Below are 42944 nucleotides of genomic sequence, written 5' to 3' on the forward strand. Positions count from 1 at the left end.
ACGACGCCAAGGACCTGGGGGTCGCCTACCCCTTCGGGCACGGTCTGTCCTACACCACCTTCGGATACTCCTCCCTGAGCACCGAGGTGGAGGGCCGGGGCGACGACGTGGTCGTGCGACTGCGGCTCACCGTCACCAACACCGGCGACCGCCCCGGGCGGGAGGTCGTGCAGGTGTACGTCGGCGACGCCGAGTCGTCGGTGGACCGTCCCCCGCGCGAACTCAAGGGGTTCGTCAAGACCGGCGAGCTCACCCCTGGGCAGAGTGTGCCGGTCACCCTCGAACTCCGCTCCCGGGACCTGTCCTTCTACAGCGTCGCCCGGCATGCCTGGGTCCTCGAACCCGGGGAGTTCACCATCGAGGTCGGCGCGTCCTCAAGGGACATCCGCCTCGGCGCCACGATTGTTGTGGAGGCCCCGTCCGTCGTCCCGCCGCTTTCCCAGGACTCGTCGGTCGCCGAGTGGCTGTCCCACCCGGTGGGCGGCCCCGTCCTCAAGCAGGCCCTTGAGGCCCAGGAGGGTTCGGATTTGGTCAACGAGCCGGAGATACTTCGCATGGTGGAGTCGTTGCCGCTGGTGAGGCTGGTCGCGATGAGCGGCGGAAGGCTTGACCTGGGCGACATGGACGAGCTCATTGAGCGGATCGGCGTCGGCAGTGCTTGAGGGCTCGGTTGCTCGATATAGCCGCAAGATGCCCGACGAAGTCGGTGAACGCTCGCGCGACTGATCCGAGGTCCGGCTTGTGGGCCATGTCGATGGTGTCGGACCTGTCGCAGAGGTACAGGGGGCCGCTGAAGAGACCGATGGTCGGTACGCCGGCCTCGAAGACGAGGCCGGCGGTCTGCGGGAGCTCGCTGATGAGCGGGACCGGCTTGTCGACCTCCAGGCGTACCGTACGTTGCGGGTCGTGAGCCGCAACGGCCTCATCGATGGCGGTCTTGAGAGCCGAGCTGCCGTTCTCGAAGGTGCCCCGGTACTCGCGTGGTGTGCCTCACCTTCACGGCGGAGTGCGTCCGGGGTCCGGCGCCGCGTGCTGGTCGGCTGCTGGGCCGCGAAGGCGTCGAACTGGATACCGGCGTCCCCGGAGTCGCCGTCAGCGAGGTGGTGCAGCGGGTCTGGAGCACGGGAGCCGGTCGAGGAGCGCGTCGCGGTCGCCGGCATCGGCGGTGTAAGCGGGCACGATCTCCGGTTCCGGGGCGGCTGGTTCGGCTTCTGCGGCGGTATGTCGAGCGAGGCGCGGGCTTCGACGACGGCGCGCTCGGCAGGTGGATCAAAGGTGCCGGCGATCTGCCGCAGGTGGTTCTCGCCATGGAGGCAGACGCTCTTGCCGGTGTCGCGGTGGGTGCCGACGGCAACGGTGGTGCCGCTACCGTCGGCGTGGGCGTGGATGATGAGCCGGCTGTTGCGGGTCAGGACGTTGGTGACGGCGCATAGTGGTGGGCGAGTTCGGTGGCGAGGTCGCGGAGGTGAGCCCTGGCTTCGGTGGGGCCGTGCACCGTGATGGCGCTCCCGAACGGCAGTAGTGCTCGTACGTCCTCCAGATGCAGGAAGCGGATTGTCACCTTGCGGCCGGTGGCGGACTCTTCATGGTCGTCCCGGACGAGTCGTAGGCCGAAGATCCGTTGCGCTCGCTCGATCTGGGTCTGGTCGATGGTGGCGCTGACCTCTATCGCGTGGTCGTGTTCCCACTGAGCAGTGAGCGCTGCGGCGACGGTGGCCAGGGTCTGGTTCTCGCGGAGCCGTCGTGGCTGGTCGACTTCTTTCCACGTGGTGATGCGTTCGAGTCGGTACATCCGTGGCACTCGGGCACAGTCGGCGACGAGGTACCAGATGCCGGCCTTGGCGAACAGCCCGTAGGGGTCCACGACCAGGTCGCGTGGGCATGACTCGCGTGGGCTGTCGTACTTGAGCCGTAGCCGGCGACCTCGCCGCACCGCGCCGATCAGCGAAGCCGGAGTCGTGCCGAAAGCGCGTGACTGATGCCAGGGACGGCTGTCCACGTGCACTACGTCGGTGAGCGGCAGGAGCTCATGAACTCGATGTGGCTGTGCAGCGGCGATCTTGGAGAGCGCGCGCCGGCTTTCGACCGATGCGCCGAGCTCCGCACGTTGCTTCTCGTCCAGCCCGGTGAGCGACAGATGATCACGCTCGCCCGGTGTGAGTCGCGTGAGGTCGAGGCCAGATCCGGGCAGCATGGTCACGCCTCCGAGGCGGCCCCGGTGTGCGGTCACCGGCAGACCGGCGTCGCGGAGCCAGTTCAGGTCCCGGGTGATGGTGCGAAGGGACACCCCGAGCGCTGAGGCGAGTTCCTGTGTGGTCACGGCATCCCTCGATGTGAGGAGCAGCATCAGGGTGAAGAAGCGGTCTGGGGTCACACACCCATTTTCTTCAGGAATTGCGACACGATGCGGCGCATATCCCGGTCAGGCTGGTGGATGCGTATCTACCGCCTGTGAGAGGGAACAACCATGACCACATCCGTCGTGTCCATCGTCTACGTGAACGACGCTCCCGCCGCAGCCCGTTTCTACGGCGACCTCTTCGGCATGAGCCCCTCGTTCGAGACTCCGGGATACATCACCTTCGGCCTCGGGCCGGGCGCTGACCTCGGTCTGTGGTCCGGCCGGTTCGAGGATCTGTCACCGGACGTCCCGCGCACCGGTGAGGTGTGCCTGGCCATCGGCGGTGGGCCCGACGAGATCGACGCGATCTTTGAGCAGTGGAAGTCCAAGGGGGTCACGATCCTGCGCGAGCCTCATGATGCGGGGTTCGGGCTGACCTTCCTCGCAGCCGATCCTGACGGGAACCGTATCCGCGTCGCACCGCGGGGCTGAAGGGCCGCAAAGCGGCAGGCGCGCACGACAGGTGTCGCGCCTGCGTTGGCGTCCCGCCGATTGGTGTGGCCGATCAAGCTGACCGGAGTTCCCAGGCCATGGTCCGAATCGCCCTCGCCGGAGGCCTGTTGAGTCCTGCCGGGCCGGGACCGGCGGTGATCGCACGACGGCCTGCAGTGGCATGTGTCGGACGGCTCCGAAGCGGAGGAGACGGGCCGTGATCGGCTGCACCCCGACTCCAGCATGGGCCATCGAGCAGGTCGAGCCTGGCGCCGCGAGCTCAAGTGGTCCGCGCAACGGATCACCGACGAACTCGCGAGTATCGGGTCGGAGTTCCACCTGGCCGGCTACACATCGTTCCCCGCCTGGGCGCACAGCCGCTCAACGCAATCGGTGCGGAAGCCCTGCGTCACTGGAAGAAGCGGCTGGACACGGACCTCGGCCCGACCTCGATCCGGCTGGTCTGGGCGACGCTCTCCAGCGTCCTCCAGACCGCGGTCGGTCGGCTCTCCGGCCGCCGCACCCGGCAGGGTCGAGGCGTGGCCGCCCGAACGGGCCCTGGCGGTACGGGAGGCCCTGCCCGATCGCTATCGGCTGCTCCTCGTGATCGGAGCAGGTCTCGGGCTCCGCCAGGGGAGGCGCTCGGTCACTCAGCGGATGACATCGACTTCGAGAAGGAGATCGTGCACGTCCGGCGGCAGGTCGATATGGCGCGGGCGAAGCTGTGTTTCGTGCTTCCCGAGGGGCCCAAGGTCCGGGACGTGCCGCTGCCGGCCAGCGTGGCCGAGCCATCCGGCAGCACCTGGAGCAGTTCACGCCGGTACCGGTCACGCTGCACCGGGACGCCCCGACTCCGGCCGAGGACCTACAGCCTCCTGGTGACGGGACGCGAGCGGAAGGCCATCAAGCGGAACTCTTCCAACTCCTGCGTGTGGAAGCCCGTGCCGGCCACGGCGGGCGTGATCGCCCCGCTGGAGGAGGGCAATACCAACGGTGCCCGTGTGTGGGAGCCGTCCCAGGAGCACGGCTTCCACGCCTGCGCCACTTCTGCGCCTCCGAGGAACTGGAGGCCGGCGAGTCGATCGTCTCCCTGGCACGCTGGCTGGGGCACTCCGACCCCGGGTTCACGCTGAGGAAGTACTCCCCTTTCCTGCCCCGAGCCGGCGCGCGAGGCAGCGCCGCCATCGACGCGATCTTCGCTTGGCCGCGGCCGGTCGGCAGAACGTGCGGAGCGTGGCCACCAGCCCGCCGCAGGCCCAAAGCCTTGATGCAGTCGGCAATCGCGAAACAACCTCGCCCCTTCGCGGTCGACATCACCCGTCTCGTCGCCGACACCCCCGACACGGCAGCTGCGGCCTTCGCCGAGGTGACCGCGCGCATCACGGACGGCGTGTACCGGCCCGTGCCCCACCAGACCCTGCCGCTGGACTGGACGGGCTCGCCCTGGAGGATCGCCGGGCTGCTGGCGGCGGCAAACGCGCTGAGCCCGGTCCTGATCGTGTGTACGCCGGAGACGAAGGACGTCGACTTCCACGACACGGCCGGGCCGAGACGGTCTGACGCCGGCGCCCCGCACATGCTCCTTCGGCTCGGCGGTAGCGGGCCGGAGTTGCGGAAGTCCCGCTCACGCCCCGCTCAGGTCCAGCAGCACCTTGGAGGCCGTGGCCCGGTCGTGGGCGATGTCGAAGGCGGCTCGGCCCTCGGAGAGCGGGAACGTATGGGTCACGATTGCGTCGACGGGCAGACCCTGGGCCAGCAGGGCGATCGCCTCGTCGAACTCGGTGTCGAAGCGGAATGCGCCGCGCAACTCCAGTTCGCGGGTCACGGCGACGTTGCCGAGCAGGGGGACCTCTCCCGGCGGCAGCAGACCGAGGAGGACGACCGTGCCGCCGCGGCGCACCCGCTCGACACAGGTCCGCAGGCCCGCGGGTGCTCCGGACGCCTCCACGGCGACGTCGAACGGCTGCGCCCAGGCCCCGTCGTCGGGCGCGTCGGCCCGGACCGTGGCGGTGGCCCCCGAGGCCGCGGCGATGCGCAGCGGGGCGTCGAGGAGGTCGCTCACGACCACCTCGGCGGCGCCCCGATGACTCAGCACGGCGGTCACCAGGCAGCCGATCGGCCCGGCCCCGGTGACCAGCACCCGCTTGCCCGTCACGTCACCAGCCCGGTGCACGGCGTGCAGGGCCACCGACAGCGGCTCGGCCAACACCGCGCGGTTCAAAGCGAGTTCGGGCGGCAACACGCGAATCTGCGCGGCGGGCGTGGTGATGAGCCGGGCGAAGCCGCCCTGGACGTGCGGGGTGCGGGCGGCACTGCCGAGGTAGCGGGTGTTCGCGCAGATGTTGCGGCGGCCCGCAGAGCATTCGGCGCACCGGTCGCACGGGGTGGCCGGGTGGACGGCCACCGGGGTGCCTATGGCAGGCCCTGCGGTCCCGGGCCCGAGGGCGGCGACGTGGCCGACGATCTCGTGGCCGAGCACCATCGGCTCGCGGACGGCGAAGTCACCGACCCGGCCGTGGCGGTAGTAGTGCAAGTCAGATCCGCAGATGCCGCCGAGGGCGACGGTGACGGCGATCTCACCGGGACCGGGACCGTCGTACGGCCGCTCCTCGATCCGTAGATCGCCGGCTCCGTGGACGACACACGCGTGCATGGGGCTCCTAAGAGGTCAGAGGTCATAGGACGGGTTCGCGAAAGGAGTCTCAGGACGGGGTCGCGGAAAGGGTCACAGGACGGAGAGCATGCCGCCGTCGACGTACAGCACCTGCCCGCCCACGAAGTCGGAGGCGGGGGAGGCGAGGAAGATCAGTGCGCCGACGAGGTCGCCGACATCGCCCCAGCGGCCGGCCGGGGTCCGCTTTCGAACCCAGGCGCTGAACTCGTCGTCGGCGACGAGCGCCGAGGTCAGTTCGGTGTCGAAGTAGCCGGGGCCGATGCCGTTGACCTGGATACCGAGCGGGCCGAGATCGGCGCACATGCCCTTGGTGAGCATCTTCAGGCCGCCCTTGGTGGCCGAGTAGGGGGCGATGCCCGGCCGGACCGCCTCGCTCTGCAGCGAGCAGATGTTGACGATCTTGCCGTGGCCCCGGGGAGCCATCCGCCGGGCGACCTCGCGACCGACGAGGAACGCGCTGGTGAGGTTGGTGGCGAGAAGCCGGTGCCAGTCCTCGACGGGGAAGTCGAGGAGCGGGGCGCGGTGTTGGACGCCGGTGTTGTTCACGAGGATGTCGATCGGCCCGACTTCGTCCTCGATCCGTGCGACGCCTGCGGAGACCTCCGCCGAGTCGGTGACGTCGAAGGCGGCTGTGCGGACCAAGTCGCCGAAGTCGGCGGCGAGTTCCTTGCGGGCTGTTTCGAGGGCCGTACTGTCGCGGCCGTTGAGGACGGCCGTGCAGCCGGCCTCCAGCAGGCCCTTGGCGAGGGCCTTGCCGATGCCGCGGCTGGAGCCGGTGACCAGGGCGGTCTTTCCGGAGATGTCGAACAGGCGGTGGCTCATGCTCGTACCTTCGCGGGGGAGGCCGGGGTGCCGGGCAGCGGGGTGCGGGCGGGGCGGCCGGCGAGGACGTCCAGGATGTTGTCGACGGCGAGGTCGACCATGGCGGCCCGGGTGGACTCCGTGGCCGAGCCGATGTGGGGGAGCGTCACGACCCGCTCCTCCGCCACCAGGGGGGACAACTCCCGTCCCATCGGCTCGCGTTCGTAGACGTCGAGCCCGGCGGAGTGCAGTCGGCCCGACCGCACGGCGTCCAGCAGGGCCTGCTCGTCCACGACACCGCCGCGTGCGGTGCTCACCAGGGTGGCCGTGGGCTTCATGGCGGCCAACTCCCGCACCGAGACGAGGTGTCGGGTCTCCTCGGTGAGCGGCACGTGCAGCGAGACGACGTCCGACTCGGCCAGCAGTGTCGCCAGGCTCACCGCCGTCGACAGCTCGTCGTCCCCGGTGGCGTACGGGTCGTGGTGCAGCACCCGCATACCGAACCCCCGGGCGCGGCGGGCCACCGCGCGGCCGATCTGGCCGTAGCCGATCAGACCGAGGGTGGCTCCGTGGACGTCGAGTCCGAGATGGTCGTCCATCCGGAACACGTCCCAGGAGCCCGCGGCGAGGCTCGCGGCCGCTGCCGGCAGCCGGCGGCGGGCGGCCAGGACCAGGGCGAACGTGAGGTCGGCGGTGGTCTCCGCGAGCACCCCCGGAGTGTGGGTGACCACGATGCCGCGCTCGGCCGCGGCGGCCCGGTCGACGTTGTCGAAGCCCATGCTCGCCAGCGCGACGACCTCCAGCGAGGGACCGGCGGCGTCCATCAGGGCGGCGTCGACGGGGTCGTTGCCCAGCGCCAGGATCGCACCCGCGCCCGGCGCCGACTCGGCGAGCTGCGCGGGGGAGGGCTTGTCGCTCCCCGGCCAGGCGACCACGTCCGCGCTCTCGGACAGGCGGGCAGGGCCGTGACCGGGCAGATTCGCACGGGTGAGGAGCACACGCTTATTCATGGAGGGTGCCGTGGAGAGAGCCATGGAGAGGACGCTAACCATGACACGCGACGGCAACAAATAGCGGTTCGATGTGACGTTATTGATTCTGCTTATCGTCCGGCTCGTTTCCGGCCGGTGCGTCGAATGCGGTGACGAGTTCCAGGAAAAGGTCGTGCACGGCCAGCGCGGGTTCGGAGAGCGGCTGGTTGTCCGAGGTCACCATGGAAAGCTGTACCCGGATCACCGGATTCACGATCCGGCGCACCACGAGCGAGCGCAGATCGAGGATCGCCCGGGCCGCCGACCAGGGCAGGACGGTGGCCCCGAGGTCCGCGTCCACGGCGTTCACGAGGGTCAGGGCGGACTCGACCTCGCCGACCACCCGCGGCCTGAGCGACGCCTGCTGGAAGGCGGAGTCCACCACCTGCCGGATCGTGTGGATACGACTCGGCAGCAGCAACGGCACCTCCGCGAGCTCCTCCAGGCTCACCCCGCCCTCGCCTTGCGGCGCCGCGCCGGCGGGCGCGCCGATCAGGAACAGTTCCTCCGAGCGCACCGGTTCGAACTGCACGCCCCGCAGCGGGCCGGCGCCGTAGATGAACGCCATGTCCATCCGCCCGGTCATGATCGCCTCGCTGATCACACCGCCGAAGTTCTCGTTGATGTGCAGCAGAATGTCCGGGTACCGCTCGCGCACGCTCCTGAGCAGGGGCAGTGCGAGCGCCGCGCCCATGCTGTACGGGGCGAGCCCCACCGACACGCTGCCCGCGGGTGCCCGGCCCGAGATCTCGACGGCGGCGTGCGCCAGGTCCACCTGCCTGAGGATCAGCTGGGCATGCCGGTACAGCGCCCGGCCGGCCTCCGTCGGGGCGACCCCGCGCTTGCTGCGGATCAGCAACTGCTGCCCGAACTGCGCCTCCAGCGCGGACAACTGCTGGCTCAGCGCGGGCTGCGCGATGTGCAGGATGTCGGCCGCGCGCGTGATGCTCCCCGCGTCGACGATCTTGATGAAGGAGTAGAGACGTCTGGTGTCCATGCGCGGGCCCTCCGGTCGAGCGGAGCCTCATCGTAGGGAGCCGCGAGTGTGAGCGGTGTCATAGCGGTCTGCGATAACGCCAAAGTAAACGTGTATTGGTGGCCGGGTGTGCGGCGCACTACGTTGTGGGAAACATCCCGCCGGGGCCGGTCCGGTACAGCCGGAGAAGCTCAGGTTCCCGGAATTCTTCCTTTCTTGGCGAGGCGTCGCCGTGAAGACGCCGGTGGTCCTTTTTCGTTTCCTTTTCCTGGAGGGCTTCATGACCCGCATGGTCGATCTCGTGGCCGATCTCGGCGAGGGATTCGGCGCCTACACGATGGGCGACGACGAAGCACTCCTGGAATTGCTGACCTCCGCCAATGTCGCCTGCGGATTCCACGCCGGCGATCCGCGCATCATGGACACCACCGTGCGGCATTGCGTCGAGAAGCAGGTGGCCGTCGGCGCCCATCCCAGCTTTCCCGACCTCGTCGGCTTCGGCCGCCGTGCGATGGACCTGACGCCGGACGAGGTGCGCACGGACGTGCTGTACCAGGTCGGCGCGCTCCAGGCGTTCGCCGTCGCGCACGGCACCCGGGTGCGGCACGTCGCCCCGCACGGCCGCCTGGGCAACCTGGTCGCCGTACGCGCCGACTACGCCGAAGCCGTCGTCGACGCCGTCGCCTCGCTGGACGAGTCGCTGATCGTCCTCGCACAGGACGGCGAACTCGCCGACGCGGCAGGCAAACGCGGACTGCGCGTGGGCATCGTGGGGATCGCCGACCGCGCCTACCGCGGGGACGGCACCCTCGTGCCACGCTCCGAACCGGGAGCCGTGATCCACGACGCGGACGAGATCGCCCGGCGGACCGTGCGGATGGTCACCGAGGGCGTGATCCGCAGTACGGACGGAACGGACGTGCCGATCGCCTGCGACACCGTCCTCCTGCACGGGGACACCCCCGGAGCGCTCGCGCTGGCCCGCCGGGTCCGCGAGCAACTCCTCGCCGCGGGTGTCGAGTTCGCCCGGCTCGACGACGTACTGAGCGGCACGGGAGCCCGCGGATGAGCGGGCACCTCGTCATCACGGACTGCGGTGACTCCGCCCTGGTCGCGAGGGCGGTGGGCCTCGACGCCGAGCGGGCCTGGCGGCTCGTCCACGGCCTGGCCGACGCCCTCGCCACCGTACGGCTCCACGGTGTGCACGGCCTCGTCCCCACCTACGACGCGTTGCTCGTGGAGTTCGACTGCGCCGACATCGACCATGACACCGTCCGCCGCGTCCTGTGGCACGAGGCCGGACGCCTCGGCAGCGACCCCCCGCCGGCCGCGGCGCCCCGGCGCTTCCTCGTCCCCGTCGTCTACGGCGGCGCGTTCGGCCCCGATCTGCCCGAGGTCGCCGCGCAGCTCGGGCTGACCGAGCGGGAGGTGATCGACCTCCACTCCGGGTCCGATCTCACCGTGCGCTGCCTCGGCGCGCCCGCGGGATCGCCCATGATGGACGGACCCCCCTTCCCGGCACCCGTTCCGCGCCTGGCCTCGCCCCGCACCCGGGTCGATCCCGGCTCGGTCGCCGTCGCCGGCCGGCAGGCGGTGATCTGCCCGATGCCCTCGCCCGGCGGCTGGCCCCTCCTCGGACGGACCCCGGTCCGCGTCCTCGACCTGCACGACGACCCGCTGACCCCCTACCGGCCCGGCGACACCTTCCGGTTCGTCCCCATCGCCCCGGACCAGTGGGACGACCTCGTGGACCTGCCCCTGGCGGCCTGCCATGGCTGACACCCTCACCATCCGGACCACGGGCCTCGCCACGGTGCAGGACCTCGGTCGCGCCGGCCGATCCCACCACGGGCTGCCCGTCAACGGGGCCCTCGACCAGTACTCGGCGCGCGTCGCCAACGTCCTGTGCGGCAACGACGAACGCGTTCCGCTGCTGGAGATCACGGCACTCGACTTCGCGTGCACCCCTTCCACCGACATCCTCGTCGCCGTCACCGGGGCGCCCGCGCGGCTGACCGTCGACGGCACGGCCCGCTCCCAGTGGGAGCCGGTGTCCGTCCGGGCCGGCGAGACCCTCCGCGTCACCGACATCCGTGTCGGGCTGCGCGTCTACCTGGCCGTGCTCGGTTCGTTCGAGGCCGACTACCTCCAGGGCAGCTGCGCCCCGGACACCGTCCTGGGCTTCGGCCCGGCCCTGCGCGCCGGTGACGAACTCACCCTGCGCACGGCCTGCCCGCCCCTGGACCACCCCTACTCCCGCATCCCGCTCTTCCTGCTGCGGGCCCCCGCCGCCGCGTTCACCGGGTCGCACCTCGCCATGATGCGCCGAGCCCCCCGGCCGGCCTGCTCGTCCGGCCGGGGGTCCGGGGGTTGTCCCCCGGAAGAGCGCAGTACCGACGGCTGGACCATCGACGTCACCGACGGCCCCGACCGGGCCGAGTTCGGCGACAGCGCCTCCCACCTGTACGGCACACCCTTCACGGTGAGCCCGCAGAGCAACCACATCGGCCTGCGGCTGCGCACCGACACCCCGCTGCCCCGCCGGACCACCAGCGGCGAAATCCTCTCCCGCGGCGTGCCCGTCGGCGCCGTCGAAGTACCCACGGGGGACGAACTCCTCGTACTGCACCGAGGGCGCGGTGTCACGGCCGGCTACCCCGTCCTCGCCGTGGTCACCGCCACCGGGCTCTCCGCCCTCGGCCAGGTCCGTCCCGGCCAGACCGTCCGCTTCCGCCACCGCACCCTCGGCCAGGCGGTCGCCGCCCACCGAGCGCGACGCACCGCGATCGACGCACTCGCGGTCCGTGTCCGCACCGCCTTCGACACCCTCCGCATCCCCGTCCCCGTCGGCGGCTGACCCCCCAGCCGCCCCGTCGGCCCGTCCCCACCGAGCCGAGCCCCCTCATCCCCGCCCTGCACACGTCAGGAGACGCCATGAGTACCGTGGCCGCCGCTCAACCCGTTCCCAACACCGTCGACCAGAGAACAGCCCGGAAGATCACCCTCGCCGGCTGCGTCGGCATCTTCGCCGAGCTCTACGACAACGGCATCTTCGGCTTCATGGCCGGCACCCTGGCCGCCGTCTTCTTCCCCGGCTCCGAGAACGCCGTCCAGCTCGTCTTCCTCGGCTACGCCGTCTCGTTCTTCTTCCGCCCGCTCGGCGGCGTCATCTGCGGCCACCTCGGCGACCGCATCGGACGCCAGCGGATGCTGGTCTTCGTCATCCTGCTCATCAGCGTCGCCACCGCCGCCATCGGCATCCTGCCCACCTACGCGAGCATCGGCATCGCCGCCCCCGCGCTGCTCATCCTGCTCCGGGTCGCCCAGGGCTTCTCCGTCGGCGGCGAGGCATCCGGCGCGATGAGCTTCCTCGCCGAACACGCCCCCGAGGGCAAGCGCGGCCTCTACACCAGCTACGCCCAGATCGCCTCCTTCCTCTCCCTGCTCACCGGCACCCTGATCGCCGCCGCCATGACCAGCGGACTCGGCACCGAGCGCATGGAGTCCTGGGGCTGGCGCATCCCCTTCCTGCTCGCCGTACCGCTCGGCATCACCGGCATATACATCCGCAAGCGGATCAGCGACACGCCCAACTTCACGCGACTCCAGGAAGAGGGCGGCCTGTCCAGGAACCCCCTCAAGGAGGCCTTCTCCTCCGCCGAGCACCGTCGTGCCATGCTGCTGGCCCTGTTCATCCCCCTGATGAACGGCTCCGGTTACTACGTCCTGTTCAGCTACATGCCCACCTTCATGAGCACCGAGCTGGGCTTCGGCAAGGTCCAGGGCCTCCTCGTCACCGCCTCCAGCCTGGTCGTGATCTGTCTGGCCATCCCGTACATGGGCCGGCTCTCCGACAGCCTCGGCCGCAAGAAGGTCATCGCCGGGGCCGCGATCGCCATGGCCGTCGTCGGCATCCCCTGTTACCTGCTCATCGGCACCGGCAACGTCGCGCTCGCCGTCCTCGGAGCGTGTCTCATGGCGGCCGTGTTCGCCGGGCACACCGGTGTCATCCACATCCTGCTCGTCGAGCTCTTCCCGACCCGGGTGCGCTACTCCGCCTACGGCCTGGGCTACAACGTCTCGGCCGCCCTCTTCGGCGGCACCGCCCCGCTGCTGATGACCTACCTCATCGACCGCACCGGCGACGTCCACATGCCGGCCTACTACGCCGTCCTGACCGCGCTGGGCACCCTCGTCGCCGTGTCCCGGGTCAAGGACCGGGCCCACCTGCCCCTGCGCGACGTCTGACCGCCCACTCGGAAAACCCCACCGAACAAGGAGCACCCGCATGCCCATCTCCGACTACAGGACCGCTCTCGTCACGGGAGCGTCCACCGGAATCGGAGCCGTGGTCGTGGAACGCCTGGCCAAGCGTGGACTCGAAGTCCACGCGGTGGCCCGCAACGCCGAACGACTTCAAGCCCTCGCCGACGCCACCGGCTGCGTCCCGCACGCCGTCGACATCACCGACACCGGGGCACTGAGCGCCGTACTGGACGGCCTGGAGATCGACGTCCTCGTCAACAACGCGGGCGTCTCGCGCACCGGCAACATCCTCACCGCCGACGAGTTCGCCGTCGACGAGCAGATCGCCGTCAACATCCAGGCCGTCCTGCACCTCGTACGCCTGCTCATGCCCGGCATGGTGGAGCGCGACCTCGGCCACATCGTCAACATCAGCTCCATCGCCGGCGTCTACAACTTCGGCGGCAACACGATCTACCACGCCACCAAGGCGGCCGTGCACACCCTCTCCCGACAGCTGAGGGTGGACGGCTACGGCAAGCGGCTGCGCGTCACCGAGATCTGCCCCGGCCGCGTGGAGACGGAGATCTTCGGCCGGCTCCTCGGCGACATGGAGGAGGCCCAGCGGCAGTTCTACGACGGTTACGAGTCCCTCAAGCCCGAGGACATCGCCGACGCCATCGAGTTCGCCGTCGACTCACCCCGGCACGTCAACATCGGCCACATCGAGATCCTGCCCACCTTCCAGGTCCCCGGCGGCCTGAACTTCGAACGCCGGGAGGGCTGAGCACATGATCACGGCCAAGAGGGTCCGCCGGATCAACCCCTCGCCCAGCGTGGCGGCGGCGCAGCGCGTGCGCGAACTGAAGAGCCAGGGTCTGGCCATCTACGACCTGACCGTCGGCGAGCCCGACTTCGACACCCCCGAGCACGTCAAGGCCGCCGCGATCCGTGCCATCGAGGCGGGAGAGACCAAGTACACCTCGGTCAACGGCACTCCGGCCCTGCGCACCGCGATCATCGACCGGCTCCGGCGCCGCCACGGCCTCGCGTACACCGACACGCAGATCACCGTCGGCGGCGGGGCCAAGCAGGTCATCTTCCTCGCCCTGACGGCCACGCTGGACGAGGGCGACGAGGTCGTGATCCCGGCCCCGTACTGGGTGTCGTACCCCGACATGGTCCGCGCCAACGACGGCATGCCCGTCATCGTCGACTGCCCGGAGTCGGACGGCTTCAAGCCGACCCCGGACCGGCTGCGCGAAGCGCTCACCGAGCGCACCCGCTGGGTCGTCCTCAACACCCCCGGAAACCCCACCGGATCTGCCTACACCACCCGCGAACTCCGGGCACTCGCCGATGTGTTGCTGGACCACCCGCACGTCCGTGTCCTCACCGACGAGATCTACGACGAGATCTGGTACGACGACGGCGACAACCCGTCGCTGGCGGCCGTCGAACCCCGCCTGGCCGACCGGGTGTTCCTCACCAACGGCGTCTCCAAGACGTACGCCATGACCGGCTGGCGCATCGGCTACGGGGCGGGCCCCGTCGATCTGGTGGCCGCGATCAACACCCTCCAGTCGCAGATCTCCTCCTGCCCGTCCTCCATCAGCCAGGCCGCAGCCGCCGCCGCGCTGGCAGGCCCGCAGGACTTCGTCCGGGAGACCGTCGCCGTCTACCGGGCGCGACGCGACACCACCGTCAAACTCATCGGCGAGACACCGGGCCTGAGCTGCACCACCCCGAGTGGAGCCTTCTACCTCCTGGTCGACTGCCGGGAGTACCTGGGCAGGTTCACCCCGGCGGGCACCCGGATCGAGAACGACGAGGACTTCGCCCGCCACCTCCTGGAGGACCAGCAGGTGGCGGTGATCCACGGAACCGCGTACGGCGCCCCCGGCTACTTCCGCATCTCCTTCGCCACCTCCACGGAGATCCTCACCGAAGCCTGCGCACGCATCGCCGCCGCCTGCGCCACCCTGTCCGAGAGGCCTTCATGATCCGCGTCAGCACCAAGTTCGACCGCCCCGCCCCCGAACTCGTCGAAAGCCTCGGCGCCTACTCCTCGGCCACCATCCACGAGGCGCAGGGCCGGCTCGGCGCCCTCGACTCGACCATCAAGCCGGTGGACCACCGCATGTCCGTCTGCGGCCCCGCCTTCACGGTCCAGTGCGCACCCCGCGACAACCTCATGCTCCAGACCGCCATCGCCTACGCCCGCCCCGGCGACGTCATCGTCGTCTCCGCCGGCGCCTACCCCGAGGCCGGCTCCTTCGGCGACGTCCTCGCCAACGCCTGCCAGGCCAAGGGGATCGCGGGCCTGGTCACCGACACCGGCGTCCGGGACACCGAGGACCTGCGGGCCCTCGGCTTCCCGGTCTTCTCCCACAGCGTCTGCATCAAGGGCACCGTCAAGGAGACGGTCGGACCCATGTGCGAGCCCGTCACCGTCGGCGGTCAGCTCGTCCGCCCCGGCGACGTGATCCGCGCGGACGCCGACGGTGTCGTCGTCGTACGCCGCGAGGACGCCGCGGAAGTGGCGGTGTCATCCCAGGAGCGGGTCGACGCCGAGGAGGGCTACATATCCGCCTACCGGGCGGGCAGGACCGTCATCGACATCTGCAACCTGGCACCGCTCCTCGCTGCCAAGGGCCTGGTGATCGACGAGGAGTGAGCAAGAACGCTCAACCCTCCTCCGAGATCGGGATCTGAATCTTCGCCTGCTTGCCCTGGCACGCGGCGCGTACGACCTGCGGAGCCTGGACGCCGGACGGCCTGGCGGGCTGCCGGTGGCGGTATGGCACGGTCTGCTCACGGACGACGACCTCCTCACCGTCGCCGGCCTCATGGCTCGCACCGACGTCAATTCCCGACACGGCAATGGCAGGACACCATCCGCGACGCCAGGTCTCACACCGTGACAGGCCCTGGCGAGCCAGCCTCTTGACCCGGCAGCCCTTGGACACGCGCGTCACGGACATGCCCCGTGGGGACCAGCTGGGGATCAGGAAGTGCTGCTCGGGATCACGCAGTTCTTCGGCTGTTCCTTGCCGGTGGGCCAGCCCAGACCGACGAACTTCAGGGTGCCGCGCACGCCCTGGCCCGGGTTCAGTTCGACCACCGCGACCGGCTTGTCGTACGGATTCCCGCCGCTGGTCAGGCAGATCAGGCCACTCGTGCCCCTCACCCGGTGCACCGACTGGAGTTTCGACCACTCCTGGCGGACGTCCGCGAGGCTGGGCGCCTGCTCGGCGTCGTTGCCCTGTACCTCGTGCAGGGCCGTGCCGATGGTGACGAGGCCGTCGTGGACGAGCATGGTGCGGGAGTCCTCCAGGTTCGGCGTGGAGCCGAGGTCGGTGCCCGCCTTGCTCGTGCTCTTGATCAGGTCGTTGAGCGTGTCCAGGGCTGCCTTGGGCTCCGCGAGGTACTGGGGGAGTTCGCTCGCGGTGGGCTCGCCGTCGTGCGTCTCCTTCCACTGCTTGGTCCAGGCGGCCAGTTCGGTGTTCCAGGCGGCCGGGTGCGCGGGGGCGGCGTACTGGACCGTGACCTTCGCCTCGCCGTCCTCGCCGCGCAGCTGCGCCCAGTCCTTCTCCGTCATGGCCTGTCGGAGCGAGGCGGCGTCGGAGCCGCTGACCAGGGTGAAGTGCCGGTTCGCGCAGGTCTGCTTGGCGAGCGTGAGCGCGAAGATCCGCAGGTGCAGCGTGCGCCCCGCGAAGTAGACGGTGTCGGCCGCGGAACCGCAGATGTTGTTGGCGATCTGCTCGAACTGGCTGCCGGTCGAGCCGGCCTCGTCGATCCCCGGGGATTCGAAGGACATATCGGCGGGACCGGCCGGCCCCGTCTCCTTGATCCCCCGGAACGCGCTCGCCAGCGACTCGTTGTAGGCGTCCGGGCGGGTGTCGTGGACCAGCACCGTCCTGGCGTTCTCCCGGCCTCGCTCGCCATTGAAGTTGGCCAGGGCCTCGGCCGCGTTGCCGTTGGTGGGGATGATCCGGGCCAGGCCGGGGAATCGTTGCTTCTTCCCGTCGACGTTCGCGATCCCGTCCCCGCTGATGCGGGAGGCGAGTACCGGGACGCCGTTGTCCGTCAGACGTTCCACGGCTTCCTCGGTGGCGTCGAGGGTGAGGTTGAAGCCTGTGACGACTCGCAGTTTGTCCTCGTCGGATTCGGCCATGTCGAGCAGCGTGCTCACGACCTTGTCCTGATGGCCGTAGTTCCGCCCGGGGTTGGCCAGAACCAGACGGATCTTGGGTACCTGGCCCTCGCCCGAGTTGGCCTGTCGCTGGCCCAGATACGCGCCCTGGAGGTCACTGCGCATCTGCCGCCGCAGCCCCGGCGTGTCCGACTGGAGGGGCAGCATCATCGCCACGGTGACATGCGGCTGGTTCGCGATCCTCTTGTTCTCCTCCGAGATGGCCTTGGCCACGGCGCTGATCTCCGGTGTGCCGAAGTCGTAGCCCGCGCCGTCGACGCCGACGCACTCGCCTCCGATCTTCTCGATGCCGTCGTGGCAGGTGTCCGGCTTCTGGAGGGCAGGAATGCCGTATACACCGGCGGCCACGAGCGCCGCCACCCCCGCCAGCGCGTAGAGGATCTTTCCCCACCTGGGCAGTCTGTTCCACCTGGGTATCCAGCCGGGCATCCCCGCTACCTCCTTCGGCCGAGCTGATCGGTGCAGTCGCAGCGGAGCAACGGCCGCTCGTTCGCGGCCAGGTGGCTCCACTCGGTCGCTGTCGGGCCGAGTTCTCCGGCGCCGTCGAACTCCATGATCGACAGTTGCCTCAACAACTGCTCCAGCGTGCGGGCCATTTCGCCCCCGGTCGGCCTGGTGCGTTCCTCGCACAGCCATACGGCGTGCAGCAGTTGGTCGACGGTGCGGCGCAGCGGCGGTCCGTCCAGCCGCACCAGACCCTGGGCGCGCTTGCGGCGCTCGTCCGCTCCGCCCGGATACGGGGCCTGGGCGATCTCCAGCAGTTCCTCACACCACTGACGAGAGCGGCCGGGGAGCGTGGCGGCGAGGTGGCGAACCACGTCATCGACGCCGCCGGAGACGAGGTGGTGGTTCATCTGGTGGGTGGTCACCGAGTGGAACGTACCGCCGGTCGACTCACTCACGGCGTAGTGGTCGCGCAGCAGATGGTGGTCGGCGTACCAGGCGGCACCGTCGCGCGACAGCCCGTACAGCCGGTGCACCAGCAGCTGGCGCAGGCCGAAGTCCCCGATGAAGTGCCGCTCGCAGCTGGGCCACCCCGTGTCGTTGAGCAGCCGGGCGACCTCATGTGCCGTCAGGCGTAGGACACGGCCCGCCTGGTGATGGCGCAGCAGGACGTCCGCGCACTCCGGGTCGTGCGCCACCGACAGATGGGTGAGGACATCGAGCCACTGGTCATGATGCTCGGCCGGCAGCCGCACCGGCAGCTGGTCGAGGATCAGCTCCTGAAGCAGTACGTCCGTCACCGGCCGCTCGGGGGAGCCGTCCGGGTGGTGCAGCTTGGCGTCCAGGATGGCCCGGTCGTTGGCGTCCGTCTCCATCCGGTGGTCGGCGGCGGCGGTGGCCAGCCGGATCACCGTGTGCGGCCGTCCGCCGCTCAACTGGGCCACGGCAGCGGTGATACGGCGGCGATCCATACCGCCCTCCCGCTCCGTGGCCAGCTGTATTCGCTCGGTCGCCCGGCGGAGCTGGTCGCCGGTGAGGAAAGGCATCCGCAGCATGAGCACCCCGGCGGACAGCGGGCCCCGGTCCTCCTCCGAGTCCCTACGGCGGGACCAGGTGGCCGGCACCCCGTCGGCGGGCCGGAACGCCGCCACCTCTCTCGGAGGCAGACCTCCGTGCAGGAAGTCGCCACCGTCCGCCCGGCGCGCCGTACCCACGATCACCACGCGGTCACGCTGCCCCTCCCGGCGGTCGGTGAGCACGGCGCGCAACAGCCGCTCGCCCAGCGGTTCTTCGGCGTGGTCCAGCAGCAGTCCCGGGCGGCCGACCCGGCCCAGCCAGCCCCCCAGCCCGCCGTACGCCGCTTCCAGATCCTCGCGCAGCGCCCGGAACAGGAAGCGCTCCGCGTCCTCCCGCCGCTCGCCGCCGGCCCGGAAGTCGGCGGCGAGCCTGCGCAGCCCGTGCTTGGGCTGGCCGGCCGCGCCGGGATACTCGCCGTAGATCCGGGCCAGTTCCGCCTCGCCCCGGGGCGTCAGACGTTCGAAGAGGGCGTCGAGCAGCGCGGTGAGCGCGGCGGCCCCATACGGGCCGAACGCCTGTCCGGCCAGGACCTCCAGCATCTTCCGTACGGCCCCGAGGAGCGCGCCGCGCCAGAAGTCGCGCGCTCCCAGACCGCGCAGGCGCGGCTGCTGGATCAGCTCCTCGTACCGCTCGACCTCTGTCCTGATCGCCTCACCGGTGCCGCCCGCGACGCCGGTCGCGATCACCGCCAGGCCCGCGAAGAACCGAGGGAAGGTGAACGCGCCGCCCGTTCCCCGCCAGGTGTGCAGCAGCAGGGCGGCCTCGACCAGGGCCTCGGTAACCGCCGAGCGAGCACCGGGCTCCGCCCCGGCCCGGCCCGCGTACTCCGATGAGGCGCAGTCCAGACGGATCACCGGCACCTGGCGGGCGAACCGGTCGTGCACCGCCCGCAGCAGCCGCCCCTTGCCCATCCCCGGGCCGCCGGTGAGCAGCACCACGGGCAGGTCGGGGCCGTACAGCGGTTTGCGGTCGTCACCCGACGGCGAGCGCCCTAACAGGCGTGCGAAGAAGCCGTCCGCGTCGAGGAGTTTCTCGAAACCCAGGTCCTCATACACGCATCTCCCCCTGGATGCCCTCCCGCCCGTGAGCGGGTGATCGATGTGGTGGATGGAGATTAGTGGAACACGAGACCTTCAGCCAGGACAACGGATGTGATGTGAAAGGAAGTTGGCTGTGGGGATCATGTGTGAGTGGCTGTGCGCGGCGTCAGCGTGCGAACTTTTCGATGGCCGCCGGGGTGACGGGGGTGAAGAAGTTGACGAGGGTGCCGTCGGGGTCGCGGAACAGCAGCGACCGGTTGCCCCAGGGCATCGTGGTGGGCTCGGTGACGAAGTCGGTGACGAAGCCGGTCAGGTTCTGGTGAACGCGGTCCACGTCGTCGACGAGGAATTCGGTGATCACGCTGTGGTTGTCCGCCGGACGGGCGGAGCCCGGGGCGAACAGCGGGACCGTGCGGGTGCCGGCGATCGCGAGGGTGGCGCCCGCGGTCCTGAGTTCGGCGAAGTCCTCGGTGGCCCATGTCGCCCGCGCCCCTGTGGCGCGCTCGTAGAAGTCGACGAGGCGCGCCACGTCGCTGGTGATGATGCGGATCGAGACGAAGTCCATGGGGATCTCCTTGGCTGTGCCGGAGGTGAGGCGTGCACTGCGCAGGCTAGGAGGAATAGTGGACAGAATCGGTCCTGTATTCGCGTTAGGGTGCGAACATGCCCCGACCCACCGGCCGCGTGCTGACACTCCTGGAGCTGCTGCAGTCGGGCGGCACCCGGACGGTGGCCGAACTCGCCGACCGTCTCGGTGTCGAAGGGCGCACCGTGCGCCGGTATGTGGACCAGCTGATCGACCTGGACGTGCCCGTGGAGTCGGTACGCGGCCGCTACGGCGGATACCGGCTCGCCCCCGGGTACCGCTTGCCTCCGCTCATGCTCAGCGAAGACGAGGCGCTGGCCGTGCTGCTCGGCCTGGTCGCCGGCCGCCGGGCGGGGCTGACGACGACGCAGCGCACGGCGAACGAGACGGCATCGGCGAAGATCCGGCGGGTACTGCCCAAGCACCTCGCCCGCCGGCTCGACACCCTCCTGGAAACCCTCGCCTTCACCGCCCGGCCCGGCGAGTTCGGCACCCCGGACGCCGGACTCCTGCTCACCGTCGCCGATGCGGTGCGCCACCGCCGACCGGTCTCGATCCGCTACACCGACCGCGACGGACGGCGCAGCGAACGCACACTGCACGCCTACGGGATCGTCGCCCACGCGGGCCGCTGGTACGTCACGGGCAAGGACGCCCGGATCGGCGAGGACCGAACCTTCCGGCTCGATCGCATCGCGGACGCGCGAACCCTGCCCGGCTCATTCGAAGCGCCCATGGGTCCCGATCCTGTACAGCGAGTGTTGTCAGGATTCGCCACGGCCGAGTACCGGCATGAGGTGACCTTGCGTATCCACGGGACAGTTGAGCAGATCCGCGCCCACCTCCCCGCCGGCGTCGCGAGCCTGGCGGACCACGAGCCCGCGGCGGGCGAGGACCCGGCGTCCGAGCGCTGGCTGCGCGTCGAGCTGCGGGCGCAGCGGCTCGACTGGTTGCCTCCGGTACTCGCCGCACTCGACCGGCCGTTCGTCATCGAGCGCCCCGATGAACTCCGCGACCTCGTCACCGCGCTCGCCGAACGCCTCACGTTTTACGCCCGCCGGGTCTGACCGCGCGGAACCAACGTCATGAGATGGCACAACTGTCACACTGAGCAAGTGCGATTCCATCCGCATACCTTGGAGGTTGCGATGCGTGCAGGCATCGTGGTCAGCGCGCGGCCCGGAGTGGAGGACCTCGCCGTACGGGCCGAGGAGTTGGGCTTGCACAGCTTCTGGGTCAACGACACCCCGATGGTCCACGGCGATCCCTTCGTCGCCCTGAGCCTGTGCGCGAAGGCCACCAGCCGCATCAGGCTCGGTATCGGCGTGACCTCACCGGCGCTGCGCTCGGCCCCGGCCGCCGCGAGCGGGCTCGCCGGCCTCAACGCTCTGGCACCGGGCCGGATCATCTGCGGCGTCGGCACCGGAAACACCGCCCGGCGCACCCTGGGCATGCGGCCGAGCACGGCGGCGAGGCTGGAGGACTTCACCGCCGCACTGCAGGACCTGTGCGCCGGACGCTCGACCCAGTACCGCGAAGGCGACCGGGTGCGCGACATCCGGTTCCTGCACACCGCGGGGCACGTGAACACCGCCGACCCGGTCGAGTTCGTCGTGGCCGCACTCGGACCGAAGGCCGCCGCCGTCGCCGGACGCCGCGGCACCGGCCTCATCTCCTTCGGCCTGCTGGACCCCACCGCCTGGCACGCGCTGCACGACGCCCGCCGCCGCGCCGCCCGGGACACACCCCGCGACACCGACTCCTACGTGGTCACCGCGCTCCACATACAGGACGAGAGCGAGGGCGAGGACCCCCACGGCGACGCGGCCCGGGACGCGACCGGCCACCTCGTCCTGTCGCTGCTGGCCTTCGCCGCCGACACAGCCGCCGAAGAAGCGGCCTTCGCCGAGCGACTCAGCCCTGAGGAACGCGAAGCGGTGCGCCGGCTCCTCGACCGGCGCGGCACCACCGCCACCGCGCCGGACCGGCACACCAAGCTCTACCCCGGCTACCTCGGACGCATCGCACCGCAGGACCGGGACCTCGTTCTGCCCTCGCTGATGAACACCCTGGCCCTGGTCGGCACCCGTGACGACCTCCTCGCCCGCATCGCCACCCTGGAACAGGCCGGCGTCGACGAACTCCTCATCCAGCCGGTGATCGACCCGCCCACCGAGATGGCCCAGCTCGCGAAACTCATCACCTGAGCGGACCCGCCCGTCGCACGCCCGCGTCAGTGATGCCCTCCCCGCAGGGTCAGCGGACCGTCAGGCCGCCGCTGACCACCAGTGTTTCGCCGGTCAGATAGGTGCCGTGGCACAGTTTCCAGACCCAGTCGGCGATCTCCTCGGGCTGGGCGGCGCGGCCCAGCGGGACGGCCTTGACGGCTTCTTCCATCCGGCCGCCCGCGCGGGTGCCCGGGGTGTCGACCCAGCCGGGTGCGACGGCGTTGACGGCGATGCCGTCGGGGCCGAGTTCGTGGGCGAGGGAGCGGGTCAGGCAGACCACGGCGGCCTTCGAGGCGCTGTAGATCAGCTGGCCGGGGGAGACGGCGAAGGCGTCGATGGAGGCGAAGTTGACGATCGTGCCGCCGCCGGCGGCACGCAGCGCGGGGGCGGCCTCGGCGGTGACGTTGAGGGTGCCGAGGACGTTCACGTCGAAGACGCGCCGGTAGGTCGCCTCGTCGTAGTCGGCCAGCAGGGTGGGCGGATAGATACCGGCCGCGTTGACCACGGCACGCAGGCCGACCGGGCTGCCGAGCGCCTCGGACACCGCCCTGCGGTCCGTGATGTCCACTGCCAACGGGCGGAAGGCCGGGCCCAGTTCGGTGGCCGTCCTGCCGAGGGCCTCGGCGTCGCGGTCCACGCCCAGGACCGTCCAGCCCTCGGTGAGGAAGCGTTCCGCGACGGCGCGGCCCATGCCGCTGGCCGCGCCGGTCACCAAGGCCGTGGACATGACCGCGGAGGACTCAGAGGACTCAGAGGACTCAGTGGGCGAGGAAGCCGCCATCGACGATCATCTCCGTTCCGGTGGTGAAGCTGGAGTCGTCCGACGCGAGGAAGGCGACCGCCCCGGAGATCTCCCGGACATGGGCGCGGCGGCCCATCGGGGTCTGCGGGATCACTCCGCCTTCCTTCTCGTGTTCGTTCATGGGGGTGCTGACCCCGCCGGGGCACAGGGCGTTGACGCGGATGCCGTCGGCGGCCAGTTCGAGGGCGGCGGTCTTGGTGAGCGCGATCAGCGCGCCCTTGCTGGCGCAGTAGGCGACATAGCCGGCGGCGCCCGCCACGCCGAAGATCGAGGCGGTGTTGATGATCGAGCCGCCGCCGCTCGCCCGCATCAGCGGTACGGCCGCCTGGATGCCGAGCAGGGCGCCGGTGACGTTGACCGCGAAGGTGTCGTTCCAGTCCTCGGGGCGCTCGTCGAGGAACGGGTTGACGTGGATGATCCCGGCGTTGTTGACCAGCACGTCCAGACGGCCGGTGGCCGTGCGGGCGTGTTCGACGGCCCGGGCCCAGTCGGCGCGTGAGGTGACGTCGAGGTGCAGATACTCCACGTCGAGGCCGGCTTCCTGGAGGCGGGCCGCGGTGGCCTTGCCCTCGTCGTCGAGGATGTCGCAGGCCAGGACCCGGGCGCCTTCGGAGGCGAGCCGTTCGGCGTGCGAGGCGCCCTGGCCACGGGCCGCGCCGGTGATCAGGACGGTCCTGCCGGACAGACGGGGAGGGTGCGTGCTCAACTCGGTCTCCTCTGAGGGGGGGTTGCACGGATTCGGCACAGGTGTACGGGGCGTGCCCCGGCCGCCGTGAGCGCGGCCCGGGCTCCGGACGTCGGCTCACTCGGCCGCTGCCGCCGCTGCCGCCGCTGCCGCCGGTGCGGGCCGGAGGTCAGCGGCCTCGCGGCTGATCTCCAGCGCGACGCTCTGGTGGAGTTCCTCGGTGGCGAACCCGGAGGCGACGCCCCAGTAGTAGGTGATGAGGGCCACGCCGAGTTCGAGCAGGGTGCCGACGGGGAAGGCGAGGTCCTTCACGGGGCCGAACTCACCGACGTACGAGATCGGAAGGGTCGCCAGGAGCAGGAAGACCAGCCAGAAGCCGCCGCGGGTGTGCCGTCTGCCCTCGGGGTCGGCCAGCAGCCACACCACCGCGACGTAGGCGACGACCACGGCTGTGCTCGCGGCGCAGTAGACGGGGAACGACCAGCTGCCGTCGGCGGCTTCGGTGCCGGTGGCGAGGAACCAGCCGCCCTTGTCGCTGACGTAGACCCAGGCGGCCAGGTAGACCGCGCTCACCGTCAGGCCGGTTCGGCGGGAGATCCAGCCCCGGTGCGGGGCGTAGTGCGCGCCGTACACCGCGAGCCCGGCGAAGGTCACGACGGTGAGGTTGACCAGGGTGACGTAGCCCGCCCAGTACATGATCGCGGCGGCGGCGAGGAAGCCGGCCGGGGCCCAGATCCTCGGCTGCCGGAGCATGAACGGCCTGGGGAGGGATGGGGCGTGACGGCGCATCACCGGCAGGCAGACCGCTGCCATCAGGGCGCTGAGCACCATCGCGGCGCTGATGAAGCCGACCAGTCGGTACCAGCTCGGGGCGGGCAGGAAGAACACGCAGCCGACGACGAAGGTCACGACCGTGGACACCCACGGGATGCCGTGCTTGTTGGTCTTCTGGAACGCCTTGGGCAGGTAGCCGTGCACGCTCAGCCCGAAGCCGACGCGGGCGGCGGTGCCGAGGTAGATGTAACCGGCGGCGCCCGGGGAGACGATCGCGTCGATGAGCAGGACGGTCGCGAAGGCGCCCAGCGCCGCCATCGAGGAGGCCCGCAGGGCGTGCAGCAGCGGGCCGTCCGCCCATTCGCTGCCGCCGAGGGCCGACCAGTCGCCCACGGAGATTCCCGCGTCACCCCAGTTGACGGCGCCGATGAAGGCGATCTGCAGGGCCAGGTAGACGGCCAGCGGGATCAGCACGCAGCCCACCGTGCCCAGCGGGATCGTACGCCTGGGGTTGACCACTTCGCCGCTGAAGTCGATCACGCCGCGGAAACCCATCAGCGCGAAGGCGATGCCGGACACCGCGACCGTCTCGAAGACCGAACCGCCGCCTCCGGGGAAGAAGCCGTGGGCGGTGTAGTTGGAGGAGTTGAAGACGAACAGCAGCAGCACGAACGTGGCCGAGGGAACGAGGATCTTCCACCAGGTCACCCAACGGTTGGCCTCGCTGAGCAGCCGTACGCCGAAGGCGTTGACGAAGTAGAAGAGGACCATCAGTCCGATGGCCGTGAGAATGCCGGTCGGCCAGGTCAGCACCGACACCCCGCCCTTCACTTCCAGCATGTCCAGCCCGGGGAAGGCGTCGCCGAGGTAGGTGATGACGGCAAGGGCCTCGATCGCGGGCAGCGAGATGTTGGCGATCCAGTAGGAGAAGCCCATGATCCAGCCGGTCAGGCCGCCGTGGGTGAGATACGGGTAGCGGACGATGGCGCCGCTGCGGGGCAGAGCGGCGCCGACCTCGATCCACGCCAGCGCGATCAGCATGATCAGGGCGCCGCCGATCAGCCAGGAGATGATCGCGGCAGGCCCCGCGGCGCCCGCGGCGTAGAGCATCGCGAAGAGCCAGCCGGAGCCGATCTGGCCGCCGACGCCGAGGAAGAGGACCTGCTGGAGGGACATGCTGCGGCGGAGCCTGCCGTCGGCACCCTCGTCCGGGACGGTTCGCGGGGACTGGTCGGGGGTTTGCGGCACGGGTAGACCTCCTTGGCCTGGGGAGTGGCGAAGCGGGAGGAACCTGAGCGTGAGGGTGCGGGGAGGCCGGGGTGTCGCGATGTCGTGCGCGGAACCGTTGACCGCCTCAGCGCTTGCCGTGAGTATGAGGAGCCCCTGAACGATTGGTGAACCCTCGAAGTTCCGGGGTTCCTCAAGGCAGAACCTTTGGCAGACCTGGCAGACCTTCTCGGTGGGCGGCGCGATGACTCTCCAGCAGCTGACGTACTTCCTCGCCGCCGTCGAGCACGGCTCCTTCTCCGCGGCGGCCGAGGCCCTGTACATCGCCCAGCCCAGCCTGTCCGAGCAGATCCGGCGCCTGGAGCACTCGCTCGGCGTCCCCCTCTTCGTGCGCACCAACCGCAAGCTGGTGCTCACCGAGGCCGGGCAACTGCTGCTCCCGCGCGCCCAGCACGCGCTGGCCGCCGCGAAGGAGGCGCACGAATCGGTGCGCGGCGTGCGCACCCTCACCGGCGGCACCGTCACCCTCGGGACCTTCAGCAGCGCGCAGCACCTGGTGCTGAACGACCTGATCGCCGACTTCCGCGCCCGCCACCCACAGGTGCGGGTCCGGGTCGTGGGCCTGAACTCCTCCGAGGTCGCCGACGCCGTCCGCGAGGGCACGCTGGAGGCGGGGCTCGTCTCCCTGCCCGTGGACGACCGCGGGCTCGACGTCAGCGGCGTCGTGTGGACCTGCGAGGCCGTCTACCTCAGCAGCGACCCCTCGCACACCACCGAACCGCTGACCGTCCGGCGGCTGGCCGAGGCGCCGCTCATCCTCCCCGAGGCCCGTTGGGGCAACGCCGACCCCACCCGGCACCAACTCCTGGAACGCGTACAGAAGGAAGGTCTCTCCCTGACCCCGGTGGTCGAGGTCGAGTCCCCGGCGCTGGCCCTCGCCCTCGCCTCCCGCGGAGTCGGTGACACGGTCATCTCCCTGCCCCTCGCCCACTGCCTCGGCCATATGGACCGTCTGCACGCGGTCTCGCTGGACCCGCCGCTGCACGAGACCTTCGCCTTCATCACCCGCCGCGAGGCCCACCTCTCACCGGCCACGCGCGTGCTGATGGAACTGGCCGCGAAACGCCTGACCGCACTGGAGACCACCCTCCAGCCATAGGGAAAGCCTTGGGGCACACACAGAAATCGCGGCTTCACCTAGAGCAGTCCCGCTGCCAATACTGAGGCCATCGTCCACCGGGGCCCCGAAGCCATCTCGCCCGAGGCCTCGAAGCCGTCTCCATCGAGGCCCTGAGGCCCTCTCCTCGCACCCCCGCACGGATCGATCCCGCCCACGAAGGGAATCTCCATGCCCCGCTACTGCGTCATCGGTGCCGGCGCCGCAGGCGTCTCCGCTCTCCAGCAGCTCCGTCGACTCGGCCTCGACGTCGACTGCTTCGAGAAGACCGACCGGGTCGGCGGCCACTGGCACACCGACTACGACGCCCTCCACCTCATCACGTCACGGGACATGACGACGTTCGAGGACTTTCCGATGCCCGCCGACTACCCGCACTTCCCGCGCCGCGACCAGGTACGCGCCTACATCGAGTCGTACGCCCGCGAGCACGGCCTCTACGACGTCATCCAGTTCGGTACGGCGGTGACGAGCGTCGAGCCGGTCGAGGGCCCCGCCGACGCGCCCGCGGGTTCGCCGGGTTCGTACGGCTGGCGCGTGACCACCTCCACCGGGCGCGACGAGGTCTACGACGGCGTCCTCGTGGCCAACGGCCATCTGTGGGACCCCAAGATCCCCGATATCCCGGGCGAGTTCACCGGCAGGACGATCCACTCGGGGGTCTACCGGAACACCTCCGACCTCGACGGGGACCGCGTTCTCGTGGTCGGCGCCGGAAACTCCGGCTGCGACCTCGCCGTCGACCTCGCCCAGCACCGCCTGGACGCCGACATCGTCGTCCGGCACGGATCGTGGTTCCAGCCCAAGACGTACTTCGGTGTGCCACGCCCACAGGTGCCGTTCCTCGCGGAGTTCTCTCCGACGGAGCAGGACCTGATCAACCGGCTCATGGCCCGCCTGTCGATCGGCGAGTGGAACGCCTACCCCGGTATGCCGAAACCCGAGGGCGCCACCCTCGCCGAGGGCCGCGCGGTCGTCAACGACCTTCTGCTGTACTGGATTCACCACGGCCGCATCACCGTCCGGCCCGGCATCGAGCGGTTCGACGGCAACACCGTCCACTTCAGCGACGGATCGGCCCGCGACTACGACACCGTCCTGTGGGCCACCGGCTTCAACGTCCGGCTCCCGTTCCTCGACGACACCCTGTTCCCCTGGACCGCCGGAGCACCGGTCCGCTACGCCGGGGGCATCGTGACGGAGACCGCCGAGAAGCTGTACTTCATCGGCCTCATCGCTCCGCGCGGTCCCCAGATCCCGGTCTACGGCATGCAGACCAAGCTCGTGGCCAAGATGATCGAGCTGCACGAGCAGGCGGGGCCGCAGGGCGCCCCGATCGCCCGCTATCTGGCGTCCCTTCAGGAACCTGAGACGGCTATCGACGTGGTGCGCGACGGCTGGCTGCGGCAGATGGCCGACACCGAACGCCTGCTCGCGGCCTACCGGATGTCCTCGGGCAACGCGACGCCCTCACTCCTGCCGGCGTAAGTGAGCGTGTGGTTCGGCCGTCGCATGGGATGCGCCGGGTCCGGGAGTCGACCATTCACGGTGATGTCCCCAACCGTCCGAACCGGTCGCTCTGCGTCGACAAGCGCCCGAGGGGCGGGTCATGAGAGGGTGCGGTTCGGTTCGGGACAGGGGGAAGCGTGGGGCTGATCTACGGCTACGACATCTATCTGCCTCCTCGGAATGCCGCCAGGGCGTTGGCCCATCTGGCCGAGCTGGCGCCACCGGCCCGTGTCGCGGCGCCGCTGGAGATCACCCTGCCCGGCGGCGACCGTCTCGTCCTCCCGTTCACGTCCCATTTCACGAGCGAGCCGGTCGACTGCTCCACGAGCGGCACGCTCGAACTCGACACGTCCCTCATGGTCGACGTCGATGACGCGCTGGCCGAGTTCGCGCGGACGGACGGCCCTGAACCCGATGCGGACGGGCGCATCCAGATCGGGTACGTCTACGCGACGATCCGGTTCGAGTCCCTCCTGCACCCCGGCTACACATCGGTGGAGTGCTGGGCGGCGACGTCGGGGACGAGCCGCTTGTTCGCGCGGTCGGTGAACATCAGGAAGATGTTCACCGACCTCACCGCCGACAGCGGCGGAGTGTGCTGCCTGTTCGACACCGGCGATGGCGCCCCCGAGCAAGTGTGCTGGCTCAACGGCGAACCCACCCACGAGACAGTCTCCGGCCCCCGCTTTCCGGACCTGCGAGCACTTGTGGCGACTTGGCCCTCGCGAGGTACCTCGCGCGGCTGACAGACTGCACGGATGATCGACGATCTTCCCGCCGGCCTGACGGCCCGACACCTCGCCGACGAGGATCATCTGCGCGTGCTCGCCGTACTGGACACATGGTGGGGTGGTCTGAAGGGGGAGGCAGGGGCGACGGAACGTGCGCTGCTTCTGCCCCGGCTGTACTTCCAGCACTTCACCACCACCAGTTTTCTGGTCGAACGCGGCAGTGGAGAAGTGGCCGCCTTCCTGGTCGGTTTCCTGTCGCAGGCGGAGCCCGAAACCGCCTATGTGCACTTCGTCGGAGTCGACCCGGCGCTGCACGGACAGGGTGTCGGGCGTGCCCTCTACCGGGCCTTCTTCGCGCTCGCACGGTCACATGGGCGCCGTTACGCGCACTGCATCACCAGCCCGGAGAACACCGCGTCGCGGGCATTTCACACCCGACTCGGCTTCACGGCCTCGGCCGTGAAGCCGGACTACGACGGCCCCGGACTCGACCGGGTGGCGTTCTCCATCGACCTTTCCACGGAGCAGGCGGACCTGTCCTAGCGGATGCTGCGAGTCGGCCTCTACGAGCCCGAGACCCTCGCTTTCGGCAGTGCTCGCAGGGTCGCTTCGGCCTTGAGGAGCATTTCCTCGTACTCCGCGGCGGGGTCCGAGTCGAGGACGATGGCGCCGCCCGCGCCGATGGTCAGTTCGCCGTCGTGGCTGACAGCGGTGCGGATGACGATGCTGAGGTCGGCGGTGCCGGTGTACCCGATGAAGCCGAGGGCTCCCGAGTAGACTCCGCGGGCCTCACTCTCCAGAGTGTCGATGATCTCCATGGTGCGCAGCTTCGGCGCTCCCGTCATGGAGCCGCCGGGGAAGCACGCCCGTACGGCGTCCACGGCGGAGGTGCCGTCGCGCAGCGTCCCGGTGACCGTGGAGACCAACTGGTGCACGGTGGCGTAGGACTCCGTCGCCATGAGCGAGGGGACGGCGACGCTGCCGATCGCGCAGATCTGTCCGAGGTCGTTGCGCAGCAGATCCACGATCATGAGATTCTCGGCACGGGTCTTGGGGTCCATCTGCAGGGAGCGCCGTCGCTCGTCATCGGTGCGCGGGTCCGGATGGCGGGGCGCTGTGCCTTTGATGGGTTTGGTCTCCACCGTGCGCGTGGCGTCCACCTTGAGGAATCGCTCGGGTGACGAGCTGAGAACCGTCACCTCGCCGAGGCGCAGCAACGCGGAGTACGGAGCGGGGTTCAGCCGGCGCAGGCGCTGGTAGTAGGCGACATCGTTCTCCGGTGCGGGCAGACGGAGTTTGTTGGTGAGGCATATCTCGTAGCTCACACCCTCCCGCAGCCGTCGATCGCACTCATCGATGTCGGCCAGGTACTGGGTGCGTGAGCGGACCAGTCGTCTCGGCGCGTCATGGTTCTCGGCGCGCGGCGGGGGAGATGTGTCGGGCTGTGCCGTGGGCAGGTCGGCCAAGGTGGGGACCACCGTCCTGATCCACTTCTGGGCGGCGTCCAGGTCCTGCTGCTCGCACACGGCGACGACATAGGTACGGTTCTCGGCGTGGTCCACGGCGATGAAGCGGTCGGCCTGGAGCCACACCGCGTCCGGGGTTTCGGACCGGTGGGTGCGCCGCGCGCCGAGATCGGCCTTCAACTCGTAACCGAAGTAACCGACGTGGCCGCCGACGAAATCGAAGGGTAATTCCTCGGCACCGGCGACCACTCGGCCGGTGCGGCGATTGAGGGCGTCGAAGATGGTGCCGTCCTCCCGGCGAGGAATGCCGTCCGCGGGCTCGACGACGACGTGTTCGTCCTCCACCCGGTAGGTCAGCGTCTCGGCTCCGGGCGCGTCCGCCGAACCGAGGAAGGAGAACCGGGCCAGGCCCGGTTCGACGTGTGAGCTGTCGAGCCAGAAGGAGCGTGCGCTGTCGCCGTACAGGGCCAGGAACGCGGCCTCGGCGTCGACGGCTGTGTCCAGGATGCTGAACTGCGCCTGGAGTTGTACGGGGGCCGGGTGGGGAGTCGACGGCGCGGCACACGCGGATATGCCGTTCATGTCAGGGGTGGCGGTGCCGACTCGGCGGTCACGGATGTCGGCGCTACCCCGGTGTGAGCCCGAGGCGAGTGCCAGGTCACGGAAGTTCGCCACGAGCCGGGCGCCGTGCTCCGTGCAGATCGACTCGGGGTGGAATTGCACCCCCCACCAAGGGCGATCGCGGTGGGCCAGGCCCATGACCACTCCGTCCTCGGCGCGCGCGGTGATCCGGAGGTGGGCGGGCCCGGGTTCGGCGACGCTCAGCGAGTGGTAGCGCACGGCCGTGAACTCCTGCGGGAGGCCGGCGAAGAGTCCCTCACCGCTGTGCCGGATCGTGGACAGATGCCCGTGCCGGGGCTGCGGGGCGGGGACGATCCGCGCGTCCGACAGCAGTCCCATGCCCTGGTGCCCGAGACACACACCCAGGACCGGCAGCCGGGAATGCTCCAGGACGTCGCGGGAGCGCCCGAAGTCGCGGGGGACGGCCGGGTGCCCCGGTCCCGGCGAGATGACCGCGGCGTCGAAGCCGTCCAGATCGAGGTGGTCCCAGGCTGCGGCGTCGTTCCGTACGACGACGGGCGTGATGCCGTACACCTTCGCCAGGAGTTGGTACAGGTTGTAGGTGTAGGAATCGTAGTTGTCGATGAGCAGGACGCGCATGGGTCAGCACCAGGTGGTTGTCGGAGGCGGTCCATCGGATCGCCGCTTGGCGTACATGACTCGGACATCGGGTGCGGCGTGGCCGGCGGTCGTCAGGGGGTGCCGGTGGTCACCGTCGACCAGTCGAAGGGGAGGGAGTTGAGGACATCCAGCTCCTCGCACAGTCGCCGCAGCCCGCTGAAGTCCTGGAGGAGGCGTCCACTGCCGGAGCTGCCCTTGATGTCCCGCAGCATCTGTTCGCCCCCCTCCACTCCGAGCAGTTCCATGATCCGCGCCCAGGTCGTGAAGTCGTGGGCGGCGAACGCCTCCATGCCGTCGGCCAGTTCGGCGAGGAAGCAGTCGCGTTGCTCGGCGGTGAAACGCTTCCATGCCTCCTGGGCGATCGTGTCCGCGATGGAGGCGTGGCAGTATTCGTCACGGTTGTGCAGGACGGCCGTCATGCGGTTGACGGGCTGGATCTCGTGATCCTCGGCGATGAGGTCCAGATGGGCGTTCACCGAGATTTCCGCGACCGTGGTGAAGGCGAGCGAGACCAGGGCCTGATGCTCGGATGAGTCGGCGGTGGCGAGCCGATGCGCGTGCCGACGTGCCTTGTATCCGAGGGGAAGCGCCGACTCGGGCATGCGCCAGCCGCGTTGCCGACGTGTGACGGCGCTGGCGTTCAGATGCATCAGCGTGTGGTACTGCTCGTCAACCATGGCCTGTGTGACCGCTATGGCCATGGACTCGCCCAGCCCGGTGTCGAAGGCTTCCGTGGCGATCAAGCTGAACCCCGGATTGACCACGCATTGCTCGATATCCATGATGTTCTTGTTGAAGGCCACCCAACCCCACGCGAGAATCCTGGACTTGACCTCGTCGTCGAGAGCGAGATACGTGGGGTGATTGCGGAAAGGCAGCAGGGCCACGGGGAAGTCCGGCCTGTCCCGCTCGAAGACGTCGTCGAGAGTCTCCCCCCGCCGCCTGACCGTGGCACGCCGGTTCCAGTTGTCGGCGAGCCTGCTGATGACGGCGTTCTCCACCGCGTCATTCGGGTCGTGTTCCGGGAGCGACCGCAGCCGTTCCGCCACGGGTAATGCTCCGCATTCCGGATCGGTCATTCTCCCGGGCCCGCCATGGCCTTGAGGGACTGGACATCGCCCGGCTCCAGTGCGATCCCGAAGATCTTCTCGGGAGCGGAAAGAGCCTCTTCCTCGTCGAGTTCCCGGTGGGCCGTCGGTTCTCCGGGCCGCATTTCCGTGAGGGTGTCGCCGATGAGGACGTGCCTCACCGCGGGCTGTGTGCGCTGCAGGATGATCCGTTTGTTGAACGGTGAGCGCGGGTGGGTCAGACAGTAGTGGTTGAGGACCTCGAAGTCCGACGGACAGCGCGCGTCCGTGGTGAAACCGTAGAGTTCCGCCGGTCCTTCGGCCCGCAGGAGTCGCAGTACGTGTTCGCCGTTCGGTTCCCGCACCATGTCGAAGGGCCAGTCGCCCTCCAGCCGTGAGCCCTCGGCGAGGCGGATCGGCTCATGCAGCCCGTATCCACCGAAACTCACATCGAAGAGCCAGCGCTCGTCGTCCAGTTCCACGCACAGAGCGACATGGACGGCGGGGCCGAATTTGTTCCCGGTACGAATCCGCGATCTGGCCGCGAATGCCGAGAACGTGAATCCGATGCGGTCCAGCACGGCCGCCACCAGGACGACCTGCTCCAGACACAGGCCGCCACGGCCACGTCGTACGATCTTCTCCTGGACGCTGTCCAATTCCAACGGCACCGGCCGCCCGAGCACCGCGTCGATGTTCTCGAAGGCGATCGCCTCGACATGAGCGGCATGCAGGCCCCGCAGCGTGGCGAGATCCGGAGCCACGTCGGCCGTGTATCCCACGCGGGACAGGTAGGCGTCCAAGTCGACGCCGGCACCCTGCCACATCGAATCTGTCATGCGTGTCCCATCCTTCATATGTGAGCGGATTCCTTCGACCGGGTGCGGCTCTGTCAGGTGAACCGACCGGCGACCGTCGCCGCGAGAATGACCCAGCCGAAATAGCGGTTCATGACGAAGGTGTCCCAGCAGGATTTCGGCTCATCCAGGTTCACGCGCACGACCTGATAGGCCAAAAAGCCCCCCGCACACGCGACGAGCATGTAAAAGGCCCAGCCCGTCCGCTCCTCGACACCGGCCCACAACGCGCCGGTGACGCTCAGCACGACGAAGACGACCAGCCACGCCTTGCTGTACCTGCCGAACATCAGAGCAGAGGACCTGACACCGATACTCCGGTCGTACTCCTTGTCCTGATGGGAATAGACCGTGTCATGAAACAGGGTCCAGAAGAAATTACAGGCGTACAGGCCGATCACCGCCGGCGGATAGTCGACGCTCCCGGTCACCGCTGTCCAGCCGGCCAGGGCATAAACGCTGATCACCAACGCCAGCCATGCCGAGGGCCACGGAAATACGCGCTTCATGTACGGATATGCGACAAGGAACGGGTACGAGGCCCCGACCACCAGCGCCGTCTCCCAGTTGATCAGCGCCAGAACCACCAGTGACACCACGGCCTGAGCGGCGCCGAACAGCAGGGCCCTGCCGACGCTGATCGTCCCCGCCGCGACAGGACGCGACGCCGTACGGGCCACCCGGGCGTCGATGTCCTTGTCGACGACGTCGTTCACCGCACAGCTCGCGCCACGCACCAGTACGGCAGCGACGGCGAGACATACCACCACCGACAGATCCGGTCGTCGCCCGGAGGCGAGGGAGACACTCCACAATCCCGGAAGGAGGTAGAGCACGATTCCCGTGGGCGCGTGCAGCCGCATCAGCACGAGATAGGCGCGGATCGAATCGGGGCTCTTCTTGACCAGGCTCTGAGACAGTCGCTGCAACAGCGGGGAATTGTCGCGGGCCGCCGCAGCCGGGACACCGGTCACCACGTCACCGGGAGTTCGACCAGCCCGCCGATCAATGTGTCGTGGCGCAGCCTCAGTTTCTCCACGTCGACAGCCAGACGCATGGTCGGGAATCGCTCGATGAGCCGGGCGAACACCAACTGCAGCTGCATCCGGGCCAGCGGTGCGCCGACGCAGGAGTACATACCGTGTCCGAAGGTGAGGCTGCCTGGGGTTCGGCGGGTGACATCGACCCGTTCGGGATCGGTGAAGACCGTCCCGTCGTGATTGGCCGCGATGATGTTCAGCAGGACGAAGTCACCGGCCCGGATGGTGGTTCCATCGATCTCCAGATCCGTCCGCGCATAACGCGGCATGCCGCCGTTGTGCGGGTTCGGCATCGACATCCGCAGGATTTCCTCCACCGCACTCGGGACGAGGCTCGGATCGTCCCGCAATTTCCGCCACTGCTCGGGGTTGGCCAGCAACAGCGACGCACCCGTGCCGATGCGGGCCACCGTGGTCTCATAACCACCGAACAGCAACAGCGCGGACAGCCCCACGACTTCCATGTCGCTGATGCCCTCGGTCGCGCACAGCCCGGAGATCACGTCATCACCGGGATTCTGCCGCTTTTCGGCCACCAGCTTCTGGCAATAGCCGAACAGCTCGGCCAGCCCCTGCTTGGCCCGGACCGGGTCCTGGACGTTGGCGGCGTCCTGAGTCCAACTGCCGAACCGCTCCTTGTCCTCATGGGGGACACCGAGCCACTCGCACATCACCAGAATCGGCAGCGGCTGCGCCAGCGCCAGACGTAGATCCACAGGTGGCGTCCGCCCGGCCAGATCGTCCAGCAGCCCCTCGGTCAGTGTGCCGACGTGGGATCGCAGCGCCAGCATGCGCTCGGGGGAGAAGGGCGACTCCAGCAGCGAACGCATCCGGGCGTGGTCCTTGGCGAGGCCGCCCAGCAGGCTGTCGAGAAACGCCGATCCCTTGTCGCGAGCCGCGGCCTCCGGGTCGGGATTCGAGCGGCCGAGCCGGTCGTCGTCCAACAACCGCTGTACCTGGGCATGACCGGTGACCAGCCACGCTTCGTCCCCCTCGGGCGTACGCACCCGATGGACCGAGCCCTGGGACTGGAGGGTGCGCAGCACCGGCGCGACCCGCAGTACATGCGTCTGCTCGAAGGGCAGTTGAGCTGGGGTGTTCACTGGCAATCTCCACATCGTTGTGACCCGTGACGACCTCCGCCGGAGGCGACGCCCAGCGCGGCCGGGCAGTCGCGCCCGTCCGCAACGCCAGGCAGTCGCCTCCGGCCGGGTTGCGCTACGCCGGCGGTGTGTACTCGGCGACAACGACCAGGTAGTTGAGCTCATTGCTCCTGTGCCCGTCGAGGAACGGCTGCTCCACGCCGGTGCGCAGTCCCCACTGGGATCGCAACTCCCAGTGGGGGATGGCCTCTTGGGTGAGGTCCCAGACCTGCGAGGGCACGAGGTGGTTGTCGGCGAGTGCCTTGAAGTACTCGCTGCGGTTGTTGATGTGGCAGTCGTAGTGGTCGTCGATGGCCTTCACCGCCTCACTGGTGGTCGACACGGCGTCGTTGGCGCACCAGGTGACGCAGACATAGCGGCCTCCGGGGCGCAGCAGCCGCGCGAACTCCGCGAAGGCCTCCGCGGGGTTGACGTACATGGTGGTCTCGTTGGTGTACACGGCGTCGAACGATCCGGTGGGCAGACCGGTGTCGCACATGTTGGCGAACTTGAAGGAGACCTTGTCGTCGCAGCCGTGCTTCTCCTTGGCGAGGCGCTCGGAGAACTCGATGTGGTGGGCGCACCAATTGACCCCGACCACCTCGCACCCGAACCGCCGGTTGACGAGGAAGGCCGTGCCGCCGCGACCCGACCCGCCGTCTAACACCCTCGCGTCGGGCGAGAGCGGGGCCAGCCCTCGCAGCACCAGTTCGACCTGCTCGTTCTCCATCCGGGCCATTTCCGCGAGGATCGCCGCGTCCCGCTCGGGCTCGGGAACCTCCAGCACGGATTTGTCGTAGGGGCCGACGGCGTAGTGGTGGTGGTACAGCCCGTCCTCCTCGCCCAGCAGGAGGTTGATCGGGTCCTCGGTCTTGGTCTCGTAGTGGGCCTGTGCCCGGCGCTCGAATTCGGTGCGGACGACAGGGGGCGCCGAGCTGTCGTGGGTGGTGGTCATGGTGGTCACTCCTATCCGGGTGTCGCCCCTGTCGGGCGGCGCGGTCATGCTGTGCGGTTGACGATGCGGTCGAACAAGGTGGTCAGTTCGGCGGTCGCGGCCGGGGACAGGCCGGCTCGTTCGAGGTGCTCCACGGCCGAGTCCAGATGGCTGCGGGACAACTGCTCGGCCGAGTACCGGCCGCCGGTCTCCTCGATGAGGTCGGCCATCGCCTGAAGGTGCGCTGCGGTGACGTCGTCGGCATGCCACAGCCGGCTCAGTCGGTCGCCTGCCGGGCTCCCGGTGGACAGGGCGGCCAGCACGGGGAAGGTCGGGTTGCGGCGCCTGATGTCGCCGCGGATGGGCTTGCCGGTCAGCGCGGGATCGCCCCAGATGTCCTCCACGTCGTTGGAGACCTGCAGGGCGATGCCCAGGTGCCGACCCGCGTCGCGCAGGGCGGCCAGGACGTACTCCGGTCGGCCCGCCCGTATGGCCGGGGTCCTCAGTGAGCACTCCAGCAGGGCTGAAGCCTTCTCCTTCACCATCTGCTCGTACGCCGCGATACCGGCGTCCGAGCCCGGCCGGATGGTGAGCTCGCGGGCCTGCCCCGCGTGCACCAGACCGATGGCCTCGGTGAACGCGCTCGCGATGTCCTTGTGGCCCGGGCCGGAGTCGTCCACGACCATCCGCAGCCCGAGAATCTGCAACGCGTTCCCGGCGTGTATGGCCAGACCGGCGCCGAAGACCTTCCACGCGGCCGGGCGGCCACGGCGCAGGTCGTCGGCGTCGGCGATGTCGTCGTGGACCAGGGTCGCGTTGTGCAGCAACTCCACCGCCGCCGCCTGGAATTGCACGTCCTTTGGCCGTAGGCCGACTCCGTCGGCCACCGCCGTCATCAGGCTGGCGCGGGTCAGTTTTCCATTCTCCGCACTGCTGGGTTCACCGTGTTCGTCGATGAAACCCAGGTGATAACGGCAGACCCGGGACAGGGTCGGCTCCAATAAGGAGACCTGTTGGTGAATAACGGGCAATACGGTGGACCGCACCACCCTCGGCGACATGAGGGATGGTAATCCGGTGGACGAGGTGACGTGTGTGCTCATCGCGATTTTCCTCCAGCCGCGCGGGTACAGCACATGTCGTTCATGAACGGAACCAATGAACACTCATCAATGTTTTGAGCATGCGGAGAAATGTCGTGCCATGGGGGCTCGCGCAAAGCTCCTGATTACCCAGTTCGCGAAATCTGGCATGGGTAATGGGCTCGTGCGCGGTAAGTGATGAGACGTCGATCCTCGGGTATCGGATCGTCAATGATGGTCGTGTGGTGGGGGGGAGCAACTCAAGGCCGAAGCGGGGCCGTTGGACTCTAATTAAAAGTCACCGGAATGCTGGAGTCCAGAGGGGTGATCAAGGCTTGACTGAAAGAGATCACAGAACCTTTTACGTTGACCATGTATGAGCAGGTCAGCTTGCGGCGCTTGAGACCGGCCTGGCTTGAATCACTTGCACGCTCCATTACGTCGCATTGCACGCTATGTCGGCGGGAGTCGAATCGAATCGTCACACACAACGTAGCCGGCGGCGGAACTCGATATGTCGGGCAATTCGGCTCCCGATCGTTCCGCCGGTCCCCGCCGCCGCGGTGGCCGGGATGTCCTCAGTCCTGGCTGACGTTCGCCGTCAACAGGCGGAGCAACTGCTTGGTCATGGTGTGCTGTTCGGCGGTCAGGCCCATGGCCTCGCCGATGTCCACGGGGACAGTGCGGGCCCGCTCCTTCAGATGTGCTCCGGTCTCGGTGAGCCGGATGGCGACGGAACGCTCGTCGTCGGGGCGGCGTTCACGGCGGAGCAGACCGCCGGCCTCCAGGCGCTTCAGCAGCGGGGAGAGCGTGCTGGACTCCAGCTGCAGCGCCGCCCCGAGGTCGCGTACCGAGATCGAGTCCTGCTCCCAGAGGACCAGCATCACCAGGTACTGCGGATAGGTCAGCCCCAGTTCATCGAGCAGTGGCCGATAACGAGCCGTCACCGCGCGGGAGGCGGCGTACAGCGCGAAGCAGAGCTGGTCGTCCAGGAGCAAACCGGGGGCCGCGCCGTTGGGCCCGCCCGTGCCGACCGTGCCACCCGTGCCGACCGTACTGGCTGTACTGCCGCCCGTCCCGCCCGCACCGCTCGGGGTGCCCGGCGCTCCCGGGGCCGCGTGCCGCCCTGTGGCCGCGGCCCTGCTCGCGGTGTCGCCGGCTGTGTTCACGGTCTCGCTCCTCCGTCCCGTGTCGCGCTCCGCGACGATCTCCCACACTACCTTTCGGCCACCCCAACTCTATCGGGCACAAAATAGTCGTACGCTAATGAGTTGTGCACGACTTAATGGCGCGCTACTGTTGGTTCGCGTCGCCGACCACGACGAAGCCGCCGACCCGAGCCGGTCTGCGGCGCCCCGACCCCCGAGGAGACCGTCATGTCCGAGACCATCGGCCCCCGTCCCGTCCTGGAGCCCGCCGCCGCTGCCTTCGCGGAGGCGACCGCCCATCCGCCGTATCTGTTCGATCTCGGCCCGGTGGAGGGGCGCAAGACCGTCGACGAGGTGCAGTCGGGTGACATCGCCAAGCCGGAGGTGGACGAGGAGTGGGTGACCGTGTCGGGCGGGCCCACCGGCGAGGTCAGGGCCCGTCTCGTCCGGCCCGCCGGAGCCACGGGGACGCTGCCGGTGATCCTCTACATCCACGGCGCGGGCTGGGTCTTCGGCAACGCCCACACCCACGACCGACTGGTGCGCGAGCTGGCCGTGGGGGCGCGGGCCGCGGTCGTCTTCCCCGAGTACGACCTGTCGCCCGAGGCCCGCTACCCGGTCGCCATCGAGCAGAACTACACCGTGGCCCGCTGGATCGTCACCGAGGGCGCCGGCCACTACCTGGACGCGAGCCGGATCGCCGTGGCCGGGGACTCCGTCGGCGGCAACATGAGTGCCGCGCTGACCCTGATGGCCAAGGAACGCGGCGATGTTCCGCTCGTCCAGCAGGTGCTCTTCTACCCGGTGACCGACGCGAACTTCGACACGCCGTCCTACCGTCAGTTCGCCACCGGCTACTTCCTGCGGCTCGACGCCATGCGGTGGTTCTGGGACCAGTACACGACCAGCGAGAAGGAGCGCGCCGAGATCACGGCGTCCCCGCTGCGGGCCACCACCGAACAGCTCAAGGGGCTTCCGCCGGCCCTCGTCATCACCGGTGAGGCCGATGTGCTGCGCGACGAGGGCGAGGCGTACGCCAACAAGCTCCGCGAGGCCGGCGTCCCCGTGACCGCCGTCCGCCACCAGGGGATCATCCACGACTTCGTGATGCTCAACGCCCTGCGCGAGACGCACGCCGCCGAGGCCGCGATCAACCAGGCGATCACCACACTGAGGAGGGCGCTGGGCACGGTGTGACCGTACGGCGGACCGGCGCGACCGACACCGCCCCGGCCCCGGCCGGGCCCAGCACGACCGACGCCGCCCCCGGCCGGGGTGATCCCGGCCGGGGGCGGCGTCATACGCGGACTCGCGTCAGCGGAGGCCGCGTTACGCGAAGTTCGCCAGCGCCTCGTTCCACGTGGCCGACGGGCGCATGACGGCGGCGGCCTTGGCGGGGTCGGGCTGGTAGTAGCCGCCGATGTCGGCCGGCTTGCCCTGGACGGCGATCAGCTCGTCGACGATCGTCTGCTCGTTCGCGGCGAGCGTCTCGGCGAGCGGGGCGAACGCCTTGGCCAGGTCGGCGTCGTCGGTCTGCGCGGCCAGCTCCTGGGCCCAGTACAGGGACAGGTAGAAGTGGCTGCCACGGTTGTCGATGCCACCGAGACGACGCGACGGGGACTTGTCCTCGTTGAGGAAGGTCGCCGTGGCGCGGTCGAGGGTGTCGGCGAGGACCTTGGCGCGGGTGTTGCCCGTGGCCTCGGCGTACTGCTCCAGGGACGGCACCAGGGCGAAGAACTCACCGAGCGAGTCCCAGCGCAGGTAGTCCTCCTTGACCAGCTGCTGGACGTGCTTCGGCGCGGAGCCGCCGGCGCCCGTCTCGAACAGACCGCCGCCCGCCATCAGCGGGACGACCGACAGCATCTTGGCGCTGGTGCCCAGCTCCAGGATCGGGAACAGGTCGGTGAGGTAGTCACGCAGGACGTTGCCGGTGACGGAGATGGTGTTCTCACCGCGGCGGATGCGCTCGATCGACAGCTTGGTGGCCTCGACCGGGGCGAGGACACGGATGTCCAGGCCCTCGGTGTCGTGCTCCGGCAGGTACTGCTCGACCTTGGCGATCAGCTGGGCGTCGTGGCCGCGGTTCTCGTCCAGCCAGAAGACGGCCGGGTCGCCGGTGGCGCGGGCGCGGGTGACGGCCAGCTTGACCCAGTCACGGATCGGGGCGTCCTTGGTCTGGCAGGCACGGAAGATGTCACCGGCGGCGACGGCCTGCTCCAGTACGACGTTGCCCGCCTCGTCGACCAGGCGGACGGTGCCGTCGGCCGGGATCTCGAAGGTCTTGTCGTGGGAGCCGTACTCCTCGGCCTTCTGCGCCATCAGACCGACGTTCGGGACCGAGCCCATGGTCGACGGGTCGAAGGCGCCGTTGGCCCGGCAGTCCTCGATCACGGCCTGGTAGACACCGGAGTACGAGGAGTCCGGGAGCACCGCGAGGGTGTCGGCCTCCTGGCCGTCCGGGCCCCACATGTGGCCCGAGGTGCGGATCATGGCCGGCATCGAGGCGTCGACGATGACGTCGGACGGGACGTGCAGGTTGGTGATGCCCTTGTCGGAGTCGACCATCGCCAGCGCCGGGCCCTCGGCGATCTCCGCCTCGAAGGACGCCTTGATCGCGTCGCCCTCGGGCAGGGACTCAAGGCCCTTGAGGATCGTGCCCAGACCGTCGTTCGGGGACAGTCCGGCGGCGGCCAGCGTCGCGCCGTACCGCTCGAAGGTCTTCGGGAAGAAGGCGCGGACGACGTGGCCGAAGATGATCGGGTCGGAGACCTTCATCATCGTGGCCTTCAGGTGCACCGAGAACAGCACGCCCTCCGCCTTGGCGCGGGCGACCTGCGCGGCGAGGAACTCGCGGAGCGCGGCGACGCGGAGCACGGCGGCGTCGACGACCTCACCGGCGATGACCTTCAGCGGCGCGCGCAGGGCGGTGGTGGAGCCGTCGGCGCCGACCAGCTCGAAGCGGAGCGTGGTGTCCTCGGCGATCACCGCGGACTTCTCGGTGGAGGCGAAGTCGTTCTGGCCCATCGTCGCCACGTTCGTCTTGGACTCGGGGGTCCAGGCGCCCATGCGGTGCGGGTGGGTCTTGGCGTAGTTCTTCACCGAGGCGGGGGCGCGGCGGTCGGAGTTGCCCTCACGCAGGACCGGGTTCACGGCGGAGCCCTTGATCTTGTCGTAGCGGGCGCGGATCTCCAGCTCCTCGTCCGACTTCGGGTCGTCCGGGTAGTCCGGCAGCGCGTAGCCCTGGCCCTGCAGCTCGGCGATCGCGGCCTTCAGCTGGGGGATGGACGCCGAGACGTTCGGCAGCTTGATGATGTTCGCCGCGGGCGTCTTCGCCAGCGCACCCAGCTCGGACAGGGCGTCCGGGATGCGCTGGTCCTCGTTCAGGTACTCCGGGAAGACGGCGATGATGCGCCCGGCCAGCGAGATGTCACGGGTCTCGACGGAGACACCGGCCTGCGAGGCGTACGCCTTGATCACCGGCAGGAACGAATACGTCGCCAGGGCCGGGGCCTCGTCAGTGTGTGTGTAGATGATGGTCGAGTCAGTCACCGGGTGCTCCGCTCCACGTCTGCAACATTGCTCGACATCAAGATATCTCGTACCGGGTGGTGACTCGACAGGGGTCTGGGGGAAAGCGGTGCCGGGGGGTTCGGTACGCCGGGAGTGTTTTCGCCCCCGCCGCCCCTACCCTTCCCGTCCCCAGGGGCGGCGCCCCTTCGACCCCGCTGTTTTCCGGGGGCTGCCGCCCCCAGACCCCCGCTGGGGGGACGAAAGGAGGGGTGGGGTCGGTGCGCCTGCGCGGGATCGTCGTGGCTTGGCGCGGAGTTTCCCCCCCCCCCATACCGGGCGGGGGGTACAGCCCCGTAGGGGTGCCGGGCGGTGCCCCCGGGCGGGTAGAAAGGGGGCACAG

Annotated in this window: 37 protein-coding genes (1 of these 37 running past the window's edge); 16 read left to right on the top strand and 21 right to left on the bottom strand. The window is 69.4% G+C overall.

The window, feature by feature from the left end; translation table 11 throughout:
• Positions 1-662, top strand: the 3' portion of a protein-coding gene (locus ACWD4G_RS06720; protein ID WP_451291099.1) for a glycoside hydrolase family 3 C-terminal domain-containing protein. Its footprint begins 1606 nt before the window's first position; only the last 662 of its 2268 coding nucleotides appear in the window; the start codon falls outside the window, past its left edge; the stop codon is at positions 660-662.
• A 746-nt stretch (positions 663-1408) separates the two neighbouring features.
• On the opposite strand, the gene ACWD4G_RS06725 is transcribed toward ACWD4G_RS06720, so the two are convergent.
• Positions 1409-2374 carry a helix-turn-helix transcriptional regulator gene (locus tag ACWD4G_RS06725; protein WP_451291100.1) on the bottom strand — a complete coding sequence of 322 codons (966 nt, stop codon included), beginning with the start codon at positions 2372-2374 and terminating at the stop codon, positions 1409-1411.
• Between the two features lie 93 nt (positions 2375-2467).
• On the opposite strand from ACWD4G_RS06725, the gene ACWD4G_RS06730 reads away from it, so the two are divergent.
• On the top strand, positions 2468-2833 hold the full coding sequence (locus ACWD4G_RS06730) for a VOC family protein (RefSeq protein ID WP_451291101.1): 366 nt from the start codon (positions 2468-2470) through the stop codon (positions 2831-2833).
• A 1624-nt stretch (positions 2834-4457) separates the two neighbouring features.
• On the opposite strand, the gene ACWD4G_RS06735 is transcribed toward ACWD4G_RS06730, so the two are convergent.
• The 4 genes from ACWD4G_RS06735 to nac form a co-directional block, all read right to left on the bottom strand.
• The gene (locus tag ACWD4G_RS06735) at positions 4458-5486 is read right to left on the bottom strand and encodes an L-idonate 5-dehydrogenase (protein ID WP_451291102.1); all 1029 of its coding nucleotides are present in this window, start codon (positions 5484-5486) and stop codon (positions 4458-4460) included.
• Between the two features lie 72 nt (positions 5487-5558).
• The gene (locus ACWD4G_RS06740; protein ID WP_451291103.1) at positions 5559-6329 is read right to left on the bottom strand and encodes an SDR family oxidoreductase; all 771 of its coding nucleotides are present in this window, start codon (positions 6327-6329) and stop codon (positions 5559-5561) included.
• Complete coding sequence (locus ACWD4G_RS06745; protein ID WP_451291162.1) at positions 6326-7318, bottom strand: 2-hydroxyacid dehydrogenase; 993 nt, start codon at positions 7316-7318, stop codon at positions 6326-6328. The genes ACWD4G_RS06740 and ACWD4G_RS06745 overlap by 4 nt, the downstream gene beginning before the upstream one ends.
• Positions 7319-7397: 79 nt before the next feature.
• Positions 7398-8336: a nitrogen assimilation transcriptional regulator NAC gene (gene nac, locus ACWD4G_RS06750; protein ID WP_451291104.1), complete on the bottom strand. Its 939-nt coding sequence runs from the start codon at positions 8334-8336 to the stop codon at positions 7398-7400.
• 259 nt (positions 8337-8595) lie between these two features.
• On the opposite strand from nac, the gene ACWD4G_RS06755 reads away from it, so the two are divergent.
• From ACWD4G_RS06755 to ACWD4G_RS06785, 7 genes are all read left to right on the top strand, one after another.
• Positions 8596-9384, top strand: coding sequence for a LamB/YcsF family protein (locus ACWD4G_RS06755; RefSeq protein WP_451291105.1), 789 nt, complete (start codon positions 8596-8598; stop codon positions 9382-9384).
• On the top strand, positions 9381-10094 hold the full coding sequence (locus ACWD4G_RS06760; RefSeq protein WP_451291106.1) for a 5-oxoprolinase subunit B family protein: 714 nt from the start codon (positions 9381-9383) through the stop codon (positions 10092-10094). Before ACWD4G_RS06755 ends, ACWD4G_RS06760 begins: the two co-directional genes overlap by 4 nt.
• Positions 10087-11172 carry a 5-oxoprolinase subunit C family protein gene (locus ACWD4G_RS06765; protein ID WP_451291107.1) on the top strand — a complete coding sequence of 362 codons (1086 nt, stop codon included), beginning with the start codon at positions 10087-10089 and terminating at the stop codon, positions 11170-11172. The genes ACWD4G_RS06760 and ACWD4G_RS06765 overlap by 8 nt, the downstream gene beginning before the upstream one ends.
• 77 nt (positions 11173-11249) lie before the next feature.
• Positions 11250-12563: an MFS transporter gene (locus ACWD4G_RS06770; RefSeq protein ID WP_451291108.1), complete on the top strand. Its 1314-nt coding sequence runs from the start codon at positions 11250-11252 to the stop codon at positions 12561-12563.
• A 40-nt stretch (positions 12564-12603) separates the two neighbouring features.
• Positions 12604-13347 (top strand): SDR family oxidoreductase, encoded by a 744-nt coding sequence (locus tag ACWD4G_RS06775; protein WP_451291109.1) that lies wholly within the window; start codon positions 12604-12606, stop codon positions 13345-13347.
• Positions 13348-13351: 4 nt separating this feature from the next.
• A complete protein-coding gene (locus ACWD4G_RS06780; protein ID WP_451291110.1) occupies positions 13352-14563 on the top strand; it encodes an aspartate transaminase in 1212 nt (403 codons plus the stop codon).
• Positions 14560-15237: a 4-carboxy-4-hydroxy-2-oxoadipate aldolase/oxaloacetate decarboxylase gene (locus ACWD4G_RS06785; RefSeq protein WP_451291111.1), complete on the top strand. Its 678-nt coding sequence runs from the start codon at positions 14560-14562 to the stop codon at positions 15235-15237. Before ACWD4G_RS06780 ends, ACWD4G_RS06785 begins: the two co-directional genes overlap by 4 nt.
• Positions 15238-15247: 10 nt before the next feature.
• Here the strand turns inward: ACWD4G_RS06785 and ACWD4G_RS06790 are convergent, their stop codons facing one another.
• The 4 genes from ACWD4G_RS06790 to ACWD4G_RS06805 all read right to left on the bottom strand — a co-directional run bounded on the left by ACWD4G_RS06790 (position 15248) and on the right by ACWD4G_RS06805 (position 19902).
• Positions 15248-15439: a hypothetical protein gene (locus tag ACWD4G_RS06790; RefSeq protein WP_451291112.1), complete on the bottom strand. Its 192-nt coding sequence runs from the start codon at positions 15437-15439 to the stop codon at positions 15248-15250.
• 128 nt (positions 15440-15567) lie between these two features.
• Positions 15568-17205 carry an amino acid ABC transporter substrate-binding protein gene (locus ACWD4G_RS06795; protein WP_451291113.1) on the bottom strand — a complete coding sequence of 546 codons (1638 nt, stop codon included), beginning with the start codon at positions 17203-17205 and terminating at the stop codon, positions 15568-15570.
• A gap of 5 nt (positions 17206-17210) precedes the next feature.
• Positions 17211-19352: a hypothetical protein gene (locus tag ACWD4G_RS06800; RefSeq protein WP_451291114.1), complete on the bottom strand. Its 2142-nt coding sequence runs from the start codon at positions 19350-19352 to the stop codon at positions 17211-17213.
• Between the two features lie 151 nt (positions 19353-19503).
• Complete coding sequence (locus tag ACWD4G_RS06805) at positions 19504-19902, bottom strand: VOC family protein (RefSeq protein WP_451291115.1); 399 nt, start codon at positions 19900-19902, stop codon at positions 19504-19506.
• A 98-nt stretch (positions 19903-20000) separates the two neighbouring features.
• On the opposite strand from ACWD4G_RS06805, the gene ACWD4G_RS06810 reads away from it, so the two are divergent.
• Positions 20001-20990 (top strand): helix-turn-helix transcriptional regulator, encoded by a 990-nt coding sequence (locus tag ACWD4G_RS06810; RefSeq protein WP_451291116.1) that lies wholly within the window; start codon positions 20001-20003, stop codon positions 20988-20990.
• An 81-nt stretch (positions 20991-21071) separates the two neighbouring features.
• Positions 21072-22130 (top strand): LLM class flavin-dependent oxidoreductase, encoded by a 1059-nt coding sequence (locus tag ACWD4G_RS06815; RefSeq protein WP_451291117.1) that lies wholly within the window; start codon positions 21072-21074, stop codon positions 22128-22130.
• 49 nt (positions 22131-22179) lie between these two features.
• Here the strand turns inward: ACWD4G_RS06815 and ACWD4G_RS06820 are convergent, their stop codons facing one another.
• The 3 genes from ACWD4G_RS06820 to ACWD4G_RS06830 form a co-directional block, all read right to left on the bottom strand.
• Positions 22180-22878 carry an SDR family NAD(P)-dependent oxidoreductase gene (locus tag ACWD4G_RS06820; protein ID WP_451291118.1) on the bottom strand — a complete coding sequence of 233 codons (699 nt, stop codon included), beginning with the start codon at positions 22876-22878 and terminating at the stop codon, positions 22180-22182.
• A 31-nt stretch (positions 22879-22909) separates the two neighbouring features.
• Entirely contained in the window at positions 22910-23659 is a 750-nt protein-coding gene (locus ACWD4G_RS06825; RefSeq protein ID WP_451291119.1) for an SDR family NAD(P)-dependent oxidoreductase, read from the bottom strand.
• A 96-nt stretch (positions 23660-23755) separates the two neighbouring features.
• The gene (locus ACWD4G_RS06830) at positions 23756-25660 is read right to left on the bottom strand and encodes an APC family permease (RefSeq protein WP_451291120.1); all 1905 of its coding nucleotides are present in this window, start codon (positions 25658-25660) and stop codon (positions 23756-23758) included.
• A gap of 223 nt (positions 25661-25883) precedes the next feature.
• Here ACWD4G_RS06830 and ACWD4G_RS06835 point away from each other — a divergent pair, with 223 nt between their 5' ends.
• The 4 genes from ACWD4G_RS06835 to ACWD4G_RS06850 all read left to right on the top strand — a co-directional run bounded on the left by ACWD4G_RS06835 (position 25884) and on the right by ACWD4G_RS06850 (position 29599).
• A complete protein-coding gene (locus ACWD4G_RS06835; protein WP_451291121.1) occupies positions 25884-26798 on the top strand; it encodes a LysR family transcriptional regulator in 915 nt (304 codons plus the stop codon).
• Between the two features lie 189 nt (positions 26799-26987).
• A complete protein-coding gene (locus ACWD4G_RS06840; protein WP_451291122.1) occupies positions 26988-28304 on the top strand; it encodes a flavin-containing monooxygenase in 1317 nt (438 codons plus the stop codon).
• 158 nt (positions 28305-28462) lie between these two features.
• Positions 28463-29071 (top strand): hypothetical protein, encoded by a 609-nt coding sequence (locus ACWD4G_RS06845; protein ID WP_451291123.1) that lies wholly within the window; start codon positions 28463-28465, stop codon positions 29069-29071.
• A gap of 12 nt (positions 29072-29083) precedes the next feature.
• The gene (locus tag ACWD4G_RS06850) at positions 29084-29599 is read left to right on the top strand and encodes an N-acetyltransferase family protein (RefSeq protein WP_451291124.1); all 516 of its coding nucleotides are present in this window, start codon (positions 29084-29086) and stop codon (positions 29597-29599) included.
• A gap of 20 nt (positions 29600-29619) precedes the next feature.
• Here the strand turns inward: ACWD4G_RS06850 and pabB are convergent, their stop codons facing one another.
• The 8 genes from pabB to ACWD4G_RS06890 form a co-directional block, all read right to left on the bottom strand.
• A complete protein-coding gene (pabB, locus tag ACWD4G_RS06855; protein ID WP_451291125.1) occupies positions 29620-31743 on the bottom strand; it encodes an aminodeoxychorismate synthase component I in 2124 nt (707 codons plus the stop codon).
• 92 nt (positions 31744-31835) lie between these two features.
• Complete coding sequence (locus tag ACWD4G_RS06860; protein ID WP_451291126.1) at positions 31836-32813, bottom strand: diiron oxygenase; 978 nt, start codon at positions 32811-32813, stop codon at positions 31836-31838.
• A 26-nt stretch (positions 32814-32839) separates the two neighbouring features.
• The gene (locus ACWD4G_RS06865; protein WP_451291127.1) at positions 32840-33670 is read right to left on the bottom strand and encodes an arylamine N-acetyltransferase family protein; all 831 of its coding nucleotides are present in this window, start codon (positions 33668-33670) and stop codon (positions 32840-32842) included.
• 53 nt (positions 33671-33723) lie between these two features.
• On the bottom strand, positions 33724-34662 hold the full coding sequence (locus tag ACWD4G_RS06870; RefSeq protein ID WP_451291128.1) for a 4-hydroxybenzoate octaprenyltransferase: 939 nt from the start codon (positions 34660-34662) through the stop codon (positions 33724-33726).
• Positions 34659-35831 carry a cytochrome P450 gene (locus tag ACWD4G_RS06875; protein ID WP_451291129.1) on the bottom strand — a complete coding sequence of 391 codons (1173 nt, stop codon included), beginning with the start codon at positions 35829-35831 and terminating at the stop codon, positions 34659-34661. Before ACWD4G_RS06875 ends, ACWD4G_RS06870 begins: the two co-directional genes overlap by 4 nt.
• 115 nt (positions 35832-35946) lie before the next feature.
• The gene (locus tag ACWD4G_RS06880) at positions 35947-36825 is read right to left on the bottom strand and encodes an SAM-dependent methyltransferase (protein ID WP_451291130.1); all 879 of its coding nucleotides are present in this window, start codon (positions 36823-36825) and stop codon (positions 35947-35949) included.
• A gap of 44 nt (positions 36826-36869) precedes the next feature.
• A complete protein-coding gene (locus ACWD4G_RS06885) occupies positions 36870-37865 on the bottom strand; it encodes a polyprenyl synthetase family protein (protein ID WP_451291131.1) in 996 nt (331 codons plus the stop codon).
• Positions 37866-38464: 599 nt separating this feature from the next.
• Positions 38465-38884 carry a MarR family winged helix-turn-helix transcriptional regulator gene (locus ACWD4G_RS06890; protein WP_451291163.1) on the bottom strand — a complete coding sequence of 140 codons (420 nt, stop codon included), beginning with the start codon at positions 38882-38884 and terminating at the stop codon, positions 38465-38467.
• 378 nt (positions 38885-39262) lie between these two features.
• On the opposite strand from ACWD4G_RS06890, the gene ACWD4G_RS06895 reads away from it, so the two are divergent.
• On the top strand, positions 39263-40231 hold the full coding sequence (locus ACWD4G_RS06895; protein ID WP_451291132.1) for an alpha/beta hydrolase: 969 nt from the start codon (positions 39263-39265) through the stop codon (positions 40229-40231).
• Positions 40232-40363: 132 nt separating this feature from the next.
• Here the strand turns inward: ACWD4G_RS06895 and ACWD4G_RS06900 are convergent, their stop codons facing one another.
• Complete coding sequence (locus ACWD4G_RS06900) at positions 40364-42583, bottom strand: NADP-dependent isocitrate dehydrogenase (protein WP_451291133.1); 2220 nt, start codon at positions 42581-42583, stop codon at positions 40364-40366.
• Positions 42584-42944: the final 361 nt, after the last annotated feature.

This window comes from Streptomyces sp. NPDC002643 (assembly GCF_053592555.1).

What these genes read in the sequence shown, in the direction of transcription:
- ACWD4G_RS06850 (WP_451291124.1), top strand. Translation starts at nt 29,084, where the DNA reads ATGATCGACGATCTTCCCGCCGGCCTGACGGCCCGACACCTCGCCGAC.
- ACWD4G_RS06740 (WP_451291103.1), bottom strand. Translation starts at nt 6,329, where the DNA reads ATGAGCCACCGCCTGTTCGACATCTCCGGAAAGACCGCCCTGGTCACC.
- ACWD4G_RS06780 (WP_451291110.1), top strand. Translation starts at nt 13,352, where the DNA reads ATGATCACGGCCAAGAGGGTCCGCCGGATCAACCCCTCGCCCAGCGTG.
- pabB (WP_451291125.1), bottom strand. Translation starts at nt 31,743, where the DNA reads ATGCGCGTCCTGCTCATCGACAACTACGATTCCTACACCTACAACCTG.
- ACWD4G_RS06810 (WP_451291116.1), top strand. Translation starts at nt 20,001, where the DNA reads ATGCCCCGACCCACCGGCCGCGTGCTGACACTCCTGGAGCTGCTGCAG.
- ACWD4G_RS06820 (WP_451291118.1), bottom strand. Translation starts at nt 22,878, where the DNA reads ATGTCCACGGCCTTGGTGACCGGCGCGGCCAGCGGCATGGGCCGCGCC.
- ACWD4G_RS06805 (WP_451291115.1), bottom strand. Translation starts at nt 19,902, where the DNA reads ATGGACTTCGTCTCGATCCGCATCATCACCAGCGACGTGGCGCGCCTC.
- ACWD4G_RS06795 (WP_451291113.1), bottom strand. Translation starts at nt 17,205, where the DNA reads ATGCCCGGCTGGATACCCAGGTGGAACAGACTGCCCAGGTGGGGAAAG.
- ACWD4G_RS06865 (WP_451291127.1), bottom strand. Translation starts at nt 33,670, where the DNA reads ATGACAGATTCGATGTGGCAGGGTGCCGGCGTCGACTTGGACGCCTAC.
- ACWD4G_RS06730 (WP_451291101.1), top strand. Translation starts at nt 2,468, where the DNA reads ATGACCACATCCGTCGTGTCCATCGTCTACGTGAACGACGCTCCCGCC.
- nac (WP_451291104.1), bottom strand. Translation starts at nt 8,336, where the DNA reads ATGGACACCAGACGTCTCTACTCCTTCATCAAGATCGTCGACGCGGGG.
- ACWD4G_RS06895 (WP_451291132.1), top strand. Translation starts at nt 39,263, where the DNA reads ATGTCCGAGACCATCGGCCCCCGTCCCGTCCTGGAGCCCGCCGCCGCT.
- ACWD4G_RS06765 (WP_451291107.1), top strand. Translation starts at nt 10,087, where the DNA reads ATGGCTGACACCCTCACCATCCGGACCACGGGCCTCGCCACGGTGCAG.
- ACWD4G_RS06745 (WP_451291162.1), bottom strand. Translation starts at nt 7,318, where the DNA reads ATGAATAAGCGTGTGCTCCTCACCCGTGCGAATCTGCCCGGTCACGGC.
- ACWD4G_RS06885 (WP_451291131.1), bottom strand. Translation starts at nt 37,865, where the DNA reads ATGTCGCCGAGGGTGGTGCGGTCCACCGTATTGCCCGTTATTCACCAA.
- ACWD4G_RS06770 (WP_451291108.1), top strand. Translation starts at nt 11,250, where the DNA reads ATGAGTACCGTGGCCGCCGCTCAACCCGTTCCCAACACCGTCGACCAG.
- ACWD4G_RS06840 (WP_451291122.1), top strand. Translation starts at nt 26,988, where the DNA reads ATGCCCCGCTACTGCGTCATCGGTGCCGGCGCCGCAGGCGTCTCCGCT.
- ACWD4G_RS06755 (WP_451291105.1), top strand. Translation starts at nt 8,596, where the DNA reads ATGACCCGCATGGTCGATCTCGTGGCCGATCTCGGCGAGGGATTCGGC.
- ACWD4G_RS06880 (WP_451291130.1), bottom strand. Translation starts at nt 36,825, where the DNA reads ATGACCACCACCCACGACAGCTCGGCGCCCCCTGTCGTCCGCACCGAA.
- ACWD4G_RS06835 (WP_451291121.1), top strand. Translation starts at nt 25,884, where the DNA reads ATGACTCTCCAGCAGCTGACGTACTTCCTCGCCGCCGTCGAGCACGGC.
- ACWD4G_RS06785 (WP_451291111.1), top strand. Translation starts at nt 14,560, where the DNA reads ATGATCCGCGTCAGCACCAAGTTCGACCGCCCCGCCCCCGAACTCGTC.
- ACWD4G_RS06735 (WP_451291102.1), bottom strand. Translation starts at nt 5,486, where the DNA reads ATGCACGCGTGTGTCGTCCACGGAGCCGGCGATCTACGGATCGAGGAG.
- ACWD4G_RS06760 (WP_451291106.1), top strand. Translation starts at nt 9,381, where the DNA reads ATGAGCGGGCACCTCGTCATCACGGACTGCGGTGACTCCGCCCTGGTC.
- ACWD4G_RS06815 (WP_451291117.1), top strand. Translation starts at nt 21,072, where the DNA reads ATGCGTGCAGGCATCGTGGTCAGCGCGCGGCCCGGAGTGGAGGACCTC.
- ACWD4G_RS06775 (WP_451291109.1), top strand. Translation starts at nt 12,604, where the DNA reads ATGCCCATCTCCGACTACAGGACCGCTCTCGTCACGGGAGCGTCCACC.